Origin of the sequence: Actinoplanes sp. NPDC051346, assembly GCF_040682215.1 — a bacterium.
Lineage (GTDB): Bacteria > Actinomycetota > Actinomycetes > Mycobacteriales > Micromonosporaceae > Actinoplanes.
On record NZ_JBFBAJ010000018.1, the window covers coordinates 1 to 57,671 of the forward strand.

The 57,671-nt window shown below is 71.1% G+C and carries 45 protein-coding genes, 1 rRNA gene and 1 pseudogene; 35 read left to right on the forward strand and 12 right to left on the reverse strand.

Annotation, left to right across the window (positions count from 1 at the left end):
- The first annotated feature begins 115 nt into the window (after nucleotides 1–115).
- Nucleotides 116–232, forward strand: a 5S ribosomal RNA gene (rrf, locus tag AB0M36_RS32730).
- A gap of 263 nt (nucleotides 233–495) precedes the next feature.
- On the opposite strand, the gene AB0M36_RS32735 is transcribed toward rrf, so the two are convergent.
- Entirely contained in the window at nucleotides 496–1,164 is a 669-nt protein-coding gene (locus AB0M36_RS32735; protein ID WP_364165608.1) for a hypothetical protein, read from the reverse strand.
- Between the two features lie 81 nt (nucleotides 1,165–1,245).
- Here AB0M36_RS32735 and AB0M36_RS32740 point away from each other — a divergent pair, with 81 nt between their 5' ends.
- The 3 genes from AB0M36_RS32740 to AB0M36_RS32750 all read left to right on the forward strand — a co-directional run bounded on the left by AB0M36_RS32740 (nucleotide 1,246) and on the right by AB0M36_RS32750 (nucleotide 5,664).
- Nucleotides 1,246–3,885, forward strand: a complete 2,640-nt coding sequence (locus tag AB0M36_RS32740; RefSeq protein ID WP_364165611.1) for a valine--tRNA ligase — start codon at nucleotides 1,246–1,248, stop codon at nucleotides 3,883–3,885.
- A 34-nt stretch (nucleotides 3,886–3,919) separates the two neighbouring features.
- The gene (locus AB0M36_RS32745; protein WP_364165615.1) at nucleotides 3,920–5,245 is read left to right on the forward strand and encodes a folylpolyglutamate synthase/dihydrofolate synthase family protein; all 1,326 of its coding nucleotides are present in this window, start codon (nucleotides 3,920–3,922) and stop codon (nucleotides 5,243–5,245) included.
- A 92-nt stretch (nucleotides 5,246–5,337) separates the two neighbouring features.
- Nucleotides 5,338–5,664, forward strand: coding sequence for a DUF4233 domain-containing protein (locus AB0M36_RS32750; protein ID WP_364165911.1), 327 nt, complete (start codon nucleotides 5,338–5,340; stop codon nucleotides 5,662–5,664).
- 275 nt (nucleotides 5,665–5,939) lie between these two features.
- On the opposite strand, the gene AB0M36_RS32755 is transcribed toward AB0M36_RS32750, so the two are convergent.
- Entirely contained in the window at nucleotides 5,940–6,428 is a 489-nt protein-coding gene (locus AB0M36_RS32755; RefSeq protein WP_364165617.1) for a VOC family protein, read from the reverse strand.
- A 2,065-nt stretch (nucleotides 6,429–8,493) separates the two neighbouring features.
- Between AB0M36_RS32755 and AB0M36_RS32760 the strand changes: the two genes are divergently transcribed.
- Nucleotides 8,494–8,694, forward strand: coding sequence for a hypothetical protein (locus tag AB0M36_RS32760; protein WP_364165620.1), 201 nt, complete (start codon nucleotides 8,494–8,496; stop codon nucleotides 8,692–8,694).
- Between the two features lie 142 nt (nucleotides 8,695–8,836).
- The gene (gene ndk / locus AB0M36_RS32765) at nucleotides 8,837–9,256 is read left to right on the forward strand and encodes a nucleoside-diphosphate kinase (protein ID WP_364165623.1); all 420 of its coding nucleotides are present in this window, start codon (nucleotides 8,837–8,839) and stop codon (nucleotides 9,254–9,256) included.
- A gap of 402 nt (nucleotides 9,257–9,658) precedes the next feature.
- On the opposite strand, the gene AB0M36_RS32770 is transcribed toward ndk, so the two are convergent.
- Nucleotides 9,659–10,675 (reverse strand): helix-turn-helix domain-containing protein, encoded by a 1,017-nt coding sequence (locus tag AB0M36_RS32770; RefSeq protein ID WP_364165626.1) that lies wholly within the window; start codon nucleotides 10,673–10,675, stop codon nucleotides 9,659–9,661.
- 71 nt (nucleotides 10,676–10,746) lie between these two features.
- On the reverse strand, nucleotides 10,747–11,184 hold the full coding sequence (locus AB0M36_RS32775; protein ID WP_364165629.1) for a carboxymuconolactone decarboxylase family protein: 438 nt from the start codon (nucleotides 11,182–11,184) through the stop codon (nucleotides 10,747–10,749).
- A 321-nt stretch (nucleotides 11,185–11,505) separates the two neighbouring features.
- Here AB0M36_RS32775 and ileS point away from each other — a divergent pair, with 321 nt between their 5' ends.
- Both ileS and AB0M36_RS32785 read left to right on the forward strand, forming a co-directional pair.
- On the forward strand, nucleotides 11,506–14,622 hold the full coding sequence (ileS, locus tag AB0M36_RS32780) for an isoleucine--tRNA ligase (protein ID WP_364165631.1): 3,117 nt from the start codon (nucleotides 11,506–11,508) through the stop codon (nucleotides 14,620–14,622).
- 144 nt (nucleotides 14,623–14,766) lie between these two features.
- Nucleotides 14,767–15,441, forward strand: a complete 675-nt coding sequence (locus AB0M36_RS32785) for a lysophospholipid acyltransferase family protein (protein ID WP_364165634.1) — start codon at nucleotides 14,767–14,769, stop codon at nucleotides 15,439–15,441.
- A gap of 11 nt (nucleotides 15,442–15,452) precedes the next feature.
- Here AB0M36_RS32785 and AB0M36_RS32790 read toward each other — a convergent pair whose 3' ends face one another.
- Complete coding sequence (locus tag AB0M36_RS32790) at nucleotides 15,453–15,983, reverse strand: hypothetical protein (protein ID WP_364165637.1); 531 nt, start codon at nucleotides 15,981–15,983, stop codon at nucleotides 15,453–15,455.
- 1,760 nt (nucleotides 15,984–17,743) lie between these two features.
- On the opposite strand from AB0M36_RS32790, the gene AB0M36_RS32795 reads away from it, so the two are divergent.
- The 17 genes from AB0M36_RS32795 to AB0M36_RS32875 all read left to right on the forward strand — a co-directional run bounded on the left by AB0M36_RS32795 (nucleotide 17,744) and on the right by AB0M36_RS32875 (nucleotide 37,919).
- Nucleotides 17,744–18,529: an alpha/beta hydrolase gene (locus AB0M36_RS32795; RefSeq protein ID WP_364165640.1), complete on the forward strand. Its 786-nt coding sequence runs from the start codon at nucleotides 17,744–17,746 to the stop codon at nucleotides 18,527–18,529.
- 5 nt (nucleotides 18,530–18,534) lie between these two features.
- Nucleotides 18,535–21,135, forward strand: coding sequence for a SpoIIE family protein phosphatase (locus tag AB0M36_RS32800; RefSeq protein WP_364165643.1), 2,601 nt, complete (start codon nucleotides 18,535–18,537; stop codon nucleotides 21,133–21,135).
- 82 nt (nucleotides 21,136–21,217) lie between these two features.
- Nucleotides 21,218–21,562, forward strand: a complete 345-nt coding sequence (locus AB0M36_RS32805) for an STAS domain-containing protein (protein ID WP_364165646.1) — start codon at nucleotides 21,218–21,220, stop codon at nucleotides 21,560–21,562.
- A gap of 20 nt (nucleotides 21,563–21,582) precedes the next feature.
- Nucleotides 21,583–23,535 (forward strand): TIGR03960 family B12-binding radical SAM protein, encoded by a 1,953-nt coding sequence (locus AB0M36_RS32810; RefSeq protein ID WP_364165649.1) that lies wholly within the window; start codon nucleotides 21,583–21,585, stop codon nucleotides 23,533–23,535.
- A gap of 51 nt (nucleotides 23,536–23,586) precedes the next feature.
- On the forward strand, nucleotides 23,587–24,321 hold the full coding sequence (locus AB0M36_RS32815) for a TIGR03936 family radical SAM-associated protein (RefSeq protein ID WP_364165914.1): 735 nt from the start codon (nucleotides 23,587–23,589) through the stop codon (nucleotides 24,319–24,321).
- 135 nt (nucleotides 24,322–24,456) lie between these two features.
- Nucleotides 24,457–27,624 carry an Rne/Rng family ribonuclease gene (locus tag AB0M36_RS32820; RefSeq protein ID WP_364165652.1) on the forward strand — a complete coding sequence of 1,056 codons (3,168 nt, stop codon included), beginning with the start codon at nucleotides 24,457–24,459 and terminating at the stop codon, nucleotides 27,622–27,624.
- Nucleotides 27,625–27,741: 117 nt separating this feature from the next.
- Nucleotides 27,742–28,263, forward strand: coding sequence for a hypothetical protein (locus AB0M36_RS32825; RefSeq protein ID WP_364165655.1), 522 nt, complete (start codon nucleotides 27,742–27,744; stop codon nucleotides 28,261–28,263).
- 169 nt (nucleotides 28,264–28,432) lie between these two features.
- On the forward strand, nucleotides 28,433–28,747 hold the full coding sequence (gene rplU / locus AB0M36_RS32830) for a 50S ribosomal protein L21 (RefSeq protein ID WP_364165658.1): 315 nt from the start codon (nucleotides 28,433–28,435) through the stop codon (nucleotides 28,745–28,747).
- Nucleotides 28,748–28,759: 12 nt separating this feature from the next.
- Nucleotides 28,760–29,020 (forward strand): 50S ribosomal protein L27, encoded by a 261-nt coding sequence (rpmA, locus tag AB0M36_RS32835; protein ID WP_364165661.1) that lies wholly within the window; start codon nucleotides 28,760–28,762, stop codon nucleotides 29,018–29,020.
- Between the two features lie 160 nt (nucleotides 29,021–29,180).
- Nucleotides 29,181–30,692, forward strand: a complete 1,512-nt coding sequence (gene obgE / locus AB0M36_RS32840) for a GTPase ObgE (protein WP_364165664.1) — start codon at nucleotides 29,181–29,183, stop codon at nucleotides 30,690–30,692.
- Nucleotides 30,693–30,753: 61 nt separating this feature from the next.
- On the forward strand, nucleotides 30,754–33,273 hold the full coding sequence (gene pepN / locus AB0M36_RS32845; protein ID WP_364165667.1) for an aminopeptidase N: 2,520 nt from the start codon (nucleotides 30,754–30,756) through the stop codon (nucleotides 33,271–33,273).
- Nucleotides 33,274–33,329: 56 nt separating this feature from the next.
- Nucleotides 33,330–34,811, forward strand: a complete 1,482-nt coding sequence (locus AB0M36_RS32850; protein ID WP_364165670.1) for an ATP-binding protein — start codon at nucleotides 33,330–33,332, stop codon at nucleotides 34,809–34,811.
- A gap of 26 nt (nucleotides 34,812–34,837) precedes the next feature.
- Nucleotides 34,838–35,425: a nicotinate-nucleotide adenylyltransferase gene (gene nadD / locus AB0M36_RS32855; RefSeq protein WP_364165672.1), complete on the forward strand. Its 588-nt coding sequence runs from the start codon at nucleotides 34,838–34,840 to the stop codon at nucleotides 35,423–35,425.
- Between the two features lie 86 nt (nucleotides 35,426–35,511).
- Nucleotides 35,512–35,910 (forward strand): ribosome silencing factor, encoded by a 399-nt coding sequence (gene rsfS, locus AB0M36_RS32860; protein ID WP_364165675.1) that lies wholly within the window; start codon nucleotides 35,512–35,514, stop codon nucleotides 35,908–35,910.
- A complete protein-coding gene (locus tag AB0M36_RS32865) occupies nucleotides 35,907–36,545 on the forward strand; it encodes a histidine phosphatase family protein (RefSeq protein WP_364165677.1) in 639 nt (212 codons plus the stop codon). Before rsfS ends, AB0M36_RS32865 begins: the two co-directional genes overlap by 4 nt.
- Nucleotides 36,546–36,602: 57 nt before the next feature.
- On the forward strand, nucleotides 36,603–37,046 hold the full coding sequence (locus AB0M36_RS32870) for a hypothetical protein (protein WP_364165679.1): 444 nt from the start codon (nucleotides 36,603–36,605) through the stop codon (nucleotides 37,044–37,046).
- A 24-nt stretch (nucleotides 37,047–37,070) separates the two neighbouring features.
- Nucleotides 37,071–37,919 carry a DegV family protein gene (locus tag AB0M36_RS32875; RefSeq protein ID WP_364165681.1) on the forward strand — a complete coding sequence of 283 codons (849 nt, stop codon included), beginning with the start codon at nucleotides 37,071–37,073 and terminating at the stop codon, nucleotides 37,917–37,919.
- On the opposite strand, the gene AB0M36_RS32880 is transcribed toward AB0M36_RS32875, so the two are convergent.
- The gene (locus AB0M36_RS32880) at nucleotides 37,916–38,944 is read right to left on the reverse strand and encodes a hypothetical protein (protein WP_364165684.1); all 1,029 of its coding nucleotides are present in this window, start codon (nucleotides 38,942–38,944) and stop codon (nucleotides 37,916–37,918) included. The genes AB0M36_RS32875 and AB0M36_RS32880 overlap by 4 nt on opposite strands.
- A gap of 38 nt (nucleotides 38,945–38,982) precedes the next feature.
- The gene (locus tag AB0M36_RS32885) at nucleotides 38,983–39,765 is read right to left on the reverse strand and encodes a putative protein N(5)-glutamine methyltransferase (protein WP_364165687.1); all 783 of its coding nucleotides are present in this window, start codon (nucleotides 39,763–39,765) and stop codon (nucleotides 38,983–38,985) included.
- Nucleotides 39,766–39,845: 80 nt separating this feature from the next.
- Here AB0M36_RS32885 and AB0M36_RS32890 point away from each other — a divergent pair, with 80 nt between their 5' ends.
- From AB0M36_RS32890 to AB0M36_RS32915, 6 genes are all read left to right on the forward strand, one after another.
- On the forward strand, nucleotides 39,846–40,742 hold the full coding sequence (locus AB0M36_RS32890; RefSeq protein ID WP_364165690.1) for a ComEA family DNA-binding protein: 897 nt from the start codon (nucleotides 39,846–39,848) through the stop codon (nucleotides 40,740–40,742).
- A complete protein-coding gene (locus AB0M36_RS32895; RefSeq protein ID WP_364165693.1) occupies nucleotides 40,739–43,069 on the forward strand; it encodes a ComEC/Rec2 family competence protein in 2,331 nt (776 codons plus the stop codon). The genes AB0M36_RS32890 and AB0M36_RS32895 overlap by 4 nt, the downstream gene beginning before the upstream one ends.
- A gap of 95 nt (nucleotides 43,070–43,164) precedes the next feature.
- Nucleotides 43,165–43,911: an NAD(P)H-binding protein gene (locus AB0M36_RS32900; RefSeq protein WP_364165695.1), complete on the forward strand. Its 747-nt coding sequence runs from the start codon at nucleotides 43,165–43,167 to the stop codon at nucleotides 43,909–43,911.
- An 83-nt stretch (nucleotides 43,912–43,994) separates the two neighbouring features.
- Nucleotides 43,995–44,522 carry a hypothetical protein gene (locus AB0M36_RS32905; protein ID WP_364165698.1) on the forward strand — a complete coding sequence of 176 codons (528 nt, stop codon included), beginning with the start codon at nucleotides 43,995–43,997 and terminating at the stop codon, nucleotides 44,520–44,522.
- A gap of 14 nt (nucleotides 44,523–44,536) precedes the next feature.
- Complete coding sequence (locus AB0M36_RS32910; protein WP_364165701.1) at nucleotides 44,537–44,812, forward strand: hypothetical protein; 276 nt, start codon at nucleotides 44,537–44,539, stop codon at nucleotides 44,810–44,812.
- Nucleotides 44,788–45,744, forward strand: coding sequence for a glycoside hydrolase domain-containing protein (locus AB0M36_RS32915; RefSeq protein ID WP_364165704.1), 957 nt, complete (start codon nucleotides 44,788–44,790; stop codon nucleotides 45,742–45,744). The genes AB0M36_RS32910 and AB0M36_RS32915 overlap by 25 nt, the downstream gene beginning before the upstream one ends.
- A 455-nt stretch (nucleotides 45,745–46,199) precedes the next feature.
- On the opposite strand, the gene AB0M36_RS32920 is transcribed toward AB0M36_RS32915, so the two are convergent.
- From AB0M36_RS32920 to holA, 3 genes and pseudogenes are all read right to left on the reverse strand, one after another.
- Entirely contained in the window at nucleotides 46,200–46,628 is a 429-nt protein-coding gene (locus AB0M36_RS32920) for a GNAT family N-acetyltransferase (RefSeq protein ID WP_364165707.1), read from the reverse strand.
- 1,424 nt (nucleotides 46,629–48,052) lie between these two features.
- Nucleotides 48,053–48,289: pseudogene (locus AB0M36_RS32925) on the reverse strand (hypothetical protein); the annotation flags it as partial.
- Nucleotides 48,286–49,260, reverse strand: a complete 975-nt coding sequence (gene holA / locus AB0M36_RS32930) for a DNA polymerase III subunit delta (RefSeq protein ID WP_364165710.1) — start codon at nucleotides 49,258–49,260, stop codon at nucleotides 48,286–48,288. The gene holA and the pseudogene AB0M36_RS32925, both read right to left, overlap by 4 nt.
- A gap of 445 nt (nucleotides 49,261–49,705) precedes the next feature.
- On the opposite strand from holA, the gene AB0M36_RS32935 reads away from it, so the two are divergent.
- Nucleotides 49,706–50,464, forward strand: a complete 759-nt coding sequence (locus tag AB0M36_RS32935) for a DUF4396 domain-containing protein (RefSeq protein ID WP_364165712.1) — start codon at nucleotides 49,706–49,708, stop codon at nucleotides 50,462–50,464.
- A gap of 981 nt (nucleotides 50,465–51,445) precedes the next feature.
- Here the strand turns inward: AB0M36_RS32935 and rpsT are convergent.
- Both rpsT and AB0M36_RS32945 read right to left on the reverse strand, forming a co-directional pair.
- Complete coding sequence (rpsT, locus tag AB0M36_RS32940; RefSeq protein WP_106129403.1) at nucleotides 51,446–51,712, reverse strand: 30S ribosomal protein S20; 267 nt, start codon at nucleotides 51,710–51,712, stop codon at nucleotides 51,446–51,448.
- 555 nt (nucleotides 51,713–52,267) lie between these two features.
- The gene (locus tag AB0M36_RS32945) at nucleotides 52,268–53,155 is read right to left on the reverse strand and encodes a phosphotransferase (protein ID WP_364165716.1); all 888 of its coding nucleotides are present in this window, start codon (nucleotides 53,153–53,155) and stop codon (nucleotides 52,268–52,270) included.
- 125 nt (nucleotides 53,156–53,280) lie between these two features.
- Here AB0M36_RS32945 and AB0M36_RS32950 point away from each other — a divergent pair, with 125 nt between their 5' ends.
- From AB0M36_RS32950 to lepA, 3 genes are all read left to right on the forward strand, one after another.
- Nucleotides 53,281–53,814, forward strand: a complete 534-nt coding sequence (locus AB0M36_RS32950; RefSeq protein WP_364165719.1) for a DUF4240 domain-containing protein — start codon at nucleotides 53,281–53,283, stop codon at nucleotides 53,812–53,814.
- Nucleotides 53,815–54,046: 232 nt separating this feature from the next.
- Entirely contained in the window at nucleotides 54,047–55,117 is a 1,071-nt protein-coding gene (locus AB0M36_RS32955) for a transcription elongation factor (protein WP_364165722.1), read from the forward strand.
- Between the two features lie 154 nt (nucleotides 55,118–55,271).
- Nucleotides 55,272–57,152 carry a translation elongation factor 4 gene (gene lepA, locus AB0M36_RS32960; RefSeq protein ID WP_364165725.1) on the forward strand — a complete coding sequence of 627 codons (1,881 nt, stop codon included), beginning with the start codon at nucleotides 55,272–55,274 and terminating at the stop codon, nucleotides 57,150–57,152.
- Nucleotides 57,153–57,671 lie beyond the last annotated feature (519 nt).

The window sequence follows — 57,671 nt, forward strand, 5'->3', positions numbered from 1 at the left end:
CGAGGGCTTAACCACACCAAACTTGATACTCAGCGTCCACTGTGTGATTCACAGCAAACAACCACCCATCCCCGGAAACACTCACCGGGGACAGGATGGTGCTGCTGAAAGGTGTTTCGGTGGTCATAGCGGAGGGGAAACGCCCGGTCTCATTCCGAACCCGGAAGCTAAGCCCTCCAGCGCCGATGGTACTGCACTCGGGAGGGTGTGGGAGAGTAGGACGCCGCCGGACTTAACGTGAAGAAACGCCCACCCCGACACACGTGTCGGGGTGGGCGTTTCCGTTATATCCACACCCATGTCATCTGAGGCCGACCCGCCCCCGGGTCGGCCTTTCCTCATTTCCACACCCAAACAGGCGACCGCCCGGGACCATTCGCTTCCCGCGCTATGGGGGTAACCGGGCGAGGTATCACCCTGCTCACCTCCGCCGCGGTCTGAGCACCGGCGGCGGCAGGGCGCGCCCGGACGATGTGTCTCAGGCGGCCGGCGAGGCTAGTGGCGGGTTTGGGCGGCGCCGCGGATATCACGCAGCAGGCCCGCCGCGTCGGTCTCCGTGCGGCCCGGGAACATCGCCAACGCCAAGCTTCCATGGTCCGCCCAGCCGCACACCGGCATGTCCACACCGTCGGACTTCGTGGTGCCGCATTTCATGGTGCCGCCGAGCGGGCCCGCCGACACGTCATGCAGCCCGACGACCGCACCCTGGGCGTCTGAGATCAGCTCGAGGGCGGTGTCGAGATCGTTCTCCGGAGTCCAGAGCAGCGTCGTGCCGCCGAAGAACAGCACGTCCTTACCGCTGCCATCCGAATAGACCGCGCCGATCGCCTTGTCCAGTTCCACATCCGCCGACAGTGCCGTCTGGAGGTACTCGGCCGTCGAGCGGCCGTTCTCGCTGGTGTTCAAAGCGAGGCCATTTACCTGCGGCGGCACCGTGAGGGTCGCGTCCTTCTGATCGGCGATTCGCCAACCGGCGTACCCGATGATTCCCGCACCCAGAAGGCTGACCGCGAGGAGTGAGCGGAGCACGATGGTCTTGGCCCGGCTAGGGGGTGCGTTGTCCTTCGCTTCTTGCTCCGCCGGCTCCGTGAGCGGGAAAGGCTCGGGAGCGATCTCCGCCGGCTCGACCGGGGAGGCAGGCGTATCGCCAGGGCGCTCGGACATCGTGCGAGCCTAACAACAAGTTATCCACAGGCGGGGGCATGCGCCCGCAGCCCACCCCCACGGGCTCCGTAGACTTGTCGCGTGACCGAAGCAACCGACACCCGCACCCCCGACAGCCGGCCCACCGGTGGCCTCTCCGCCCAGTACCAGCCGGGTGAAGTAGAGCAGCGGCGGTACGAGCACTGGGTATCGGCCGGCTACTTCACGGCGGACCCGGCGAGTGACAAGCCACCCTTCTCCATCGTCATCCCTCCGCCGAACGTGACCGGTTCCCTGCACATCGGCCACGCCCTCGACCACACCATTCAGGACACGCTCAGCCGGCTCAAGCGCATGCAGGGCTTCGAGGTGTTGTGGCTGCCCGGCATGGACCACGCCGGCATCGCCACGCAGAACGTGGTCGAGCGGCAGCTCGCCTCGCAGAAGCTGTCCCGCCACGACCTCGGGCGCGAGAAGTTCGTCGAGAGGGTCTGGGAGTGGAAGGCCGAGTCCGGCGGTGCGATCCTCGGACAGATGCGTCGCCTCGGCGACTCCGTCGACTGGAGCCGCGAGCGGTTCACCATGGACGAGGGCCTGTCGCGGGCCGTCCAGACGATCTTCAAGCGACTGTACGACGACGACCTGATCTACCGTGCCAACCGGATCATCAACTGGTGCCCGCGGTGCCTGACCGCGCTCAGTGACATCGAGGTCGAGCACTCCGACGACGACGGCGAGCTGGTTTCGATCCGCTACGGCGACGGCGACAACGCGATCGTGGTCGCCACCACGCGGGCCGAGACGATGCTCGGCGACACGGCGGTGGCCGTGCACCCCGACGACGAGCGCTACAAGCACCTGATCGGCACCGAAGTCGAGCTTCCCCTCACCGGGCGGCGCATTCCGATCGTGGCCGACGAACACGTCGACCCCAGCTTCGGTACGGGTGCTGTCAAGGTGACGCCGGCGCACGACCCGAACGACTTCGAGATCGGCCAGCGGCACGACCTGCCGAGCATCACGATCATGGACGAACGGGCCGTCGTCACCGTACCCGGACCGTTCGAGGGTCTTGATCGTTACGAGGCCCGGCCGGCGATCGTGGCCGCCCTGCGTGAGCAGGGACGGATCGTCGCCGAGAAGCGTCCCTATGTGCATTCCGTGGGTCACTGCTCCCGGTGCAAGACGACCGTCGAGCCGCGGCTGTCGCTGCAGTGGTTCGTCAACACCGGCCCGCTGGCCAAGGCCGCCGGCGACGCGGTGCGCGACGGGCGGGTGACGATCGAGCCCGTCGAGCTCTCCAAGCGCTACTTCGCCTGGGTCGACAACATGCACGACTGGTGCATCTCGCGCCAGCTGTGGTGGGGACACCGCATCCCCGTCTGGTACGGGCCCAACGACGAGGTCGTCTGCGTCGGCCCCGACGAGGAACCGCCCAGCGGTGAGGGCTGGCGCCAGGACGAGGACGTGCTCGACACCTGGTTCTCGTCCGCCCTGTGGCCGTTCTCCACGATGGGTTGGCCCGAGCAGACCGACACCCTGGCGAGGTTCTATCCGACCAGCGTGCTGGTCACCGGCTACGACATCCTCTTCTTCTGGGTCGCCCGGATGATGATGTTCGGTCTGTACGCGATGGATGGCGTGCAGCCCTTCAACGTGGTGAACCTGCACGGCATGGTCCGCGACGGGCACGGCAAGAAGATGTCGAAGTCTTTCGGCAACGTGGTGGACCCGCTGGACTGGATCGACCGTTACGGCGCCGACGCCACCCGGTTCACGCTGGCCCGCGGCGCCAACCCCGGCTCCGACGTGCCGATCAGCGAGGAGTGGTGCCAGGGCTCCCGCAACTTCTGCAACAAGCTGTGGAACGCGACGCGCTTCGCGCTGATGAACGGTGCCACGGTCGAGGGCGACCTGCCCGCGGTGGAGGAGCTGTCCGCCGTCGACAAGTGGATCCTCTCCCGGCTGCAGCACGTCGTCGCCGAGGTCGACGAGCTGTTCGCCACCTATGAGTACGCGAAGGTCTGCGACACCCTCTATCACTTTGCCTGGGACGACGTCTGTGACTGGTACGTCGAGCTCAGCAAGCCCGTCCTCGCCGGCGACGGTGCTGAGGCCGCACGGAGCCGACGGGTGCTCGGGCACGTCCTCGACCAGCTGCTGCGCCTGCTCCACCCGGTCATCCCGTTCGTCACCGAGGAGCTGTGGACGGTGCTGACCGGCGCCGAGACCGTCACGCGGGCCGCGTGGCCGGTGGTCGACCGGGCGCTGATCGACGACGCGGCCGAGGAGGAGCTCACCGCCCTGCAGAAGGTGGTCACCGAGGTGCGGCGATTCCGTTCCGACCAGGGCCTGCGGCCCGGCCAGCGGGTCAGCGCGGCGCTCACCGGGCTCGGCAACGTCGGCATCGACGCCCACGAGCCGCTGATCAGGTCGCTCGCCCGGCTCGACGCCCCCGGCGCCGAGTTCACCGCCACGGCGACCCTGGCGATCACCGGCGGCATCACGGTCGACCTCGACACCCGCGGCACGATCGACGTCGCGGCCGAGCGTGCCCGCCTCGAGAAGGACCGTGCGGCGGCCGAGAAGGAGGCGGCGCAGTGCCGGGCCAAGCTGGGCAACGAGGCGTTCATCGGCAAGGCGCCGGAGCAGGTGGTGGCGAAGATCAAGGATCGGCTCGCCACGGCCGAGGCCGACCTCACCCGGATCGCCGCGGCGCTGACGGCGTTGCCCTCAGCATGAGCGCCCCCTACCTCGGCACGGCCGGAGGCCGGAAATGAGCAGCTACGACGAGGTGGTGGCCGCGCTCGACGGGCGCGGCTTCACCCGCATGCACTTCGACATGCAGAAGATCCGTGACCTCATGGACGTGCTGGGCAGCCCGCAGCGGGCGTACCCGGCGATCCACCTGACCGGCACCAACGGCAAGACGTCGACCGCGCGGATGATCGACAGTCTGCTGCGGGCGCATGGCCTGCACACCGGCCGCTACACCAGCCCGCACCTGGAGACGGTCCGCGAGCGGATCAGCCTCGACGGAGAGCCGGTGTCCGAGGAGCGGCTCGTCGTCACGTACGAGGAGGTCGCACCCCTGGCGGACCTCATCGACAAGCGGGCGCCGGAGCCGCTGACCTACTTCGACATGACCACGGCGATGGCGTTCGCGGCCTTCGCGGACGCGCCCGTGGACATCGCCGTCGTCGAGGTGGGACTGGGCGGCGAGGAGGACGCGACCAACGTCATCGAGGCGGGCGTCTGCGTCATCACCCCGATCGGGCTCGACCACACCGAGTGGCTTGGCGACACGATCGAGGACATCGCCTGGGCGAAGGCCGGCATCATCCACCGCGGCGCCACCGTCATCACCGCGGTGCAGACCGAGGAGGCGCTGCGGCCCCTGCTCGAGCGCTGCGCCGACCTGGGCGCCACACTCGCCCGTGAGGGCAGCGAGTTCGGAGTGGTCCGCCGCGACCAGGCGGTCGGTGGCCAGCTACTCACCCTGCAGGGCCTCGGCGGTGTGTACGACGAGGTGTTCCTGCCGCTCTTCGGCGCTCACCAGGCCCAGAACGCGGCGCTGGCCCTGGCCGCCGTCGAAGCGTTCCTTGGCGCCGGTGCCCACAAGCAGCTCGACCTCGAGCTCGTCCGGGAAGGCTTCGCCAGCGTGGACTCGCCCGGGCGGCTCGAGCGCGTACGCAGCGCGCCCACGATCCTGCTCGACGGCGCCCACAACCCGCACGGCATGACCGCCACCGTCACCGCGTTGGAGGAGGAGTTCGCGTTCCGCCACCTCGTCGTGGTGGTCGCGGTGCTCGGCGACAAGGACGTCTCCGGCCTGATCGACCTCCTTGAGCCGGTCGCGGCCCGCATCGTCGTCACGCAGAACAGTTCGCCCCGATCCATGCCCGTCGCCGAGCTGGCGGAGATCGCGATGAACATCTTCGGCGAGGACCGGGTGACCGTCGCACACACGATGCCTGACGCGATCGAGGAAGCGGTCGTGCTCGCCGAGGAGGACACAAGCGGCGAGCTGAGCGGCGTGGGAGTGCTGATCACGGGCTCCGTCGTGACGGTGGCAGACGCCAGGAAGCTGCTGAAAAAGTGACGACACCCGACCCGGCTCCTCCCGGTCGCTCCCCGGACTCGGAACCGGATTCGGAGCCGGAATCGGCTGCGGCCGGCGGCCGGCGCTCGGGGCTGCGCAATCCCGAGGCCGCCGTCCGGGGCCTCGGCTCCGGAACGCTGGTGTTGGAAGCGATCGTGCTTCTCCTCGCGATCCAGCCGATCCGCATCATGGGCGGCGAGCTGACCGGTTGGGGAATCGGCGCGGTGGTCGGCCTCGCGCTCGCCGCCGTGGCGATCGCCGGAAGCATGCGGCGCTCCTGGGCCTGGCACGCGGGGACGGCCTTGCAGGCGCTGCTGCTGGTTTCCGGGCTGCTGCACTGGTCACTCGCCGCGCTCGGGCTCATCTTCGGGGCCGCCTGGGTATACGCGAGCTACGTTCGCCGCACGATCCTGGGCTGAGCCGGGACCATCAGCTCGCCGCGCCGGGTCCGCGACCCTGCCCGCGCCGGGTCCGGGATGTGCCGCGCCAGGCCTGCGATGCGCCGCGCCAGGCCTGCGATGCGCCGCGCCGGGCCGCGACCCAGCCGCGCCGGGCCTGCGACCCAGCCGCGCCGGGCCCGCGACCCAGCCGCGCCGGGCCCGCGACCCAGCCGCGCCGGGCCCGCGACCCAGCCGCGCCGGGCCTGCGACCCAGCCGCGCCGGGCCCGCGACCCAGCCCGCCGACTGCGGGCCGTCAGCGGATGGCTCTCCATTGGGTTATGGCGATGTTGTGCTCGTCCGGGTCGTGGAAGGATGCCGCCCACAGTTCCAACTTGTCGCCTCGGTTTACCGGGCGTGGGCCGTGGACGAAGGCGACACCCTTGCGCTTCAGTTCCTGGTAGACGGCTTCCACGTCGCCCACCTCGAGGTTGAGGTGGAAGTGGCGGCCCGCGACGGTGGACAGATCGCCTACCGTGCGCAGGACCAGGCGGGTGTCGCCCGACGCCAGTACCGCGTTTCCTCGGCCGGCGTCGATTTCGAAGAAGCCCAGCATCTCCTTGTAGAACTCGATCGAGCGGGCCAGGTTGGTGACCAGCACGGTGATGCCCACGCCGTGGATGGCGCCGGCCGGGCCTGGGCGGGCGCTCGGGTATGCCGTGATCAACTCGTCGGCGCGGTCGTCCGGCTGGAAGCCGTCCTCGAGATCGGACCACGGGCCGCGCCGCTGGCTCTGTTCGGGCACTGCTCGCCTCGGGCCTCGCTGAGGGTCGGTCGCTTCTTGGGATTCCGGCGGGGAAATGGAGTCCTGTGAGCTCTCCTGAGATATTACGCTCTGTGATCGATCTTGGGAGGCGGCACGCTTTGCGCCGTCTTTGGCGGTGACTCTCTGCGAGCTTTCCTGAGGAGTGACGTTGCGTTGAGACGGAGGATTGACGTTCTGTAGGCCAGCCTGAGGGGCGGAAGCGCGTGGAACTTGATCCTGGGAAGCCGGGCGCGGGGCTTGTTGAGGGACCGGTTCGCCTCCCGGGGACGGCGGATGTGCCGGTTCCCCAGCGCTTTCCGTCTCTCTGCCGGGGCGCTCGTGTGGGCGCTGTTCGGGCCGTTGTTCCGGGATCGGCGGGGCGCTCGCGGGTGCCTGTGCGGTCTGGGGATCCTCGGGTGACGTCTCGTCCCTGTTCCGGTTGCGCAAGGCATTGCTGAGTGCCGCCACCCCGGCGGCGACGGCCGCGGCCAATCCCGTGGCTGCCTTCGGGGAAGCGACCGGGTGTTCGCTTGGCGGAGTGGATGACGTTTCCGGGGCTACGGCACTCTCGGACCGGACGTGAGGCCGGGCGGAGAATTCCTCCTTCGAGGAGGAATCTCTGACAGCGCCGGCATACGGGTCCGGGAGAGACGACGAAGCTTGGCCGGGGGGAGCCGCTGAGGGCGGATCAGATGGTGAGGCCTGGCTGGACGGCGCCGGTGAGAGCGGGCCCGAGGGCGAGGCAGGGGTCGACGGCCGCGAGGCGGGGGCTTCTGTCTCGTGGGGAGCGGCCGCGTCTCGGGATTCGGTGGCGCGCTGTTGCCAGGGCGGTGGTTCGAGGTCGCCTAGGAGGTCGTCGTCCGAGGGTTCGGGCTGGCGCGGGGTGCTCATGGGGGAGGGCTCGGCCGGACGCTCGGTGGCAGGCTGGGCCATGATGCCGCTAGCCATCGCCGCGCGGGACTCTGGCCGGTTTTCCGGTGGGGGTTCCGGGTCGCCTTCCAAGGGAAGATCGATGTCCTCGTCGACAGATTCCGCCGAGGGGGTGGTCATCGTGGCCGTGGGAGGAGTCTGCCTGGAGGGTCCGGCATCTGAGGTGGCAGCCGACTCAGGTGTTTCGGCTGGCGGCACGTCGCTGGGGAGGCCTTCGTCGATCGGCGCCGGGGATTGTTGCGCCAGGGATGCCGTGGATTCCTCGGGCGGCGCTGATCGCGGCTTGGGGCGGGGGCGCGGTCGAGAGTCGGCGGGGCGGGTCGGTGCCGTGGGTGGTGATCCAGGCGGTGCCGCAGCGGTCGCCCCGGATAAGGGTGCAGATGACGCGGCGGTGTGTGCCCCCGCGGGCGAGGCCTGGGTTGTTGAGGGCGAGCCCGGGGGTGCAGCGGGAGGTCCTGCCGGCGAGCCCGAAGGTGCGGCAGGTGACACAGGAGGCGCTGCGGGCGAGGTTGGTGATGCTGCCGGCGGGGCGGGGGGTGCTGTGGGCGGCGGGGCTGTTGCCGTTGCCGTGCCCGCTCGGCGGGGGAGGGGCTGGATGTAGTCGCCCTCCACCAGCTGTCCCTCGACGATGGGTCCTCCCGGAGCGTCGTGGACGATCACGCCCGGTGGCGGGGGTGGGGGGAGGTCGTCCGGGTCGCCCGCTCGGGGTGCCGGGGGTGGTGGCGGCGGGGGTTCGTCTGGGCCTCGGCCCCATTGGCGGTCTCGGGCGGCCCACGGCGGGGGTTCCGGTTCTCCGCCCAGCAGGTCGTCGTCCGGCAGGTCTTCCTCGTAAAACGCCGGCGAGGCGGTGGCCGTGGTTGCCTGGTGTGGCTCTGTTTCGTCCCAGTCGATTTTGACGCGGCGCATGTCGTCGACGTCGACGGTGACCGGGAGCATGTCGCCGGGGTGGGGCCATTTGGCCACCGGGACGCGGGGGTCGCGGACCGTCACCTCGGCGGCGGGGAGGCCGGGGGCGATGATCAGGATGAGGATCTCGGCGCGGCCGTAGATGGAGGTGGCGGGGGGTTCCGAGACTGCCTTGACCTGGGCTGTGCCCGAGACCCAGGCGCGGGCGCCGCGGCGGACCACGTTGACCATGCCGATGCCGATCGCGAGTGCCAGCATCGCCACGCCCAGCGCGACGATCGCCCAGCTCGACATGCCGAGACCGAACACCATGACGAAGACGGCGATGGTGCCGACGACCGCGGCCACGAGCTTGCGGGCCGGCGCGATCGGCCGGCCGTTCTGGTTCGCCACTGTGGACCTCCCGGGGACTACCCGTCAGGTTACGTAGCGGCGAGCATCGGTGGAAAGTGCGCTACCGGACGGTTGCTGCTCGCGCCGGACGAGGTACCGATAGGCTGACATCCCGGCATGACAACACCGGCGTGTCGCGTTGCCCGCCGGGGCCGTACCACGACCAGGAGGCCGTTTTCGTGTCCACCAGCCCTGCCGAGCGCACGCTCGTGCTCGTCAAGCCCGATGCGCTGCGGCGCGGCCTGCTCGGGGAGATTCTCGGCCGCTTCGAGCGTAAGGGCCTCGTCGTCGAGGCTCTTGAGCTGCGCACCATGGACGCGGAGCTGGCCGACGCGCACTACGCCGAGCACGTGGACAAGGCGTTCTATCCGCCGCTGAAGGACTTCATGACCGGCGGACCGCTGGTCGCCGCGGTGCTTTCCGGCGACGAGGTGATCTCGGTCGTGCGCACTCTGGTCGGCGCCACCGACGGGCGCAAAGCCGCCGCGGGCACGATCCGTGGCGACCTGTCCCTGTCCAACCGGGAGAACCTCGTGCACGCCTCCGACTCCGCGGACAGCGCGAAGCGCGAGCTCGCGCTCTGGTTCCCGAACCTCTGACGCTTGCGTCACTGAGTCCGACGCGGGCGGATATGCCCTGACGGCTCCGACCGGGCAGCCGGCCATGACCGCGCCCCGCCCGAGTCGACGCGGACCCGGGCGGCGTCCGGCGGCGAGACGATCGCCCCCGTGACGTCGTCCCGCCGCGCGTGCCCCGCGCGGTGCGGCAAAAGCCCCTGGCCGGACCCCGCGTGCGCTCGCGCGGTGCGGCAAAAGCCCTGGCCGGATCTCCCGCCCGCTCGCGCGGTGCGGCAAAGCCCTGGCCGGACCCGCGTGCGCCCGCGTGCTGCGGCCAAAGCCCTGGTCGGACCTCGCGCCCGCCCGCATGCTGCGGGCGAAGGCACTGGCCGGGCCGGCGACGCGGATGCTGTCGCGAGAGGAACCGTAGAGACCGGCGGCGGCCTAGGAAACGGATTCGGAGCCGGCCGAATCGTCGCCCAGCAGGGTGACCAGGGCGGTTCCGGCGGGCGCGAGCGCGTAGAACACCCGCCGGCCGGCCCGGCGACGGTGCGCCACCCCGGCCGCCTGCAGAGCCGCGAGATGCTCGGAGACGGTGCTCGGCGCCAGGCCGAGGATGCGCGCCAGGCCGGTGGTCGTGGTCGGGGTCCGCAGTGCCCGCAGCACGGATGCCCGGCCGCGGCCGACCAGGAGCCCGAGCCGGTCGTCGTCCGAGACCGATGGTTTCACCGAGTCCTCGGCCAGCAGCGCGGCACCTCGGCACTGGTAGTCGACCGATTGCAACTCGGGGTCCGAGCTGGAACAGCCCACATGACCACCCGCGAAGATCACCGGCATGAGGACCAGGCGACGGTCGCGAACCGTCAACGCGTGGTCGAGCGGCTTCGCCAGGGTCAGCATGGGCGGGTTCCAGCTGATCTGGGGGTGCAGCTCGGACAGCAACCCCTCCGGCCCGTTGGTAGCCAGCTCGCGGGCCCGCAGCAGGACCTCCTCGTCGAGGGCGGTGCGCATGGCGGGCCAGTACGGCTCGATCGCGGCCTCCCAGTACGCCGCCAGCCCCTCGGTCAGCCGGCGCAGGGAACCGCGCAGGTCCGTACGGAAGGGAAGAAGGTCTGGTGGGATCGCGCCGTTCGGGAAATCCGCCGCGAACTGGGCCTCCGCGAGTTCATGCGGGGTGTCGCGGACAAGCTCGAGTTGCTCGGTGATGGTCGGTAGCCCGGTGCGCGGAACCGGTAGCAGGAAGTTGGGAATGATCATCGGGGCGTCGAGGAAGAGGCGTAACGGGTCCATGATCGGGTTCGTGGCGAGGATTCGCCGAGCGCGCCCGGCCCAGGCGGTGTACGGCCAGGGCACCGAACTGAACCGCCCCATGAGATGGAGGCTGTACACCGCCTCGGCCAGCGGACTGATGGCGATCCTGGTCCTGGCCACCGTCGCGTCGTCGAGCTCGATGTGGATCATCGTCGAAGCTTAGGCGGGCCGACGGGGCCGACGGTCGGTCGTCGGCCCCGTCACGCCGGTGGGCTCGGGGCTCAGAGCGCCGGCGGCTCGTTGCGCACGGCGATCGAGAGCCGGTTCCACACGTTGATCGTGGCGATGGCCATGAGCACGTTGCCCAGTTCCTCCTCGGTGAACGCCTTGGCGGCCGGCTCCCAGACCTCGTCCGGGACGCCGTCCTCGCCTAGGCGGGTCACCGCGTCGGTCAGTGCCAGCGCCGCCCGCTCGCGGTCGCTGAAGAACGGCGCGTCGTGCCATGCCGCGACGGCGAAGAGGCGGCGGGACGACTCTCCCTGTTCCAGCGCTTCGCGGCTGTGCATGTCGGTGCAGAACGAGCAGCCGTTCACCATCGACGCGCGCAGCTTGATCAGCTCCAGCAGGGTGGGGTCGACGGTCTGCCGGCAGTACTGCTCCATGCCGAGGACCGCGCGGTAGGCGCCCGGGGCGACCTGGTCGATCGTCAAGCGGGACATGGGAACCTCCTGTGAGTTGCGGTGTCACCTTGAGGACGAGACAGCTCCCGTCGTTGTGACAGCGACCCGGAGGAGCGAAGAAAAGCGGATGCGCGCCGGGGTATCGTTGTTCACAAGGCGTCGATCCGGCCATCACCGGGGAGCCTCCGGAAGAACGGACCCGGATGATCCGGGTCTCAGTAGAACCGGGCGGTACCGGCCCGCATCCGCGCCGGCGAACGAGCGGGCGGCCGCATCGCGACCGTCAAGCGAGGTGGTACCGCGGGCTCTGCCGAGCTCGTCCTCGCAGTCCACGTGACCTGCGAGGAAAGCGAACCACCGATGGCGTATCCCCAGCACACCGACGCATCCGGCGTGCCAGCGAGCCCGGACCTGCCCGCGGTCGAGCGGGCCGTGCTCGAGCACTGGGCGGCCGACAAGACCTTCGAGGCCTCCGTCGACCAGCGTCCCGCCGGGCAGGACGGCGGCAACGAGTACGTCTTCTACGACGGCCCGCCGTTCGCCAACGGGCTGCCGCACTACGGGCACCTGTTCACCGGCTATGTCAAGGACGTCGTTCCGCGTTACCAGACGATGCGGGGCAGGCGCGTCGAGCGGCGGTTCGGGTGGGACACCCACGGGCTGCCCGCCGAGGTGGAGGCCGAGAAGCAGCTCGGCATCAGCACCAAGGCGCAGATCCTCGAGCTGGGCGTCGACAAGTTCAACGACGCCTGCCGCACGTCCGTGCTGACGTACACCAAGGATTGGGAGCGGTACGTCACGCGCCAGGCCCGGTGGGTCGACTTCGGCAACGATTACAAGACCCTCGACCCCAGTTACATGGAGTCGGTCATGTGGGCGTTCAAGACCCTGCACGACAAGGGCCTGGTGTACGAGGGCTTCCGGGTGCTCGCGTACTGCTTCCGCTGCGAGACGCCGCTGTCGAACACCGAGACGCGGATGGACGACGTCTACCGGGACCGGACCGACCCGGCGCTGACCGTCACGTTCCGGTTGGAGACCGGCGAGGACATCGCGGTGTGGACCACTACGCCGTGGACGCTGCCGTCGAACCTCGCGCTCGCGGTCGGGCCCGACATCGAGTACGCCGTGCTGGAGAAGGACGGCCACAAGCTCGTCCTGGGCGCCGGACGGGTGGGCGCCTACGCCAAGGAGTTGGACGGGTACGAGCAGGTGGGTACGGTGCGCGGCAGTGAGCTGGCCGGGCGTCGCTACACCCCGATGTTCGACTTCCTGGTGGAGCAGGCCGGGCCGAACGCTTTCCAGGTGCTCGCGGCCGACTACGTCAGCGACGAGGACGGTACGGGCGTCGTGCACCAGGCGCCGGCCTTCGGTGAGGACGACCAGAACGTCTGCAACGCGGCCGGCATCCCGACCGTCGTGACCGTGGACGAGCACACCCGGTTCACCGCGCTGGTCGCGCCGTGGGAGGGCGTGCAGGTCTTCGAGGCGAACAAGCCGATCATCGCCGACCTCAAGGGGCGCGGCCTGGTGCTGCGGCACGAGGGCTACACGCACTCGTACCCGCACTGCTGGCGTTGTGACACCCCGCTGGTCTACAAGGCGGTGTCGTCGTGGTTCGTGGCCGTGACCACATTCCGGGACCGGATGGTCGAGCTCAACCAGGAGATCACCTGGACGCCCGGGCACATCAAGGACGGCTCGTTCGGCAAGTGGCTGGCGAACGCCCGCGACTGGTCGATCTCCCGCAACCGGTTCTGGGGTTCGCCGATCCCGGTGTGGAAGTCCGACGACCCGAACTACCCGCGGGCCGACGTGTACGGCTCGTTCGAGGAGATGGAACGCGACTTCGGGGTGAAGGTCACCGACCTGCACCGTCCGTACGTCGACGAGCTGACCCGGCCGAACCCGGACGACCCGACCGGGAAGTCGACGATGCGCCGGGTGCCGGAGGTGCTCGACTGCTGGTTCGAGTCGGGGTCGATGCCGTTCGCGCAGGTGCACTACCCGTTCGAGAACAAGGAATGGTTCGAGCACCACTACCCGGGCGACTTCATCGTCGAGTACATCGGCCAGACGCGCGGCTGGTTCTACACCATGCACGTGCTGGCCACGGCGCTGTTCGACCGGCCGGCGTTCCGCAACTGCCTCAGCCACGGCATCCTGCTCGGCGAGGACGGGCGCAAGATGTCCAAGAGCCTGCGCAACTACCCGGACGTCTACGGGGTCTTCGACTCCTACGGCTCGGATGCCATGCGGTGGATGCTCATGTCGTCGCCGGTGCTGCGCGGCGGTGACATGCCGGTCACCGAGACCGCGATCCGCGATTCGGTCCGGCAGGTGCTGCTCCCGCTCTGGAACGTCTGGTACTTCTTCAGCCTGTACGCGAACGCGTCGGGTCACACCGCGACCCCGCGGACCGACTCCGAGCATCTGCTCGACCGTTACATCCTGGCGAAGACCAACGAGCTGGTCACCGACGTCCAGGCCCGGATGGACGAGTACGACATCTCGGGTGCCGCCGGCGCGGTGCGGTCATACCTCGACGCGCTCACCAACTGGTACGTGCGCCGCTCCCGTGACCGCTTCTGGGCCGGCGACGCCGACGCGTTCGACACCCTGGCCACCGTGCTCGAGGTGTTGTGCCGGGTCGTCGCGCCGTTGGCCCCGCTGACCAGCGAGGAGATCTGGCGTGGGCTGACCGGTGGCCGCTCGGTGCACCTGACCGACTGGCCCTCGGCGCGGGAGTTCCCCGCCGACCACGAGCTGGTGGCGTCGATGGACGCGATCCGTGACGTGGCGTCGGCGGCGCTGTCGCTGCGCAAGGCCCGCGGGCTGCGGGTGCGCCTGCCGCTGGCCCGGCTCACCGTGGCCACGGGCGACGCCGAGCGGCTGCGGGCGTTCCAGGACCTGCTCGTCGACGAGGTCAACGTGAAGGAGGTCGCGCTCAGCGCCGATCTGGCCGCGTACTGTCGGCAGGTTTTGACCGTGGTCCCGCGGGCCCTCGGACCGCGCCTGGGCAAGCAGGTGCAGCAGGTGATCAAGGCCGTCAAGGCCGGCGACTGGGAGCTGGTCGACGGCGCGCCGGTCGCGGCGGGCGTCACCCTCCAGGACGGCGAGTACGAGCTGAAGCTCGTCGCCGCCGACGTGGAGAATTCCGCGCCGCTGCCCGGGGACCGTGGTGTCGTCATGCTCGACACCGAGGTCACCCCGGAGCTCGCCGCCGAGGGCCTGGCCCGCGACGTGATCCGGGTGGTGCAGCAGGCGCGCCGCGGGGCGGACCTGGACGTCTCGGACCGCATCACGCTCACCGTCGCCGCCGCCGAAGCGGTCGTGGCCGCGGTGGAGGCGCACCGCGACTTCGTCGCCGCCGAAACCCTGGCCACGTCGCTGAGCTTCGGCGGCGTGAGCGAGGGCTTCGCGGGCGAGGTCGGCGACGGCGACACCGTGACGGTCTCGGTGGTCCGCGCCGGCTAGCCGCACCTGACGAGGCTCGGCATTTGCCGTCTTACGCGGTAAATGCCGAGCCCGGTGCCAAGCTCGACGAGAGATTCCCCGGCGGCGTCGGATATCGTCCTACCGCCCCCCACTTCTCTTTTGCATGTCCGCCGGAGGAACACGTTGCCGCTGCTCTACTCGATCGGCAAAATCACAGTCGGCAAGGCGATGATGATCGGCTGGCGACCCCGCGTCGAAGGCCTCGAGAACATCCCCGCCACCGGCGGCGCCATTTTCGCCGGAAACCACCTGTCCGTCGCGGACGAGCTGTTCCTCGGCGCGGTCGTGCCGCGGCACATCGCCTTCTGGGCCAAGGCCGAGTACTTCCGCGGCGGCGGCCTGCGTGGCAACCTCACCAAGCTCGTCATGAACGGCCTCGGCGCGATCCGGGTCGAGCGTGGCGGCGGCCGCGCCGCGCTTACCGCCTTCGACGGCGCCATCCCGGTGCTCAAGGCCGGCGACCTGGTCGCCGTCTATCCCGAGGGCACCCGCTCCCCGGACGGCAAGCTCTACCGAGGGCGTACGGGCGCGGCCCGCCTCGCCGTCGCCGCCGGCGTGCCGATCATCCCGGTCGGCATGGTCGGCACGGAGAAGGTGCAGCCGATCGGGCAGCCGTATCCGAAGTGGGGCCAGGGCAAGGGCGAGGTCACGGTGAAGTTCGGCAAGCCGATCGAAACGGTCGGCCGCGACGACGACCGCACCGCGCTGCGTGCGCTGACCGACGAGGTCATGGCCGAGATCCAGAAGCTGACCGGCCAGGAGTACGTGCCGCGTTACGCCCCGCCGCGCCCCACCTGAGGCGCTTGTTCCTATCCGCGGGTGAGGATGGCGGCGCGCAGCGTGCCGGTGAGTCCGGCGCTCTCCTCGACCGACCGGCGGGTCAGCAGCACGGTGGCCATGCTGCCATGGTCGGCCCAGGCGCAGACGACGACCGTGCCCTGCCGGGTACGGCCGACGCCACACCGCTCGTGCACGCCGGTCTCGCCGAGGTCGAACGCCTGGATGTCCTCGATCTGGTACGCCTCGGTCAGGTGCGCCAGCTCGGCCTCGACATCGCTCTCCGGAGTCAGGCGTAGTCCGGTCGTCCCGAAGAGGGTGACCCGTTTGCCGTTACCGTCGGCGTACACGCCGGCGAAGGCGTCACCGGATGACACCAAGTTGGTGCCACCGGCCTGCTCGGCGAGGCGCTCGGTGGCTTGCCGGCCGGCCGCGTCCTCCCGAAGGTCGAGATCGCCGATGTGCGACGGCAGGACGGCCGACACCGGGTACTGCTGGGCGGCAGGCAGGAGGAAGTAGCCGGGTACGCCACAGCAGCACAGGGCGCTGAGCAGGGCGACCATGAACAGCCGACGTCCCCAGCGGCGCTTGCGGCGAGGCGGGGGCGGTAGCGGTCGCGCGGCGGGCCGACCCCCGGCCCGCGGGGGTTGGCCGGCGGGGCGGGGACCGGCCTGCGGTTGCCGGACAAGCGGTGCCGGTTGTCGCTTTTGTCGTTTCTTGGCCTTCTTGCCTGGCGGGGGTGGCGGTAAGGGGCGGGCCCGGTCGAGATAAGCCTGCGGAAGCGCGGCGGGTGGGGGCAGCGGTGCCGCCCGGTGGGGCGGGACCGGCGCCTGGTGGGGCGGGTGCGGCGCCTGGTGGGGCGGGTGCGGTGCCTGCCGGGGCTGGACTGGCGCGGAGCCGGGTGGGGCTTGGCGGGGCTGGACCGGCGCGGAGCCGGGCGGGGCTTGGTGGGCCTGGACCGGCCCCTGGTGGGGCTGGGATGGCGCCTGCTGGGGCTGGATCGGGGCTTGATTGGTCGACGCCCGCGGGGTCTTGTCGCGGCGCCACAGTCCCCATCGGCGGCGCGGTTCGGCCGGTCCGGCTTCCGCGGCGGCGGGCGTTGGCGCGGGTGGTGACGGGGGCGGCGACGCCGTCGCTCCGGCGGGACGCTCGATCCGGGTCGGAGGCAAGGGTGCGTCCGACCGGGTGTGGGGCGTGGCGTTCCCGGGAGAAGGCGCATCGATGCGGGTGGGGGCGGGCGCGTCCATGCGCGTGGGCGGCAGGGGTGCTTCCACACGGGTCGGTGGAAGCGGCTGATCGACGCCGACGGGTGGCAGAGGCGGGCCCGGGGCGGCGGGTGGGACCGGGCGGTCCACGCGGGTCGGCGGCATGGCCTCCGGGAATGGCTCCAGGAAGTCGATGGGGGTGTCCTGGTCGGCCCACGGGTCGACCGGCGGGCTGGTGGACCAGTCCTCGTCGCCCGCCCAGGGGTCCACGGGTGGCGGGGCGGGCTCGTCGGTCGCCGCCCGGCGGCGTTCCCACCAGGATTTCTTCGGCGTGGGCGGTGGGACGGCCGCCGAACCGCTCCAGCGTTGCGGCACGTGCTCGGTCGCCGGGACCGGCCCGTCATCCACCCGGCCGGCGACTGCGGCGTCGAGAGCGGCATCGGCCGCCGGCGATCCAGCGGCTGACGGCGACGGAGATGACCCAGCAGGCGACGGCGATGGTCCAGCGGGCGACGGCGACGGCGATGGTCCAGCGGGCGACGGGGGCGGCCCAGTGGGCGACGGCGACGGTCCAGCGGGCGCGCCTGCGATGTCGCCGTCCGTGGCCCGGAAGCCGGCGGCGGGTGAGTTGAGGGCCGAGGAGCCGGGGGCCGGGGAGCCGGGGGCCGGGGAGCCGGGGGCCGGAGACCCTGCGGCCGGAGACGCTGCGGCCGGAGACGCTGCGGCCGGAGAGCCTGCGGCCGGAGAGCCGGGGGTCGACGTGCTTGGAGTCGGGGCGCTGGTGGCCGACGTGCTCGGGGTTGGGGCGCCGGGAGCGGAGGCGGTGGGTGGCTCGCTGGCGAGGGGGTCTACCCGGGTCGGGTCGGGGCTGGTGGCGGATTCGCCCGCGGCCGGGTCGACCGGCTGCTGGTCGGTCATCCGTCGCTCTCCTCCCGGACGTCGCTGCCTGAGGCCAGGTTAGAGGCGGTGTGCCACTACGCCCACCCGCGAGATCGGCCTCCGGGCATCCAAATGGAACCGGACGCCCGGCAAGATCTCTGGAAGATGACGGACAGAGGGGGCGATGTGCTAGACGGTCCGGAGTCGTATGGTGACCCGGTGGTGACCCGGATATGAACATGACTCAGAGACATGCGATCCACGACACCGGCCTCCGCGACGGGCAGCCGATGCTGTTCGCACATGGATTCGGCTGCGATCAGAACATGTGGCGGTTCGTCGCCCCCGAGTTCGTCGGGACCCATCGGGTCGTGCTCTTCGACCATGTCGGTGCGGGCCGTTCGGATCTGCGGGCGTACGACGAGCGGCGTTATTCGACGCTGGACGGTTACGCGTCCGATGTTCTCGAGATCGTGCACGACCTGGAACTGCGCGACGTGATCTTCGTCGGGCATTCGGTCAGCGCGATGATCGGGGTGCTCGCCGCGGTGCGGGAGCCGGAGCGGTTCGCCAGGCTGGTGCTCATCGGGCCGTCGCCGCGATACATCGACGATGGCGACTACGTGGGCGGGTTCACCAAGGCCGACATCGAGGCGATGCTGGAGTCCCTGGACAGCAACTATCTCGGCTGGTCGAGCACGATGGCGCCGGTCATCATGGGCAATCCGGACCGGCCGGAGCTCGGGCAGGAGCTCACCAACAGTTTCTGTGCCACCGACCCCGAGATCGCCAGGAAGTTCGCGCGCGTGACGTTCATGTCCGACAACCGTGACGACCTGGCGAAGCTGCGTACCCCGGCATTGATTTTGCAGTGCGCCGACGATGTCATCGCGTCGTCGGTCGTCGGCGATTATGTGCACGAGCGCCTCGCGGGGAGCACACTGGTGGCCATGAACGCGACCGGCCACTGCCCGAATCTGAGCGCGCCCGCCGAGACCGTTGCGGCGATCAAGGCGTACATCTGACGGCGATGACGGAGAGCGGCGGTGGTGGGCCGGACGTGACGCAGGACCTGCGTGTTCCCTGGGACGAGGATCCCGGAGATCTGTACGAGCATGCGCCGTGCGGCTACCTGACCATGTTGCCGGACGGCACGATCGTCAAGGTCAACGAGACGTTTCTCGCCTGGACCGGGTACGAGCGGGTGGCGCTCGTCGGCCGCCGGCGGTTCCGGGATCTGCTCAGTCCCGGCGACAAGATCTACTACGAGACGCACTACGCGCCGCTGTTGAGCATGCAGGACGACGTGCTCGAGATGGCGTTCGATCTCGTGCGCGCCGACGGTCGCCGGTTGCCGATCCTGGTCAATTCGATCCTCGGGCGTGACCCGTCCGGGCGGCCGCGGGTGGTGCGGACCACCGTCTTCAACGCCACCGAGCGGCGCGGTTACGAGAAGGAGCTGCTCGCCGCCCGGCGCCTGGCCGAGGCCTCCGAGCAGCGGGTGGGCGCCCTGCAGCAGGTGGTCGCGGATCTTGCGGCGGCCGCCACAGCCGCCGAGGTCGGCGAGGCGGTGGTGCGCGCGCCCGGCTCCGCCTTCGGTGCCGTGGCCGCCCGGGTGTGGCTGCTCGATCCGGACCGCGAGCGGCTGCTCGCCCTGGCCAGCACCGAGATCGGCACCGGGACCAGCGTCGAGAGCGGCACCGGGACCAGCACCGAGATCGGCACCGGGACCAGCGTCGAGAGCGGCGCCGAGCCCGGCGCCGAGCCCGGCGCCGCGGCCGACGACGACGTGCCGCTCGGCTCGTCGCGTCCGGTCGCCGAGGTCGCCCGCCGTGGCGACCTGCACGTCATCGGGTCGGTGGAGGAGGCCGAGCGGCACTTTCCGGAGTTGGCGGCCCCGATGCGCCGCTCGGGTCACCACACCGTGGTGCTGCTCCCGCTCACCGCGGGCTTCGCCGGCGAGTCCATCGGTGCCGACGTGCTCGGGGTGCTCAGCTTCGCCTTCGCCGAGGAGCGCGAGCTGACAGACAGCGAACTGCGGGTGGTCCGGCTGCTGGGACACCAGGCCGGCCAGGCCCTGGACCGCGCCCGGCTGTACGACGACGCCCGGCGCCGCGAGGAGCGGGCCACCTTCCTCGCCGAGACCACCCGAGCGCTCGACGAGGTGCCCCGGCTCATGCTCCGCGCCCGCCGGCTGATCGACCGGTTGGTGCCCGAGGTCGCCGAGTGGGCCGCCATCCGGCTCCAGGTCGGTCCCGCCGGACTGCAGGCCGAGGAGGGCGGTCCCGCGCCCGACCCGGTAGGACTCGCCCAGCGCGTCGCCCTGGTCGGCACACACGGTAAGGCCGAGTTGACGGGCGGTGGTCCGGACCCGGACTACGCCGTCCTGCCGCTGGCTGCCGGCGGCAAGGTCCTCGGCACGCTGGCCCTGCGGATGGCGCCGGGTCGTCGTACGGCCTCCGCCGACGCCGTATTCCTGAACGACCTGGCCGACCGGGCCGGGCTGGCGCTGGAGAACGCCCGCCTCTACGAGCAGGAGCGGGCCGTCGCCCGCACCTTGCAGCGCAGCCTGCTCGCCAGCGACATGCCCACCGATCCGCGCTTCGCGTTGGAGACGCACTATCAGGCCGCCGCCCATGACGTGGAGGTGGGCGGCGACTGGTTCGACGCGTTACTGATCACCCCGGACAGGCTCGCCGTGGTCGTCGGCGACGTGGTCGGCCGGGGTATCGACGCCGCCACCACCATGGGTCAGCTGCGCAGCGCGATCCGGGCGCTCGCGTCGGCCGAGGCCGGCCCCGCGCGGCTGCTGGAGCGGCTCGACCGCTTCGTCGACCGGGTCGAGTCGGCGCGCATGGCGACCGTCGCGTACGCCGAGATCGACCTGACCACGAGCGAGATGACGTACGCCTGCGCCGGACACCTGCCGCCGCTGCTGGCCGAGCCGGGCGCCGCACCGCGCTATTTGCTCGACGGCCGCTCCGGCGCTCTGGGCACCCGGGCCGGGCGCAGGACCCGCCTGGAGCACCGGCTCCGCCTGGCGGCCGGCAGTCGATTGCTGCTCTACACCGACGGGCTGATCGAGCGTCGCCACCGTCGCATCGACGCCGGCTTCGAGATGCTGGCCCGGGCGTACGCGGGCCGTCGCGACTCCCCGCTGCCGGGCCTGACCGCCGGGCTGGCGGAGCGTCTCGTCGGGCGCGAGCACAGCGACGACGTGTGCCTGCTCTGCCTCGCAATCGGCACCGAGGAACGGCTGGAGCGCGCGATCGGCGCCGACCCGATGCAGATCGCGCTGCTGCGCAAGGACATGCGTGGCTGGCTGGCGTCGCACGATGTCGACGACGAGAGCACCCAGGCGGTGCTGCTGGCCTGCTCGGAGGCGGTCGCCAACGCCATCGAACACGGCTACCGCAACGATCCGTTCGGTGTCGTCGACGTCACGGCCGTGGTCTCGGCGGAGGCGATCGAGGTGAAGGTCACCGATCGCGGCGACTGGCGGGTCGCCGGGGAGGAGGTCATGCGTGGCCGGGGACTGCAGCTCATCCACCAGGTGATGGACGACGTGACCTTCGACCGTACGGATGGCACCACGGTGATGATGCGACGAGCCCGACGGGAAGCGGTATGACCGACTGCACCGAACCGCACCCAGGTCCGCCTGCGACGGCCGTGACGGTGAGGGCCAGGAGGGCATGCCAGGAGGGCACAGCATGACCGACCGGTGGGTGACCTTTTCGAAGCTCGGCGACGCCGAGCTGGTACGGCTCGCCGGCGAGATCGACCTGGCGAACGCTCCGGAGCTCTCTCGCGAGATCATCCAGCACACCGGCCGGGCGGGCGCGGTGCTGATCGATCTCACCGCCGTCTCGTTCCTCGACAGCGCCGGGGTGCGGCTGCTCGACACGCTCGTCGGTGACATGGACCACGCCGGAACGCCGGTCCGGCTCGTGGTGGGTGAGAGTGGGCCGGTCCGGATGACCCTTCAGCTGTGCGCATTCCGGGACGATCTAGTGACCACCGACCTCGACCGGGCCGCGGAGGAATTGCGCGGGTAGTCCGCGTACCCTGGAGACCCATGAGCGTCTCTTCCGTCTTTCCGCAGCTCGAGCAGTTGCTGCCCCGGGTCAGCAAGCCGATCCAGTACGTGGGGGGCGAGCTCGGCGCCGTTGTCAAGGACTGGGACGCCACCACCGTCCGGTGGGCCCTGATGTATCCGGACGCGTACGAGGTGGGGCTGCCCAACCAGGGCGTGCAGATTCTGTACGAGGTGCTCAACGAGCAGCCCGACGTGCTGGCCGAGCGGACGTACGCGGTCTGGCCCGACCTCGAGGCGCTGATGAAGGAAGCCGGCGTCCCGCAGTTCACGGTCGACGCCCACCGTCCGGTCCGCGCGTTCGACGTGCTCGGTTTGTCGTTTGCCACCGAGCTCGGTTACACCAACATGCTCTCGGCGCTCGATCTCGCCGGCATCCCGCTGAACAGCGCCGACCGCGGTGACGACGACCCGATCGTGTTGGCCGGCGGCCACGCCTCCTTCAACCCCGAGCCGATCGCGGACTTCATCGACGCCGCGGTGCTCGGCGACGGCGAGGAGGCGGTCCTCGAGATCACCGGCATCATCCGGGAGTGGAAGGCCGAGGGGTGCCCGGGCGGCCGCGACGAGCTGCTGTTGCGCCTCGCCCGCACCGAGAGCATCTATGTGCCGCGCTTCTACGACGTGGACTACCTCCCGGACGGGCGGATCCAGCGGGTCGTGCCCAACCGCCCCGACGTGCCGTTCCGGGTGGCCAAGCGCACGACGATGGACCTGGACGCCTGGCCGTACCCGAAGAAGCCGCTGGTCCCGCTCGCCGAGACGGTCCATGAGCGCTATGCGGTGGAGATCTTCCGCGGCTGCACCCGCGGCTGCCGGTTCTGCCAGGCGGGCATGATCACCCGGCCGGTCCGCGAGCGGTCGATCACCACGGTGGGCCAGATGGTCAAGGAGGGCCTGGAGTTCTCCGGATTCTCCGAGGTCGGCCTGCTGTCACTCTCCAGCGCCGACCACTCGGAGATCGGTGACATGTGCTCCGGCCTCGCCGAGCAGTATGCCGACACGAACGTCTCCCTGTCGCTGCCGTCGACCCGGGTGGACGCCTTCAACATCGACCTGGCTCAGGAACTGTCGCGCAACGGGCGCCGCACCGGCCTCACGTTCGCGCCGGAGGGTGGTTCCGAGCGGATCCGCAAGGTCATCAACAAGATGGTGACCAAGGAGGATCTGATCCGGACGGTCGTCACCGCGTATTCCAACGGCTGGCGGCAGGTGAAGCTGTACTTCATGTGCGGCCTGCCCACCGAGACCGACGACGACGTGCTCGAGATCGCGCACATGGCGCACGAGGTGATCCGGGCCGGCCGGGCGGCCGCCGGCACCAAGGACATCCGCTGCACGGTGTCGATCGGCGGGTTCGTGCCCAAGCCGCACACCCCGTTCCAGTGGGCGCCGATGGAGCGCCCGGAGGTCATCGACAACCGCCTCAAGCTGCTCAAGCAGGAGATCAACAGCGATCGCTCGCTGGGTCGGGCGATCGGCTACCGCTATCACGACGGCGAGCCGTCGCTGATCGAGGGCCTGCTGTCGCGCGGCGACCGCCGGGTCGGTGCGGTGATCCGGCGCGTGTGGGACAAGGGCGGGCGGTTCGACGGCTGGTCGGAGCACTTCTCGTACAGCCGCTGGGTCGAGGCCTGCGCCGAGGTCCTGCCGGGGTTCGGCGTCGACCTGGACTGGTTCACCACCCGCGAGCGCGAACAGCTCGAGGTGCTGCCCTGGGACCACCTCGACTCCGGGCTGGACAAGGACTGGCTCTGGCAGGACTGGCAGGACTCGATGAGCGAGTACGAGCAGGACGACTGTCGCTGGACGCCGTGCTTCGACTGTGGTGTCTGCCCATCGATGGACACCGAGATCCAGATCGGCCCGACCGGGAAGAAGCTGCTGCCGCTGACCCCGGTCAACGGCCTGCGCACCCCGGCACATACTCACTAAGGGGACAGAGCCATCGCCAAGAATCAACCAGTGGGCGGTCAGGCGCCGGTCGTGCAGCGCATCCGCCTCCGGTATGCCAAGCGGGGGCCGTTGCGTTTCACCTCGCACCGCGACTTCGCGCGAGCCTTCGAGAGGGCGCTGCGGCGTGCGGGCGTACCGATCGCCTTCTCTCAGGGGTTCTCCCCCCACCCCAAGATTTCGTACGCGAGCGCCGCGCCCACCGGGGTCGGCAGCGAAGCGGAGTACCTGGAGATCGGCCTTCAGGCCGAGGCCGACCCGGCGGCCGTGCGAGCGGCTCTCGACGCGGCGTTGTCGCCCGGTTTGGATGTTCTTGACGCGGTCGTGGCGCGCGAGGGCAGCCTCGCCGACCGGATCGACGCCTCTCGGTGGCGCATCGAATTGCCCGAGGTCGAAACGGCGGTTGCGGAGAAGGCTGTCGAAGCCTTCCTCGCGGCGAGCGAGGTGCAGGTCGAGCGCATGACCAAGCAGGGACGCCGCTGTTTCGACGCCCGTCAAGCAGTGACATCCTTCGTGGTGAACGACGAGTCTGACGCACCTTCCGGGGCTGCGGCGGCACCGTGTGCGATAATCGACCTTGTCGTGCGGCAGGTCACTCCCGCCGTTCGGCCCGATGACGTCATGTCCGGCCTGCGCGTGGTGGCCGGTCTGGAGCCGCCGGTGCCCCCACGGGTGACCCGGCTGGCCCAGGGCTCGCTCACCCCGCAGGGGGAGATCGTCGATCCGTTGGACGCGGATCGCGAGGACGCACCCATCGGAGGGCGCTAGCCGGTTCGGCCGGTGCCCGCGTTGGCAGACTTCGCCAAGCCCGTCCGATGAGTGTCGGGTCCGCGAAAAACTTGCGGCGACCCTGCGTGGCAGCGCTTACCCGCGCCCGGGGCCGCCAGAACTGGAGAGCGCCCCATGCTCGATAACGAGCCACAGGGCGGTGAACGGGAAGAGGTGTCCGCACCTCCTGCCGTCGATGCCGCCGAGAGCACCGCACCCGCGCGCCGGACGCGCGCACCGCGCCGCAAGGCCGCCGCAACGGCGGCCGTGCCGGCCGACGCGCCGGGCACCGAGCCCGGTGCGGCCGACGAGGCGGCGAACGCCGTCGACGCGGCCGCCATGGCCGACGCCCCCGCGGCGCCGGTGAAGGCGACCCGCAGCCGGGCCAGGAAGAAGGCCGTCCCGGCGGCCGCCACCCCGGAGCCCGATTCCGAGGCGACGGGGACTCCGGCCGGTGATGCCGAGGCAGAGGCCCCGGCGCCCCCGGTCAAGGCGACCCGCAGCCGGGCCCGGAAGAAGGCTGCCCCGGCAGCCCCGGCCGAGGCCCCGGAGGACACCCCGGTCGTGGAGGCCGAGGTTCCGGCCCCGGTCGCCGAAGTGCCGGCCGACGAGCCGGCCGACGAGCCGGTCGAGGAAGAGGAAGAAGAGGAACAGGCCACGGAGCCGGCCGGCGTGCCGGTCGTCGGCGTGCTGCCCCTGGACGACGACTTCGTCGAGGAGGCGCCCACCCGGCGTCGGGGGCGCAAGGCCGCGCTGCCTCCCGCCGTACTCTTCATGCCGCCGGAACCCGACGCCGAGCCGGCGCCCGCACCCCGGCGCGGTCGGCGTGGCGCGGCCGTGGCCGCCGTCACCGAGCCGATCGCCGAGCCGGAGACGTCCGCCGAGCCGGTGCCGGCAGCGGAGGAGTCCGCCGAGGGCACCCGCAAGACCCGGCGCCGCCGCCGGGGCGCCGCGGCGGAGGCCGACGAGCCCACGACCGCCGAGATCACCGAACAGCCCGCGCTGGAAGAGGCCGACGAGAGCGCCGACGACGTCGAGGAGGGCGCTGAGGACGACCTCGACGACGAGGACGCCAACGCCCGTCGTCGCCGCCGGCGGGGACGCCGCGGCCGCGGCCGCGGCAAGGGCCCGTCCGACGAGGGCGATGAGGGCGACGAGGGCGGCTCCGACGAGGTCGCCGAGACCGAGACCGAGGCCGAGGCCGACGTCGAGGAGGACGCCGAGGACGGCGACGGGGTCACCCGCAGGCGTCGTCGCCGGCGCCGCAAGGGCTCCGGCGACGCCGAGACCGGCGGGGTCGAGGACGGGGTGCACACCGTCGTGCGGGTGCGCGAGCCGCGCCGCAGCGACGAGGTGCAGGGTGTCTCCGGCTCCACCCGGCTGGAGGCGAAGCGGCAGCGTCGGCGCGACGGCCGCGAGCAGCGGCGCACCCGGCCGCCGATCCTGAGCGAGTCGGAGTTCCTGGCCCGCCGCGAGGCGGTCGACCGGGTCATGGTCGTGCGGCAGAAGCCGGACCGCACCCAGATCGCCGTGCTCGAGGACGGCATCCTCGTCGAGCACTACGTGTCGCGTTCCACCTCGGGGACCATGGTCGGCAACGTCTACCTCGGCAAGGTGCAGAACGTGCTGCCGAGCATGGAGGCGGCCTTCGTCGACGTCGGCCGCGGCCGCAACGCCGTCCTGTACGCCGGCGAGGTCAACTGGGACGCCACCGGGCTGGAGGGCCGCGCCCGTTCGATCGAGCAGGCGCTGCGCTCCGGCGACTCGGTGCTGGTGCAGGTCACCAAGGACCCGATCGGGCACAAGGGTGCCCGGCTGAGCAGCCACATCGCGCTCTCCGGCCGGCACCTGGTCTACGTGCCCAACGGCAACGCCTCGGGCATCAGCCGCAAGCTGCCGGACAACGAGCGCAAGCGGCTGCGGGACGTGCTGAAGAAGCTCGTGCCGGACGGCGCCGGCGTCATCGTGCGTACCGCCGCGGAGGGCGCCTCCGAGGAGGAACTGGAGCGCGACGTCACGCGGCTGCAGGCGCAGTGGGAGGACATCCAGGCCAGGGCCGCCGAGGGTGCCGCGCCGCGCCCGCTGTCGGAGGAGCCCGACCTGGTCATCCGCGTGGTCCGGGACCTCTTCAACGAGGACTTCCGCGACCTGATCGTGCAGGGTGACCAGGCGTACCAGGAGATCGAGAACTACCTCGAGTCGGTCTCCCCGGACCTCATGGAGCGGCTGCACCGGCACACCGGCGCGGGCGACGTCTTCGCCGAGAAGCGGGTCGACGAGCAGATCCTCAAGGCCCTCGACCGCAAGGTCTTCCTGCCCTCCGGCGGTCACCTGGTGATCGACCGCACCGAGGCGATGACCGTGGTCGACGTCAACACCGGCAAGTACACCGGTGCGGGCGGCAACCTGGAGGAGACGGTCACCCGCAACAACCTGGAGGCGGCCGAGGAGATCGTGCGGCAGCTGCGCCTGCGCGACCTCGGCGGCATCGTGGTGATCGACTTCATCGACATGGTGCTGGAGAGCAACCGCGACCTGGTGCTGCGGCGGCTCACCGAGTGCCTGGGCCGGGACCGGACGAAGCACCAGGTCACCGAGATCACCTCGCTGGGCCTCGTGCAGATGACCCGCAAGCGCATCGGTGCCGGGCTGCTCGAGGCGTTCAGCGAGAACTGCGAGCACTGCAAGGGCCGCGGTCTGGTCATGCACACCGAGCCGGTGCCGGAGAAGCGGTCGTCGGGCGCGGTCACCCAGGTCAAGGCCGTCGCCGCGGCGGTGCGCACCGAGGCGCCGGCCCAGCCGACCCAGCCGGCTTCATCGTCGCGGTCCCGGCGGCGCCGGGGCGGGGGCGGGGATCAGGCGGCGGTCGAGCCGGCCCAGATCGACGCCGCCCAGATCGACGCCGCCCAGATCGACGCCGAGCCGGTCGCGGTCGAGTCGGCCTCGGCCGAGGTGGCACCCGAGCACCGCACGGAGGATCCCGTGGCGGAGACGGCCGGTCTGCCGCCGACCGAGTCCGGGGTCGCCACCCCGGCGGGATCGGGCGTGATCACGCGGGCGCCGCAGGTCGCGAGCACCGAGGACGAGGACGAGTACGACATCAGCGGCTACGACCTCTCCCGGTACGAGACGAACGGCTCGTACGCGGATGAGCCGCTGCGGCTGACCGGGTCCGACGACCCGGACGCGGCCGACGACGAGGACGTGGACGAGGACGGCGACGACGACGAGCCGGTCGGCGCCGGTGCGGGAGGCCGACGGCGCTCCCGGCGCGGCGGCTCCCGGCGGCGGACCCGCCCGTAACACCCGCGGATCCGGGCGGTTCGGCAGGTTTCGCCTGCTGGGCCGCCCGGGCCGGGCATGCTGATCGATGTCGGCTACCCTCGACCTCCCCGTCCCGTCCCGAGGAGCCAGATCACCATGCGACGCCTGCTGTGCGCGACCGCTCTGAGCGGCGCCCTTCTCGTGCTCGGCGCCTGCACCGCCGACAAGTCGGCCGACTCCACCGCCACCCCAGCGACCGTGGTTTCCGCCACCGCGGAGCCCGGTGGCAGTGGCGCGCCCACGCCGGCCGGTTCCTCCGCCGCGGGCGGCGACGCCGCGCTCAAGGGCAACACCAAGGCGATCTGCGACCAGGCCGCGCGGACCGGCGGGGAGGCCGCCGACAAGTTCGCCCAGGACCTCAAACTGCTGATCGAGGCCGAAACGGCACAGGATCCCGCCGCGGTGACCAAGGCGCGGGCGAAGACCAGCCGGGACGTGGAGAACTACGCGTCCGCCCTCGCCGACATGGCGAAGCTCGCCTCCGAGCCGGAGCTCAAGAAGGCCCTCTCCGCCATGGGTAAGAAGGTCTCGACGCTCAAGGGCGACATCCGCAAGCTCGTCCCGAGCGACTTCGTGGAGCTGCAGGACACGCTGGCCAAGGCCTGTGGCGTCGCCTGAGCGTCTCCCCGGTTTGGGTGGCGCCCCAGGAATGAAGTACGCTATCCGTCGGCGCTTTTTCAAGCGCTGTGCTCCCGTGCGCGAGGCAGTGATCTGCGGCGCCGAGGGCCCGAGTTACATCCGCCAAGCAGCGATTTCCGCTGCGTAAGTCTCAGGGAGTCCGCGTCCGATGTACGCGATCGTCAAGACCGGCGGCAAGCAGTACAAGGTTGCCGAGGGCGACGTGATCGAGGTCGAGAAGCTCGCGGGTGTTCCCGGCGACTCGCTGACACTCGCCGCGATCCTCCTCGTCGACGGTGACAACCTGGTGACCGATGCGGCCAAGCTTGCCAACGTGACGGTGTCCGGCGAGATCGCCGAGCACACCAAGGGTCCGAAGATCCGGATCCACAAGTTCAAGAACAAGACCGGATACCACAAGCGCCAGGGGCACCGTCAGCCGCTGACCCGCGTCAAGGTGACCGGCATCTCCAGCGGGAAGTAGGGGCGAACCGCCATGGCTCACAAAAAGGGTGCTTCCAGCTCGCGGAACGGCCGTGACTCCGCCGCTCAGCGGCTCGGAGTGAAGCGGTTCGGCGGCCAGCTGGTCAACGCCGGCGAGATCATCGTCCGCCAGCGCGGCACGAAGTTCCACCCGGGCGACCTGGTCGGCCGCGGTGGCGACGACACGCTGTTCGCGCTCGCCGCGGGCAACGTGCTCTTCGGTCACAAGCGTGGTCGCAAGACCATCAGCATCGTGCCGGTCGCGGCCGAGTAAGTCCGGTCGCGTCACGCGGGCCGGCCGCGGCGAGACTTCTCGCGGCGGGCCCGACAGCGTTGCAGCGGGCCGTGGACCTTCCGGGGTCCGCGGCCCGCTGTCTTTGTTCCACCGGCTTCCGCACGTCGCGGCCGCCGCTCGCAACAGTGGGAGTACCGAAGTGGCTACGTTCGTCGACCGGGTTGTGCTGCACCTGCAGGCAGGTGACGGTGGTCACGGCTGTGTGTCCGTGAAGCGGGAGAAGTTCAAGCCCCTGGGCGGCCCCGACGGCGGCAACGGCGGACACGGTGGCGGCATCACTCTCGTCGTCGACCCGCAGCAGCACACGCTGCTCGACTTCCACTTCCGTCCGCACGTCAAGGCGCAGAACGGCGTCGGCGGCATGGGCGACAACCGTGACGGCGCCAACGGCGGCGATCTCGTGGTCAAGGTGCCCGACGGCACCGTCGTGCAGACCCCCGACGGCGAGGTCATCGCCGACCTGATCGGTGCGGGCACCACCTTCGAGGTGGCCCGCGGCGGCCGGGGCGGGCGTGGCAACGCGTCGCTGGCCAACACCCGCCGCAAGGTTCCCGGCTTCGCCGAGCTGGGCGAGCCCGGCGACCACCTCGACGTGGTCCTGGAGCTCAAGAGCGTCGCCGACGTCGGCCTTGTGGGCTTCCCCTCGGCGGGTAAGTCGTCGCTCATCTCGGTCATCTCCGCGGCCAAGCCGAAGATCGCCGACTATCCGTTCACCACGCTGGTGCCGAACCTCGGTGTCGTGCAGGCCGGCGACGAGACCTTCACGGTCGCGGACGTGCCGGGCCTCATCCCCGGCGCCGCCACTGGCAAGGGGCTGGGCCTGGAGTTCCTGCGGCACATCGAGCGCACCTCCGTGCTGGTCCACGTGCTCGACGCGGCGGCGCTCGAGATCGAACGCGATCCGATCGCCGACCTGGACGCCATCGAGGCGGAGCTGAGCGCGTACGGCGGGCTGGAGGACCGGCCCCGCATGGTCGTCCTCAACAAGATCGACATCCCGGACGGTCGCGACCTCGCCGAGATGGTGCGGCCCGATCTCGAGGCCCGCGGCCTGCGCGTGTTCGAGGTCAGCGCGATCACCCGCGAAGGGCTCAAGGAGTTCCTGTACGCCCTGGCCGAGGCCGTCGCCGCGCACCGCCTGGCCAAGCCCGCGCCCGAGCCGAGCCGAGCGGTGGTCCGCCCGCGCGCGGTCGACGAGAAGGGCTTCACGATCGAGCAGGACGCCGAGGGCGTCTTCGTGGTGCGCGGCATTCAGGTCGAGCGCTGGATCCGCCAGACGAACTTCGACAACGACGAGGCCATCGGATATCTCGGCGACCGCCTGGAGCGCCTCGGCGTGGAGGCGGCGCTGGCCAAGCAGGGCGCCAAGGCCGGCGACCCGGTCCGCATCGCCGACCGCGAGTTCGACTGGCACCCCAACACCGGCGAATACGTCTCGGGCCCGCGCGGCACCGACGTCCGCCTCGAGGACGACGCGAACCGGGCTACCGCCGCCCAGCGCCTCGCCGCCCGCAAGGCCCGCCGCATCCGCTCCGACGACGAACTCCTGCACATGAACTCCGACGGCCAGGTCTCCACCGTCGCCATGTCCACCAAGCCGGTCCTGGTCAGCGACGACGAGAACGACGACACCGACGACACCGACGCTTAACGCAACCAAAGTCGCACAGCGGCTCCCCAGGGGCGCAGTGCCCGCCGAGCGGAGCGAGGCCATGACAACACCGAGTTTGACGCGCGCTGAGGCTGTTTCGCGGGCTGCCGCGATCACCGTCACCGGATATGACATCGCTCTTAATCTCACCGGTGGCGGTGACACCTTTCATTCCCGGACGGTGATCGCCTTCGATGCGGCGCCGGGCGGCACGTCCTTTGTCGAGTTGGAGCCCGCGGAGTTGGTGTCCGCGACGCTCAACGGTGTGGCGCTGGAGCCGTCCGCTCTGGCGGAGGAGCGGCTGACGCTGACCGGTCTGGCGGCGACCAACGAGCTCGTGGTCGAGGGCGAGATGCGCTACTCGAACACCGGTGAGGGCCTGCACCGTTTCGTCGACCCGGCCGACGGTCGCGTGTATCTCTACGCGCACATGTTCCTCGACGGGGCACGTCGGATCTTCCCCAGTTTCGACCAGCCCGATCTCAAGGCGCCGGTCACCTTGACCGTCACCGCTGAAGAGGGCTGGCTCGTGGCCGCCAACGGCGAGCGGGCGGATGCCGCGCGGGGCGGCACGTGGCGGTTCGCGCCGACGAAACCGCTGTCCACGTATCTGATCTCGCTGATCGCCGGGCCGTACCACGCGCGCACGGACTCCCACGACGGCATTCCGCTCGCGCTCTATTGCCGGCAGGCGCTCGCCGAACACCTCGACGAGCAGGCCGACGAGCTCTTCACGATCACGAAGCAGTGCTTCGACCGGTACCACGAGCTGTTCGACGTCCGGTATCCGTTCGGCCACTACCAGCAGGCGTTCGTGCCGGAGTTCAACTTCGGCGCGATGGAGAACCCGGGCCTGGTGGTCTTCCGGGACGAGTTCGTCTTCCGGTCCGCGGTCACCGACGGCGAGCGGGAGCAGCGCGCCATGGTGATCGCCCACGAGATGGCGCACCAGTGGTTCGGCGACCTGGTCACCATGGCGTGGTGGGACGACCTGTGGCTCAACGAGTCGTTCGCCGAGTATCTGGGCACCCGGATCACCGCCGAGGCGACCCGGTTCACCGAGACCTGGACGACCTTCGCGATGCAGCGCAAGGCCTGGGGGATGCGCGCCGACCAGCGCCCCTCGACCCATCCGGTCGCGCCCAGCGACGTCGACGACACCGCCCTGGCCCTGCTCAACTTCGACGGCATCTCGTACGCGAAGGGCGCCGCGGTGTTGCGCCAGCTCGTCGCGTACGTGGGGGACAAGGCCTTCATGGCCGGGCTGAACGAGCATTTCGCCGCGCACGCGTTCGGCAACGCCACCCTGGCCGATCTGCTCGGTGCCGTCTCCCGGGCGAGTGGGCGCGACCTGAGCGCCTGGGCCGGGGTGTGGCTGCGCCGCGCCCAGGTCAACACCTTGAGGGCCGAGGTGGAGCGCACCGACGACGGCCGCTACGCGCGGGTCACGCTCGTGCAGACGGCTCCGGAGGAATTTCCGACGCTGCGCCCGCACAAGCTCTGTGTGGGCCTCTACGACCACGGCGCCGACGGGGTGGTCACCCGGCGGCGCCTGCTCGAGGTCGAGGTGGATCCGCTCGGTGACGACGGCCGGACGCCGCTGCCCGAGCTGACCGGGGAGCCCGCCGCCGACCTGCTGCTCGTCAACGACGGGGACCTCACGTACGCGAAGGTGCGCCTCGACGAGGCCTCGGCGGACGCCGTGCCGATGTTGTTGCCGCTGTTGGAGAATTCCCTGGCCCGCGCGCTGATCTGGGGCGCGATGCTGGACGCCGTCATCGACGCCGAGCGGCCGGTGGCGGAGCTGGTCACGCTCGTGCTCGCCGCCCTGCCGGTCGAGCGGGAGGTGGTCGTCGTCGAGGACGTGCTGCGGATGACCCGGTCGCTGGTGGATCGCTATCCCACGCCGGAGACCCGGCCGGCCGCCCTGGAGCTGCTCGCCCAGGCCTGCGACCGGCTGGTGGCCGCGGCGGAGCCGGGCAGCTCGCGTCAGCTGGCGGGGGTGCGCGGTCTGATCGGCGCGAGCGTCGACACCGTACGCCTGGACGGCTGGTTGGCCGGTGAGAACGTGCCCGAGGGTGTGGCCGTCGACGCGGACCTGCGCTGGTTGATCCTGTACCGCCTGGTCGTGCTGGGTGCGGCCGGACCCGAGCGGATCGAGGCCGAGCTCGCCGCCGACCGCAGCGCCTTCGGGGAACAGGCGGCGGCCCGGTGCCGCGCCGCAGTGCCCGACGCCGGCGCCAAGGCCCGTGCCTGGGAGCTGATCCTGCGTGATCCGGAGGCGTCCAACCGCATTCTCGAGGCCACGGCGCAGGGCTTCTGGCAGCCGGAGCAGCTCGATCTCGTCACCGACTACGCCGAGCGCTACTTCGCCGAGGTCGCGGGGCTGTTGGAGCGCCGTACCGGCATGAGCGGGGAGCGGGTGGCCGCCGCGGCGTACCCGTCGGTGGTCGTGTCGCCACGCACCAGGCAGCTGGCCGCGGAGCTGTTGGCGGATCCCGGCATCTCGTCGATCGCGCGGCGGGTGGTGACCGACGGCGATGACGACATCCGCCGGGCGCTCCGGGCGCGGGGTGCATGATTTCGCCCCTCGATACCCGTTCGAGCCGATAGCCTCGCAGTTACGGGGGGTGAGCGGTGGAATGGTCCGAAGAGCTGTCCAGCGGCCTGCTGCAGGCCGCCCCGGACGCGATCGTGGTCCTGGACGGGGACCGCGTCGTCCTGGTCAATGACCGGGCCGAGGAGGTCTTCGGGTGGCCGCGCGCCGACCTGCTGGGCCGTGACGCTCAGGTGCTGCTCACCGACGCGGCGTCGTTCACCGGCAAGGCGGGCACGGTCGTCGTGCAGGGCCGTCGCCGCGACGGCGCGGAGTTTCCGGCGGAGGCGTCGCTGGGGGTCGTGGAGGTGCCGCAGGGCCGGCTCACCGTCGCCGTCATCCGGGATGTCACAGGGCGTCACCAGCCCCGCGCCGAGGCCCACAGCCAGCGCACTCAGCGGCTGGAAGCGCTGGGCAAGCTCGCCGGCGGCGTCGCGCACGACTTCAACAACCTGCTCGGTGTGATCGTCAACTACGCGAACTTCGTCGTCGAGGAGACGGAGGCGCCCACCCCGGACGTCACCGCGATCGCGGCCGACGCCCGCCAGGTGATCAAGGCCGGCGAGCGGGGCACCGGGCTGACCCAGCAACTGCTGAAGTTCGCCCGGCGTGAGGTCGTCCGCCCGCAGCTCCTGGACCTCAACGAGGTCATCGCGGCGGCCGAGGGCGCTCTGCGCGGTGCGATCGGCGAGGACGTCCGGCTGATCATCCGGCCGGCCGACGCGCTCCCGCCGGTCACCTGCGACCCCGGGCAGCTCGATCAGCTCCTGGTCAGTCTCGCCACCAACGCCCGCAATGCCATGCCGTCGGGCGGCAACCTCGTGATCGACACCGCCTGTTCCCGCCTGTCGCCGGACGAGCATCCTGAGCTCCCGGCGGGTGACTACGTGCGGTTGCGGGTGTCGGACTCCGGCCGTGGCATGACGCCGGACGTGGTCGAGCGCGCGTTCGAACCCTTCTTCACCACGAAGCCCAACCATGAGGCGACCGGGCTGGGCCTGGCCACCGTGTACGGCATCGTCACGCAGGCCAGCGGCAGCGTGAGCCTGGCCTCGGAGCCGGGCGTGGGCACCACCGTGACCGTGCTGCTGCCGGCGTCGGAGGGCACGAAGCCGGAACCGGAGCCCGAGGCCGATCCGGCGACCACCGCCGGGTGCGGGGAGACGCTGCTGGTGGTCGACGACGAGTCGGCCCTGCGCGACGTCGCGGGACGGATCCTCTCCGGTGCGGGCTACCGGGTGCTCGCGGCCGACGGCGGCGCCCAGGCGCTGGAGCTGGCCCGGCTGCACGACGGCACGATCGACCTGCTGGTCAGCGACGTCGTGATGCCCGGCATGCTCGGCAAGGAGCTGGCCGAGCGGATCACCGACGTGCGCCCGGACACCCGGGTGCTGTACATGTCCGGCTATGCGCAGCCCGTGCTCGCCTCGAAGGGGACGCTCGATCCGGGCGTGGCGCTGCTGGAGAAGCCGTTCACCGCCGCGGACCTGCTGACCGCCGTCCGCAAGCGGCTCGACGGCTGACCGGCCGCCTGATCTAGGATGCGCCGATGCGCGGGCGGCGACGGATCGGAATCATGGGCGGGACCTTCGACCCGATCCACCACGGTCACCTGGTGGCGGCGAGCGAGGTGCAGAGCCGCTTCGAGCTGGACGAGGTCGTCTTCGTGCCCACCGGTCAGCCGTGGCAGAAGGGCCGGGTCAGCGCCGCCGAGGACCGCTATCTGATGACCGTCGTCGCGACGGCCTCCAACCCGCACTTCCACGTCAGCCGGGCGGACATCGACCGCGACGGGCCGACCTACACCGTGGATACGCTGCGGGACCTGAGCGCCGTCTACGGCCCGGACGCCGAGCTCTTCTTCATCACCGGCGCCGACGCGTTGGCGAAGATCCTGTCGTGGAAGGACGCGCTGGAGATGCTCTCGCTGGCGCACTTCGTGGGCGTCACCCGGCCCGGGTTCGAGCTCTCCGACGCGCACCTGCCGGCCGATTCGGTCACCCTGGTCGAGGTGCCGGCCATGGCGATCTCGTCCAGCGACTGCCGGGCGCGGGTCGCCGAGGGGCAGCCGGTCTGGTACCTCGTACCCGATGGTGTGGTGCAGTACATCGCCAAACGACGGCTCTATCGCGAATAACAGACCTTTTCTGGTTGTTTGTCCGACTCGGGTTATCACACCGGTGTGAGACGCTAGTACCTCTGACACCGAACGAGGGGAGACCGGTGCCCGTCACCGAACGCGCCCGCGAGCTCGCGTTGACGGCGGCCCAGGCCGCTGCCGACAAGAAGGCGCAGGACATCGTCGTCATCGACGTCGCTGAGCAGCTCTACATCACCGACGCGTTCGTCATCGCGTCGGCGTCCAACGAGCGGCAGGTGATCGCCATCGTCGACGCCGTCGAGGAAGCTCTGATCAACCTGCCGGAGAAGGCCAAGCCGGTCCGCCGTGAGGGCGAGCGGCAGGGCCGTTGGGTGCTGCTCGACTACATCGACATCGTCGTGCACATCCAGCACACCGAGGAGCGGGAGTTCTACGCCCTCGACAAGCTGTGGAAGGACTGCCCGACGGTTCCGTTCGTCGACCGCGACATGGTCGACGCCGACTCCTCCGGCGCCGCATGACCACCACCCGTCTCGTCGTCTGGCGGCACGGCAACACCGACTGGAACGCGGCGGGCCGCGTCCAGGGCCAGACCGACGTCCCGCTCAACGCCCTGGGCGAGCAGCAGGCCGTCGACGCGGCCGAGCTGCTCGTCCGGCTGCGCCCCGACGCGCTCTTCTCCAGCGACCTGAGCCGGGCCGCGGACACCGCCGCCGCCCTCGCCGCCCTCACCGGCCTGTCCGTCAAGCGCGACGAGCGGCTGCGCGAGCGTCACTTCGGTGCCTGGCAGGGCCTCACCATGGCCGAGGTCATCGAGACCCGCCCCGACGAGCACGCCGCCTGGAAGGCCGGGGCCGACGTGGTGGGCGGCGGCGTCGAGACCCTGGACGATCTCGGCAAGCGGGTCGGCGACGCGCTCCAGGCCGCGGTCGACGCCGTTCCGCCCGGCGGCACCGTCGTGGTGGCCACCCACGGTGGGGCCGCCCGCCAGGGCACCGGCCACCTGCTCGGCTGGCCCCGGGAGCAGCTGCGGACCCTGCGCGCCCTGCAGAACTGCCACTGGACGGAGCTGAGCCACGACGACGTCCGAGGCTGGCAGCTCGCCGCCTACAACGTCGGCCCGTTCTCCGAGCGCCCGGTCCCGTCCGCGCACTGATCATCCGTTCCGCCCGACGGGCGGAACGGATCCGGTCCCGGTAGCGTCCAAGGCATCATGATCATTCAACGTATGACTCTCGTCGCCTCGGCTCTGGTCGCGCTGTCCGTCGCGGGCTGCGCCAACGGCACCGGATCCGAGGCCGGCACAGTTCCGGCCGGCGCTCCCGCCGCGGAGACGCCGTCGTCCGCACCCGTTCCGTCCGCCGTGCCCACCCCCGCCAGCCCCTCCGGCTCCGCCAAGCAGAAGCCGGGCGCCAAGCCGGGTGCGAAGCCGCCGGCCGCGAGCGGCAGCCGGACGATCTCCGGCCGGATCACCGCCGGCGTCGAGCCCAACTGCCTGCTCCTCGGCGACAACCTGCTCGTCATCGACCAGGAATCCCTGCGCGCCAAGGCCAAGGTCGGCGCCGAGGTCACCGTCACGGGCCGTGCCGAGCCCGGCATGATGAGCACCTGTCAGCAGGGCACGCCGTTCATGGTCACCACTATCCGCGCGAACTAGGCGACGATCCGCTACGGTGCCCGCATGCCCGTCGCGGTCGTCACCGACTCCACCGCGTACCTGCCGGCCGAGTTGAGCGGAAGGTATGACCTGACCGTCGTGCCCCTCACCGTCGTGATCAACGGTGACGAGGGGCTCGAGGGGGAGGAGATCTCCCCGGCCCAGGTGGCGCTCGCGCTCGGCGCCCGGCGCTGCGCCGTCAGCACCTCACGGCCCGCCCCGGAGCAGTTCGCCCGCGCGTACCGGAAAGTGCTGGACGACGGCGCCGACAGCATCGTCTCCGTGCACCTGTCCGCGAAGCTTTCCGGAACGTTCGAGGCGGCCACGCTGGCCGCGGCCGCTATCGGGCCGCAGGTCGAGGTCGTGGACAGCCAGACGACCGGAATGGGGCTCGGCTTTGCCGCCCTCGCCGCGGCCGCCGCGGCAGACCTGGGCGACAATCTGGATTCCGTACGGCGGACAGCCGTCGACCACGCCTCCCGGGTCAGCACCCTCTTCTACGTGGACACCCTGGAGTTCCTGCGGCGCGGCGGCCGCATCGGCGCCGCCTCCGCCCTGCTCGGCACCGCCCTGTCGGTGAAGCCCATCCTGCACATGGCCGACGGCGCGATCGTCGTCCGCGACAAGGTCCGCACGGCCGGGCGTGCCCTCGCCCGGCTCGTGGACCTGGCGGTGGAGGCGTCCGGCAGCGGCGAGGCCGACATCGCCGTCCACCACCTGGGAGCGGCCGACCGGGCGGCGGCGCTGGCGGACGCCGTCTCGGACCGACTCGGCGACCGGCTCCGCGACTGCTACATCACCGAGATCGGCGCGGTGGTGGCCGCGCACGTCGGCCCGGGCGTCGCCGCCGTGGTGGTCCACCGCAGGGCTTAACCCTCAGGCCAGGCTTCTCCCCGCCAGCGCTCGGGATTCAGACCCTGGGCGGTCAGGTGGTCGCTGATCTCTTCCCACGGCCGTACGGTCTCGCCGCACTGCACCTCGTCGGCGCACGGCAGCAGTGCGGGCCCGTTCGACGCCCACACCGCACGGGTCCGGCCGTCCGGGGTGATCAGCAGCTCGGCGGCGAGCGGAAGACGCTCGGCCTGACGCGCGTAGCCCCAGGAGGCGATGACGGCCTCGGATCGGCGTACGCAGACCCAGAACGGCGATCCGGGCTCCGCCGTGTAGGGCACTGTGCGGCCGCGCTCGTCCGACACGTACGCCATCGGGGTGATCGCCCGTGGCGAGCGCAGGAAGATCGCCTCGGCCCGGGCGAACAGGTCGGGGAGATGGTCGCTGCCGTCCGCGGTGACCAGCAGCGTGCCGCGCTCGGGCGCGAAAGCGACCGGGACGCCGCCGACCTGCCCGGCCAGGCCGGCGAGCCAGCCGTCGATCAGCAGATGCGAGGTCCAGTACGCGTCGCCGTCGTCGACGAACCGCACGACCACCGGCTCGTCGGCGGCGCCGAGAAGCTTGGCACCCGAGAGATTGGCCCGCGCGGCCGCGAAGACCTCGTCGTCGGTGACACCCCAGCCGTGCGCGGCGTTCACGTACGTCATGGTGTCGGGCTGATCGACCACGACGAACTCGGCCAGGAACGGCAGCGCCGGACGGTGCAGCGGCGTCGTCACCTCGGCGGGCGGGGTCACGCCGCGCAGGACGGGACGCAGCAGGGGGCGTGCCTGCGCCCAGGTGGCCGGCAGGCCCGGCGCCCGCAGCAGCCCGGCGACGAAATCGTCGACGCGCCCGCGGTGGACCTCGTCGAGCCGCAGCACGCTCGGCTCGTCGTCGCCGGGGCGGACGAAGCGCACCGTGAAGGAGGCGGAGTGGTAGCGGGCCTCCCGCACGCCGGCACGGCGCAGCCGCCTGATGACCTGGCCGGCCAGGCGCGCGCGGGCGATCCTCCGCAACAAGCCCACGGCGCTCGTGCCCTTCCGCGTGTCGGTGGGCGCCGACCTTATCCCGTCGCTCTGGTGGCTGTCACGACCGTGGCCTCCAGGTCGTCATCAGTGTGAATTGCGGCGTGCAGGCCGGCCGCCCGTACCGTCGCGGTCGCGGGCTTGATCTGCTCCCCGGTGATCTCCGACAACAGCACGCCGGCGGGGGCCAGCCACCCGGCGGCCTCGGCGACGACGGCGCGGAAGACGTCCAGGCCGTCCTCGCCGCCGTCCAGGGCGGTGTGCGGTTCGTGCAGACGCGCCTCGGCGGGAAGGAAGGGGATGTGCCGGGTGGCGACATAGGGCACGTTGGCGAGCAGAACCCCGATGCGACCCCGCAAGCCGTTCGGCAGGGCGGCGAAGAGATTCCCCTGGTGTACGCCGGTGCCGAGGTTGTCACGGGCGCAGGCGACGGCGACGGGATCGCTGTCCGTGGCGTACAACTCGACACCGGGTTCGCGGTGGCGCACGGCCAGCCCGAGCGCGCCCGAGCCGCAGCAGAGGTCGACGACGACGGTGCCCGGGCCGGCGTGAGTGGCGGCGAGTCTCACCAGCAGCTCGCTGCGGAGCCGGGGGACGAAGACGCCGGGGCCCAGCCGGACCCGCACGCCGCAGAAGTCGGCGTACCCGACGACCTGCTCGAGGGGCTCGCCGGCGGCCCGGCGCCGGACCGACCCGGCCAGGGCGGCGGCGTCCGCGGCGGCCTCGGCGAGCACCGTGGCCTCCTCCTCGGCGAAGACGCAGCCCGCGGCGCGGAGCCGGGTCACAGCCTCGGCCAGGTCCGCCGGTAGCACAGATTTCATCGAACTCCCGGTTGTCCACAATGCGCCGTCGTCCACAAGCGGCGGCGCGGGTCATGATGGCGAAACCCTACGGTCGCGGGGTGCGTGAGGAGAACAACCCCGAGGCTTCGGTACGCGCCAGGCTGATGACAGTGCTGACGGTGCCGGCCGTGTCGTCGGCCGACCCGCGATGGCCCGCTCCGGGCGGGCCCGCGCTGAGCTGGGCGGAGGTCGTGCCCGGATGGCCCGACGACGTGGTCATCACGGCCCCGCCGGTCGCCGAGGCTGACCCGGGGGACGCCACCGGAGAGACGGATCTCGCTTGCCGGCCTCCCTGGAGCGGCGACTCCAGCAGCGCGGAGCCCGCGCTCAGTGGTGCCGGCGCCTTCGGGGGCGGCGCTCCGGGTTCGCGGCTCGGCCTGTTCGATCCCGGGCGGCGTGGCGTCCGGGCCCTCGCGGCCGTCGCGGTCGTCGTCGTGGTGATCGCTGCGGTGCTCGCCTGGCGGGCGCGGCCCCGGATCGAGCCGGCCAGCCCACCGCTCGCCGCCGCCGAGCCCACATCCTCCTCCCCGCCCACCGAGGAGGTGGTGGTGGCGGTCGGCGGCAAGGTGCACAAGCCCGGGTTGGTCCAGCTCGCCCCCGGATCCCGGGTGGCCGACGCGGTGCGGGCCGCCGGCGGTGCCCGGCCCGGCGTCGACGTCGCGCCGCTCAACCTGGCCCGCAAGGTCGTGGACGGCGAGCTCATCATGGTGGGCGTCCCGCAGCCGCCCGGCGCCGCCCCCGCCGGAGGCGGCACGTCCGCCGGCGGTCTCGTCAACCTCAACACCGCCACGATCGCGGACCTCGACACCCTTCCCGGCGTCGGCCCGGTGCTGGCCCAGCGCATCCTCGACGCCCGCGACGCCCAGGGCGGCTTTCGCGCCGTGAGCGACCTCCGCAAGGTCGACGGCATCGGGACGGCACGGTATGAGCAGCTCCAAGACCTGGTGACCGTATGAAGGCGCCGGATCTGCGCCTCGCCGGGTTCGCCGTCGCGCTCTGGCTGGCCGCCCTCGCCGCCCTGCATCTGCCGTTCCGCGCCGGGCTGGGCGTCGCCGCCATCGCGCTTCTGTCCGCCGCCGCGACTGGTCTTCTTCGCGTCCGGCGCCCCGACGGGGCGGGGCGGGCCGCGCGGTTCGTGGTGGCGTCGATGCTGCTCGGAGCCGGGTGCGGAGCCGCCGCCACGTCCGCGCGGGTCGCTGTGCGGGAGGCAGGCCCGCTGGCTGCCCTGATCGCCGCCGGCGCCACCGTACGGGTGGAGCTCACCGTGCGCGACGATCCCCGCCCGATCGACGGCTCGCCGGGCCTGCCACCCACCTACCTGGTCTCGGTGGACCTGACCCGCGTGCACCCCGAGGACGGTCCCTCGATGCGGCTGTCGGCCCGCGCCCTCGTGCTCGGTGCGGACCCCGCCTGGCGTTCCCCGCTGCCCGGGCAGCGGGCGTCGGCCACCGGACGGCTGCTGGCGCCCCGGGGCGGCGACCTGCGGGCCGCCGTGCTGTCCGTCAAGGATCCTCCGCGGTTCATCGGTCGGTCGTCTTCCGCGCAGCGTGCGGCCGGCCATCTGCGGTCCGGGTTGCAGCGTGCGTGCGCGCCCCTGCCGGACGACGTCGGCGGCCTGCTGCCGGGGCTGGTCGTGGGGGACACGAGCCGGATGGACCCCGCCCTCGAAGAGGATTTCCGCGTCACCGGCATGACGCATCTCAATGCTGTCAGCGGCGCCAACGTGGCGATCATCATCGGCGTGGTGCTGTTCCTCGTGCGGTGGGCCCGGGCCGGGCCCGTCGTCACCGCGTTGATCTGCGCCGCCGCCCTGGTGGGCTTCGTCATCCTCGCGCGCCCCTCGCCGAGTGTCGTGCGGGCCGCGGCGATGGGCGCGATCGGGCTGTTCGGCCTCGCGGCGGGACGCCCCCGGGCCGCGGTGCCCGCGCTGGGCGCCGGGATCGCGGTCCTGATCCTGGCCGATCCCGAGCTGGCCGGTGATGTGGGCTTCGCCCTGTCCGTGCTGGCGACGGCCGGATTGCTGCTGATCGCGCCGGTGTGGCGTGACGCGTTGCGGCGGCGGGGATGGCCGGTCGTGGCGGCCGACGCGCTGGCGGTTCCCGCGGCGGCCCAGGTCGCCTGCGGGCCCGTGGTGGCGGCGATCTCCGGCGGTGTCAGCCTGGTCGCCATACCGGCGAACCTGTTGGTCGTGCCGGCCATCGCCCCCGCGACGCTCCTGGGCGTCTCCGCCGCCGTGCTGTCGCCCGTGTGGCCGGCCGGTGCCGAGTTCGCGGCGTGGGTGGGGCAGTGGCCCGCGCGGTGGCTCGTGCTCGTCGCCACGCACGGAGCCCGCGTTCCGGCCGGAACGCTGCCCTGGCCCGGCGGTGTGACCGGCGCCCTCCTGCTCGGCGCCCTCACCGTCACGTTGCTGGTCGCGGCCCGCCGGCCCCTGGTGCGACGGCTGGTCGCCGTGGTCGCGGCCGGGGCGATGCTCGGAGCCCTGCCGGTGCGTCTGCTGGCGTCCGGCTGGCCGCCGCCGCGCTGGATCGTGGTGACGTGCGCGGTCGGGCAGGGCGACGCCGTGGTGCTGCCCGCGGGGAAGGGACGGGCGATCGTCGTCGACGCCGGCCCCGAGCCGACGGCGGTGGACCGCTGCCTGCGACGCCTCGGCGTCCACGAGGTGGCGCTGTTCGTCGTCAGCCACTTCCACGTCGACCACATCGGCGGCATGGCCGGGGTGTTCCGGGGCCGTCGGGTCGGCGCGGTGGTCACCCCCGACTGGCCCGAGCCGCCGGGCGGTCGCGCCGCCGTCGCCGCCCAGTCGGCGGCCGCCCGGGTGCCCGTGGCCGCGGTGCGTCCGGGGTGGACATATGCGACGGAAGGCCTCGCGGTGACCGTGATCGGCCCCATCGAGCCGTTGCGTGGCACCAACTCGGATCCGAACAACAATTCCCTCGTGCTCCGCGCCCGGGTGGGCGGGCGGACGATAGTGCTGCCCGGCGATGCTGAGACCGAGGAACAGCAGGAACTGCTCGGTCACCTCGGGCCTCGAGCGGTGCGGGCCGACGTGCTGAAGGTGGCGCACCACGGGAGTGCGTACCAGTCGGCCGAGTTCGTCGACGCGGTGGATCCGGCGGTCGCACTGGTGTCGGTGGGACGCGACAACGACTACGGGCATCCGAACGCGGCGCTGATGGCGCGCCTCGGCCGGGACGGGGCACGGGTGCTGCGTACGGATGAAGGAGGTGATCTGGCGGTCGTGCTGGCCGGGAACGGCCTCGCGGTCGTCGCGCGCGGCTCCTGAACGGTGATCCCGCTCACCGTGTCGTGCGGGTCGTGTCACCTTCTCGGCGGATGACTCGTCCCTGGTGCGAACACACTGACTTCAGGGAGCAGACGATGAAGGTCGCAGTTGCGGGTGGAACCGGTCTCACCGGCCGGCACGTGGTCGAGACGCTGACCGCCGTCGGTCATGAGCCGGTGGTGCTGGCCCGGGGGCGGGGCGTCGACCTGCTGACCGGCGCCGGGCTCGACTCGGCGCTGGCCGGGGTGGACGCCATCATCGACGTCAGCAATGTGACGACGATGAAGCGGAAGGTGGCCGTCGGCTTCTTCGAGCAGGCGGGACGCAACCTGTTGGCGGCGGCCGCGCGGGCCGGGGTGCGGCACCACGTCGTGCTGTCGATCGTCGGCATCGACCGGGTCGCGAGCGGCTACTACCAGGGCAAGCTGCGCCAGGAGGCGGTCGTGCGCGACCGCGGGGTGCCGTGGAGCGTGCTGCGGGCGACACAGTTCCACGAGTTCGCCGGGCAGTTGCTCGATCGGTTGCCCGGGCCAATCGCGTTCATGCCGCGGCTGACCGTGCAACCGATCGCGGTCCGTGAGGTCGCCGAGGCGCTGGTGGCATTGGCGGCCGACGAGCCGCGGGGAATGGCGGGGGAACTGGCCGGACCGCGGGTGGAGTCGCTGGTCACGATGGCACGGCGGCTCATCGCCGCGGGCGGTGCGCGGCGGCGGCCGGTGCTGCCGCTCTGGGTGCCCGGGCCGATGGGGCACGGCGGCCTGCTGCCGAGCGGGCCGGGAGCCCGCGGGGTGCGGACCTTCGACCAGTGGCTCGCGGAGGGCGGGCCGGGCAGCGGATTCTGACCGTTCACTCACGAGACGCCGCAGCGGCATCGGTAGCCGTCGACGTCGTCCTAGGGTCCGAGCAGACCTCGAAGGGGTGACGAATGTCCTTGCCGCCTCTGCGCACCGTGCTGGCCGGCGCCATGGGAACCGTTCTGATCGTGACGCTGGCGTCCGCCGTCCCCGCCGTCGCCGGGCGCGGATCCGCCACCGTGCCCCTGGTGGAAGACCCGGCCTCCTACGTGGATCCCTTCGTCGGCACCACCCGCGGTGGTAACACCTGGCCCGGCGCCACCCGGCCCTTCGGCATGATCGCGTGGAGCCCGACCAGCACCACCGGCGACCAGACCAGCACCGGTGCCGCCAACGGCTACGAATACAAGGTCACCAAGGTGCGGGGCTTCAGTCTCACCCACGTCAACGGGGCCGGATGCAACCCGGGCGCGGCCGGCGACGTGCCGATCCTGCCGTTCGTGGGCGACGTCGACACCTCGCCGACCGCCGACACCCGGGACGCCCGATACGCGTCGACGTTCTCGCACGCCAACGAGTCGGCGAGCCCGGGGCGCTACACGGTCGCACTCGATTCGGGCGCGCGGGCCATTCGGGCGCGCGGGCCGACCTCGCGGTGAGCACGCGGGCCGCTGTGGGTGACTTCGCGTTCCCCGTGGGGTCGGCCGCCAACCTGCTGTTTCGCGCGTCGAATTCGCTCAACAGCAGCGAGGACGCCGAGATCTCGATCGACGCCTCCACCCGTACGGTGCACGGATCGGTGTTGACCGGGGGCTTCTGCGGCCGACGTGGCAACGGTGGGGGAGCGTCCAACGCCAACCGCCGCTCCTACTACCGGTTGTACTTCAGCGCGGTGTTCGACCGTGACTTCGCCCGGACCGGCACGTGGAAAGACGCGACCATGTCATGACCGGCGACCCGGCCGCACCGACGCTGGCCACCTACTACGCCATGGGTGTGCGCAACTTCGACGTCCGCGGGGCCCTGGATTCGCTGGTCCGACAGGCGACGGTGCAAAATCCGGACGCGCTGTCGGACGCGCGGTGCCCGGGACAATGCGTGGGGCAGCGGCCGACGCTCGACACCTACCTCGCCCTGAGATACGCGGCCAACGACATATGCCACTGCTGGGGCGGTGCCGCCGAGACGCTGGAGAGATCCCTGGCCGACTTCTCGCTGGCGATGTGGGCGCGGCAGGCCGGCCGCGGCGACCTCTCCCGGCGGTTGCGGCCGCGCGGGGACTACTGGAAGAACACCTTCAACCCGGCGGTCGGCTACCAGGCGGCGCGGCGAGCGGACGGCAGCTGGCAGCCCGGCTCCAGCCCGTCGACGGACATCGGATTCGCGCAAGGGACGAGCGCCACCTACACCTGGATGGTTCCGCAGAACGTGTCCGGCCTGGCCACACTCATGGGCGGCAGGGAAGCGGCGGCGACCCGGCTGGACGGACTCTGCCACGACGAGAACGGAAACTGGCCGGTGCTCGGCGGCAACCTGTTGCGCTACGACCCGACGAACGAGCCGGGAATCCACGCACCGTGGCTCTACAACGGCCTCGGCCAACCCTGGAAAACCCAGGAGACGGTACGCCGAATCGTGGACACCGCCTACGGCGTCGGCCCGGGGAGGCCGTTGCGGGCTATTCCGCGCGCTGCCGCTCGCGGACGGCGACGTCGTGGATCTCGCGGTGGCTGTGCAGGCGCCCGGGAACCCGAGGTCGGGAGGTCGGGGGTGACGGCCTGGGAGGCCGTTGCGGCTTATCCCGCGGGCTGTCACTCACGGACGGCGACGTCGTGGATCTCGCGCTGGCCGAGCAGGCGCCCGCAGAACGCCGCCAGGTGACCTGAGTGGCCCGGTTGCTCCGCGAGGAGTTCGACCTGACGATTTCGGAGGCTCTGGGTGTCGCCGCCGAGGCGGAGGGGCCTGGCGACGACGAACAGAGCCGCGCCTACTTACGGCTCGAGGCGCAGCCGCCGTCGCGCGCTCGCCAGGGTTTGAGCTGGGTCCAACTGCGCATGGCGGCCGGCCGCCCTCCGGGCTCCGACCCGCCCGAACTCGGCGGTGCTGGTCACGGCGGTGCTGGTCACGGCGGCGCTGAGCTTAGCGGTGAGCACGCCCGGTGGCCGCCGCAGTGCCGGACCCACGCAAGATTTCCCTCGACGTCGCCGCGCCGGGCCCGGCTCCCAGTCCGTTGCACGCTCGTGTCGGGGGTGGGGTCGGCGGGCCCCGCCCGCTATCTGCCGCTTCCGCTACCGCCGCTCCGTCGTCCGGTGCCCAAATGCGCGGTGCTCAGGCACTCATCGTTTCACCGGCAACCCGAACGCGGCCATGCCCTGATCCTCGTGCGCCACGAAACCCAGCGCCCGGTAGAAGGGGTGAGAGATCTCGGCCTCCGGCGACTCGGCGGCGTCTGTCGACAGAAGGAAGAACCGGCAGTGTTCGTAGCGTCGCTTCAGTTCCTCGACCAGGGCGCGGCCGATGCCACTGCGCTGCGCGTCAGGATGCACCAATAGATCCTGCAGATAACAGACGGTCTCCCCGTCCGAGACCGTCCTGGCGAGCCCCACCAGGCGGCCGTCGGCGTTCCGAACGGTAAGCACCAGATGCGACCCCGCAAGGCTGCGCACGAGTTTGCCGACGTCCTTCGTGTAGCCATACCAACCGACCGCGTCGTAAAGCCCAAAGGCCTCGTCCGGCTCCAGCGTGCGTTCCTCGGCGATCTGCATGCTCGCCAGGCTACGCAGTATCCACCGCTGGATGCCAAGCTCTTCATGGCCACTGCGACCTGGTCCGGCCGGAACCGCCGCCGACTGGTGGAGGAGGATGGTCAGGGTCGCTCCATCGGAGTCGACCAATCGGAGTATCGAAATGGGTGACACAGCGTTGAGCGGTCTTCCAAAGCGTGATGGGCGTTGAGGCTAGCCATCCACAGTTGAGGAAGTCGTCTCGATGAATCCGGACGAGGCCTTGGTCACCCATGCCGGAATTCATAGACCCCGCCTGGAGCTCACCGGGCCACGCTTCGCGCGAGCCAGCCCCGCCCTCCGCGCGAGCCAGCCCCGCCCTCCGCCCGAGCCAGCCCCGCCCTCCGCCCGAGCCAGCCTTACGCTCCGCCCGAGCCAGCCTTACGCTCCACCCGAGTCAGCCTTACGCTGGAACGCACCCACCGCGAACTCCGCTACTCGTAGCGGCGGGCCGCCGACTGTCGTGCGCGTTGCTGCTGGTCGTCTACGTGACTCGCCCACTGCTGAACCGTGCGCGGACCATGAAGCATGCCAGGCTCGCCGCCGTCGGCATCGGGTGCGGACAGCGGCCCGCCCGCCCCACCCCCGGCCTCAGCATCGGCGGCGAAAGCTCCCGCACCGATCGGCGGCCCGGCCGGAAGCCGCTGCTCACCGTCGCGCGCCGTCCACCGGTTCCAGCCCTCGTGCCCGAACCGGTCGTCCCCATCGCGCGCAAACGGTTCCGCATCATCGCGCACCACCGGGCCAGCACTGTCGGGGATGAACGGACCAGCACCATCCGACGCGAACGAACCCGCACTGCCCGACGCGAACGAACCCGCACTGCCCGACGCGAACGAACCCGCACTGCCCGACGAGAACGAACCCCCACCGCCCGACGAGAACGAACCCCCACCGCCCGACGAGAACGAACCCCCACCGCCCGACGTGGACGGACCGGCGCCTTCTGGCGCAAACGGTCCTGAATCCCCGCGCCCGATCCGGTCCCCGCCATCCTGGGTGAACGCGGCCGCCGCCTCGTCAGGGCCGAACGGCGTCGCGCTGTCTGGGAGGAACCGGTCGGTGCCGACGCGGGTGACATGGCTGGCGCTTGCGGGCGCGAAGCGGCCGGGCGTCCCCGGCGTCCACCGCTCTGCGGGGCGCGGCGCCCACGGGCCGTCGACCGGCTCGCGTTCGGGCGGCGCGGCCGTTTCGGGGTGGGGCGACTGCTCGGCCGCCGCCGCCGAGCGCAGTGGCGGCGTACCGTTGACCTTCGCGATGAGGGATTCGGGAAGCCGCACCGTCTCCGCACCGCGAGTATGGGGCTCGAAGTCGGAACCCCGCGATCCGGGCACCCGGGCGCCGAGGTCCGGACCGCTTCGTGAGCCTGCCCCTGCCGGGCGCACCTGCGGCCTTGTCAACGCCCCCGCCACGGCATCGTTGAGTTTGACCATGATCGCGACGGTCACCGGCAGCACGAGCACACCCCACCAGCTGACGAGCTCCGCCAGCGCCAGCAGGATACCGAGCGCGATCGCTCCCTCGAGGAAGACGAAGCAGAGGAACCCGCTGGGCGCCAGATATTGCAGGCCGAGCATCCGGGCATACAGCGGCTGTTGACGAACCTCGTCGCGCGACAGCCCGGCACGGCGGGACCGGGTCATCGGGCACCTCCGGACTGCCGCGCCTGCGCGACCGCGAAAACGGCCTGCTCCAACGCGTACCCCCGGTCCTCGGCACCGCCCTTGACGGCGGCGTTGCAGTCGGCGGCGGCGCGCATCGCGTCGACCAGGCCCTCCGGCGTCCAGCCGCGGCTGCGTTCCTGGGCCTTCTGGATCTTCCACGCGGGCATGCCGAGCGAACTCGCCAGCTGATAGGGATTGCCGCGCCCGGCGGACGCCACCCGCGCGACCGTGCGCACCCCGTCGGCGATCGCATCCGCGATCGGCACGGGATCGACCCCGACGTGCAGGGCCCAGCGCAACGCCTCCAACGCGCCCGGCACGTCGCCGACCATCGCGGCGTCGGCCACGGCGAACCCGCTCACCTCGGCCCGCCCCTTGTAGTAGCGGGCGACCACCCCCGCACTGATCTTGCCGTCGGTGTCGGCGAGCAACTGGGAGCACGCGGCCGCGATCTCCCGCAGGTCGGTGCCGACGGCCTGCAACAGCGCAGCCGCGGCCGTCTCGTCGCACCGCCCGCCGTGGCGCCGGAATTCATCGCGCACGAACGCGACCCGCTCCCGGTCACCCTTCAGCTTCACGGCGGGCACCACGGTCGCCCCCGCGGACTTCAACCCGTCGGCGAACGCCTTGCCCTTGGCCGCGCCGAGGTGGGCAACGACAAGCGTCACCTCGGGGTCGGGACTCTTCGCGTAGGCCAGGAGAGCGGAAACAAGATCCTTACGGGCGTCCTGCCCGCTGCGCACGACGAGCACCCGCCGCCCACCGAACAACGAGGGGCTGAGCATCTCGGCAACCTCGCCGGCGCTGAGCTGACCCGCCTCATACTCCCGGACGTCGGCGCCGGGATCCTGCTCCCGGGCAGCCTCGACCGTCGCGGTGATGGCACGTGCAGCCAGCAACTCCTCGTCACCGAGAACGAGAACGAGGGGGGCGGGAGGTGCGCTGTTCACGTACAGAATCTTTGCATGTTGGTCCGACACTTCCGCGAGGCTCACTCCTGCGCGCAGCCGTCTGATCATCGAACGCGAAACCAGACATATCGGCAATGCGCCATGCTCACCGACTGCGCAACCGCCTCGATCAGGCGGGACAAGGCGGCCGCAAGCTCAACGTGATCCGACGCACATGTCGACCGATAGCCGGGGGTCAAACCAAACACAAGGCTTAATCCGGGCGTGTCGCGCTTTTTCAAGTACGGACACAGCCACGTCCCGTAGCACCCGGCCCAGCACCTGCCGTCCCGACCTGATCACGCCCGCATCCGGGCGGGATCCGCTGGTCAAGCATTGCCGTCTTGCCCCGCATTGACCCTATAGGCGAGAAGTCGATCGGCGCCCTGAGCGGATCGCCATGCATACCCCCTAGGGGTATCCTGGACCCGGAGGAGGCCCCACTATGACGTTCTTGACTTTCCGTGCCGGACACACGCCCGACCCCGCCACCCACCGCGACACCCACCCCGGTCATGCCATCCCCGGATCGCCGAACAGCCGCCCCGCGACGCAGGACACAACGGCGTCGCGGCCAGAAGGACGACACGTCCCCAGCGCTCCCAGCGCTCCCAGCGCTCCCGGCGCTCCCGGCGCTCCCGGGGCTTCTGGTGCTGCCGGGGCTTCTGGTGCTGCCGGGGCTTCTGGTGCTGCCGGGACCCTTGGCGCTCCGGGCGCTCCGGGGACTCGTGGCGCTCCTAATGGTCTTGGCGCACCTAACTCGCGAGCGTCGTGGCGGACAGCCGCGCAGGCGACCCTGCACTGTCTCACCGGCTGCGCCATCGGAGAAGTACTCGGCATGGTCATCGGCACCGCACTGGGCTGGTCCGCCGGCCCGACGGTGCTCCTGGCGGTAGCACTGGCGTTCATCTTCGGGTATGCGTTGACGATGCGTCCCCTGCTCAGGGCGCGTCTCGGCGTACGCGCCGCAGTGAAGGTCGCCCTCGCCGCGGACACGGTGTCGATCGCTGTGATGGAGCTTCTGGACAACACCGTCATGCTGGCCGTGCCCGGCGCGATGGAGGCAGGCTTGGCGGACGGCTTGTTCTGGGTTTCGCTCGGGTCCTCCCTCGCCGTGGCATTCATACTCACGGTGCCGATCAACCGATGGATGATCTCCCGAGGCAGGGGGCACGCGGTGGTCCATCACTACCATCACCACTGACTCAATGCAGCGTCAGTCGCTGGGCCGCGGGCCCGGACGGTCGGCGGGGTGTGACTGATGGCAGCTTGGCCAGGGACCGGCTGCGCTGGGTAAGGGGCTCGCTCGGCCGCAGGTTGGCAGGGCCGTTCGTGCGGCGGCGGGCTGGACCGCGACCCGGCCGTGCGGCGAGCAGGCGGGCAGCGGGTAGCAGTCACGTGGCAGCGGTAGTCACGTGGCAGCGGCAGTCACGTGGCAGCGGCAGTCACGTGGCAGCGGCAGTCACGTGGCAGCGGCAGTCGCGCGGCAGCGGCAGTCGCGCGGTGGGCGGCAGATGTGCGGCCGCGGCAAGCGCGCGGCGGTGGGCGGCAGTCGCGCGGTGGGCGGCAGATGTGCGGCCGCGGCAAGCGCGCGGCGGTGGGGTGGCAGACGTGCGGCGGGCGGCAGGTGGCAGACGCACGACAGGCGCGAGGCCGGCGGGCGAGCAGCCGGCAGAGCGCGACAACTTCCGGCCGGAGCACGGCAGGCGCGGGCGGCGGCAGGTAAGCAGCCGGCAGGGGCGCGACAAGTCCGGCCGCAGCACGGCGCGACAAGCCCGGCCGGAGCACGGCAGGTGCGGGCGGCGGCAGGTGAGCAGCCGGCAGGGGCGCGACAAGTCCGGCCGCAGCACGGCGCGACAAGCCCGGCCGGAGCACGGCAGGTGCGGGCGGCGGCAGGTGAGCAGCCCAAGGCGCGCGTCCGGCGGCTCGCATGCGGCGACCGAGCAGCCGGCGGCTGGGGCGGCGCGCGCAGGCGGGCACGGCCGCGAAAGGCATCCCCGGAGAGGAACAGGGGAGTAGGCGGCCAGGGAGGTGGTGGCCGGAAAGGCGCCCAGAGATCGAAACTGTCCAGGGGCGTGAGTCCGGATACAACTCAGGCACCGCTGAACCCGAAGGTCCGGCGGTGCCCGGAGATGTGATCTATGACCCGATCACGCTTCAAGGCGCGACCGTGGTAGGTCAGTGATCAGGCAGACAGCGAGGCGACCCGCTTGGCGATGGCCGACTTGCGGTTCGCCGCCTGGTTCTTGTGAATGACGCCCTTGCTCACGGCCTTGTCGAGCTGGCGCGAGGCGTCACGCAGCAGCGCGGTAGCCGTCTCGCTGTTGCCGGCCTCGCTCGCCTCGTTCAGCTTGCGAATCACGGTCTTCAGCGACGACTTGACCGACTTGTTGCGCAGCCGGGCCTTCTCGTTCTGCCGGTTGCGCTTGATCTGGGACTTGATGTTCGCCACGCGACAGCCTTGTCCTGACTAGTTCGGATGATGTACTCGGACGGTGGCGACGACGGCAAGCAGCAGCGCATCACCACACGCGACGAACCAATGTATCAGGCCTGATCGGGCCCGCCCAAATCGAGCCGTCCGCCAAGCCGGTCCGCGCAACGAAACGGTAGCTCGTCGCCGAAGCGGGCCGTAGAGCGGTGGTCGCGACCCTGCCCGACATCGCCGATGTGGCCAGGGTCGACACCGCCTCGGCTGGCGGACCCGAGGCGCGGAGCCGGGCCGGATCCGCCCGCGCCTACCTCGGCCACGCGGCACCCGAATTGCTGCCGCCCGTGGTCGTGCCGACAAGGCCCTCTACGGTCGCGCTGAGAAGGCCGTCTGTGGTCGCGCTGCGAAGGCCGTCTGTGGTCGCGCCGAGAAGGCCGTCCGTGGGCGCGCTGAGAACGCCGTCCGTGGGCGCGCTGAGAACGCCACCCGTGGTCGCGCCGAGAAGGGCTGCCCCGCGTCGTCAGCCGGGACGAAGCGATCCGTCCCGCCTCCGCGCGAGACAGTCCCACGCATAGCTCAGCGAGGCTGCCATCCGCGCCGGGCGGCGAGCCACGCCAGCGCCTGTTCCCCGCTGAACCTCTGGTGCTGCCGGCTGTGCGGTGAGGCGGTGCTCGGCCCGCTGGCCGCCCGGGTCAGCCAGTAGCCGCTCATCGCCGCCAGGGTCCCGTCCACGCCCGCCGCCGGCGCCTCCCACGGCGCGAGCAGGCCATCCGCGTCGAGTCCGCTGGCGTACGCCGTGACCAGCAGGCTCACCGTGTCGAACCAGGGGGCGCCCAGGCATGGCCAGGTCCAGTCGCAGAGCCAGGCTTCCCCGTACCCGTCGATCATGACGTTGTCTATCCGCAGGTCGCCGTGGAGCATGCCAGGCCCGGCGACCAGGGCCGGCAGCCCTTGCTCGAGGTGCGCCAGGTCGTCAAGGCGCTCGCGGACCCACGGGGGTGCTGGTGGGAGTGGGGCCCGCCCGCCGGCGATCTCCGACCACCAGGACAATTCGCCGCTCACGATGTCGCTCAGCCTCGGCAGCCCGGGCGTCGTCGGCAGAGACAACGCGGCGGACGCCGTCTGCCAGGCCCGCAACGCTGCCGCGAGGTCGTCCGGTTTCCACGGCAGTTCGGGTACGCGCCCGTCGAGCGCGTCCAAACACAGCACGTAGTGCCCTTCCGTGGCCATCGCCCACCGGAGCCGTGGTGCCCGTACCTGTGGCGGCAGCGCCGATGTGACGACCGCCTCACGGGCGTACGCATCGGCATCGGGTTGAGTCAGCGGAGCCGCCTTGAGGAACGCGCGTTCGCCGGCCGATGTCTCGACAACGGCCGCGAAAGCCCTGGTGAAGCCCCCGCCTGCGGTGGTCGAGGCGGTCACCCGGGCGCCGAGCCGCGCTTCGATCGCATCCCGCAGGGTCAACGGCAAATCCCCCCAATGCGGACGTACGGCCGTAGCACCGTAAGCGACCTCGGGCAGCGATATCGGACGCATGCCCCCATCCTGCCTCCCCGCTTTTGTCGTACCCGGCTGGCAGGCTGTCGCCCATGAGAACGGACGACTTCTGGGCGGTCATCGACCGGGCCACCGCCGACCGGCCGGGTTCGCCCGACGAGGTGGCGAAGCGGGCGGTCGCCGACCTGACCGGGCGCGATCCCGCCGAGATCGTGGCGTGGGGCCGGCACCTCGACAAGGTGATGGCCGCCTCCGGCAAGGAGGATCTGTGGGCTGCGGCCTACCTGATCAACGGCGGCTGCTCGGACGACGGTTTCGACCACTTTCGGGGTTGGCTGATCGCCAACGGCCGGGAGGTCCTGGCCCGAGCCGTCCGCGACCCCGACTCCCTCGCCGACCTACCCGCCGTCCGCGCCGCTGCCTCGACCGGCGCGGTGTTCGAGGCGGAGGAAATCCTGACGATCGCCCAGGTGGCCCACCGCGAGGCGACGGGCGACGAGCTGCCGCCCGGCGAGGCCGCCCCAACCCGCCCTGACGCGTCGATGCTCTGGGATTTCGACGACGAGGAGGAGATGCAGCGTCGCCTGCCACGCTTGTCATCCCTCTTCCTCGAGCCGCCGGAATAGGCACGCGGCCACGGACACGCCCGCCGTCCATGGTGGGCAACGGTGAGGATTCGCATCGAGGACGGATGTGTGAATTGAACAGACCGAAGCCATGAGCGTGCCTCAGCATGACGTCGCACGGTGGCCGCCAGCCGCAGCACGGCACGCTCCGCCGACACGGTCGTCTGCGACCGCGCCGGATCCACGGCCGGCTGCCCGGCCCGCGCCGCCTCCGCGGGGCAGGGTCGTGGCCGTGAGTCGTAACGACGCCTATTCCTTCAGCAAGCCCCAGCACGAGGCGATCGAGCTGGTCGCCGGCCTCGGCGTCCGCGGTGACGTGCACGCCGGCGTCACGGTTCGGCACCGAAGCAGGGTCGCCGCCGATCCGACCCAGCCCAACCTGCGGCAGGTGCACCTGATCCACGCCGAGCTGCACGAACAGGTGCGCGACCTTGGTTACGACGTCCCGCCGGGCGGACTGGGGGAGAACGTAACCACCGCGGGCATCGATCTGCTCGCGCTCCCATGTGGAACGATCCTCCGCTTCGGGCCCCCCGTCCCGGAGTCGCCGTCGGACGCGGCGAATGAAAGCGACGAGACGCCAAACGCGGTGGATCGCGACGTCCCGGCGAGCGACATCGTGGCGGCGAGCGGCGATGCGCCGATGGGTGGTGGCTCGACCGGCGGCGGTGCCCTGGTGGGTGGTGGCTTGGTCGACGGCGGCGGTGCCCCGGTGGGTGGTGGCTCGGCCGACGATGGCGGCGCGCCGGTGAGTGGTGGCTTGGTCGACGGTGGTGGCGCGCCGGTGGGTAGTGGCCTGGTCGGCGAGGGCGGTGCGCCGACGGGTGGTGGGTTGGTCGACGGCGGTAGCGCGACCCACGGTGGTGGCTCGGCGGTCGGTGGTGGCTCGGCGGTCGGTGGTGGCGCGACCCACGGTGGTGGCGTGGCGGTCGGTGGTAGCGCGGCGGTCGGTGGTAGCCCGGCCGACGTTGTTGTTGCCGCTCGGAGGGCGTCGCTCGACGGCTCTGGCGAGGATGTTGTCGCGGTGCTGGCGGCCGTCGTCGCGGCTGAGGAGGCTCGGGGTGGCAGGGGGGATTTGCGGCCCGCTGTTGTGGTGACCGGGCTGCGTAATCCCTGCCAGCAGATCAATCGGTTCCGGAGTGGGCTGCTCAGGCAGGTGCTGGGCAAGGATGCCGAGGGGAATGTCGTGCGCAAGGCCGGCGTGATGGCCGTTGTGCTGCGCGGCGGGACGATTCGGCCCGGTGACGACATTGCCGTCGAGTTGCCGGCGGTGGGGCCGCGTCGGGCGCTGGATCGGGTGTGAGACGGCCGTGGCGGGGTGGGTTTCGGGGTCTTACGAGGCGGGGGAGGATCGGGTCTTGTCCGGGGTGGGTTCGGGACGTGGGACGATAGGAGGGCCGGACCTCGTGCCGGTTGCCAGTCGGCAGATCTGACCTGCGTGAGAAGAACGGACGAACGTGCCTGGACCGCTCGACCCCGGCGTGAACATCATCGGAGCGACCGATCCAGGTCGTATCCGCAACTTCTGCATCATCGCTCACATCGACCACGGCAAGTCGACCTTGGCCGACCGGATGCTGCAGATCACCGGCGTGGTCGACCCGCGGCAGATGCGGGCTCAGTATCTCGACCGCATGGACATCGAGCGTGAGCGTGGCATCACGATCAAGAGCCAGGCCGTGCGCATGCCCTGGGTCGTTCGCGAGGGTGAGCAGACGGGTGAGTCCGCCGTCCTCAACATGATCGACACTCCCGGGCACGTCGACTTCACCTACGAGGTGTCCCGCAGCCTTGCCGCCTGTGAAGGGGCGGTTCTCCTGGTCGACGCCGCGCAGGGGATCGAGGCGCAGACCCTGGCCAACCTGTATCTGGCCATGGAGAACGATCTGCACATCATCCCCGTACTGAACAAGATCGATCTTCCCGCCGCCCAGCCGGAGAAGTATGGCGAGGAGCTCGCCAAGCTCATCGGGTGTGAGCCCAGTGACGTGCTGCGGGTCTCCGGCAAGACGGGCGAGGGGGTCGGGCACCTGCTCGACGAGATCGTCCGGCAGTTCCAGCCGCCGGTCGGTGACGCGGCGGGGCCCGCCCGGGCGATGATCTTCGACTCCGTGTACGACGTGTACCGCGGCGTCGTCACCTATGTGCGGGTCATCGACGGGCGGATCGAGGCTCGCGACCGGATCAAGATGATGTCGACCGGGGCCGTACACGAGCTTCTCGAGATCGGGGTCGTCTCTCCCGAGATGGAGAAGGCCGGCGCGCTCGGGGTCGGCGAGGTCGGCTACCTGATCACCGGTGTGAAGGACGTGCGGCAGTCCCGGGTCGGCGACACCGTCACCGGCAACGCGCGTCCCGCCCAGGAGGCGCTCGGCGGCTACAAGGACCCGCGCCCGATGGTGTACTCAGGGCTGTATCCGATCGACGGCTCCGACTACCCGGCGCTGCGTGACGCGCTCGACAAGCTCAAGCTCAACGACGCCGCGCTCACCTACGAGCCGGAGACGTCCGCGGCGCTCGGCTTCGGGTTCCGGTGCGGCTTCCTTGGCCTGCTGCACCTGGAGATCATCGGTGAGCGGCTGGAGCGGGAGTTCAACCTCGACCTGATCTCCACCGCGCCGAACGTGGTCTATCAGGTGATCACCGAGGACATGCAGGAATTCGTCGTCACCAACCCCAGCGAATTCCCGACCGGCAAGATCGCCGAGATCCACGAGCCGGTGGTCCGGGCGACGGTGCTGGTGCCCAACGAGTACGTGGGCGCGGTCATGGAGCTGTGCCAGAGCCGCCGCGGCAGCCTCCTCGGCATGGAGTACCTCTCCTCCGAGCGGGTCGAACTGCGCTACACCCTGCCGCTCGCGGAGATCATTTTTGACTTCTTCGACCAGCTCAAGAGCAAGACCAAGGGGTACGCGTCACTCGACTACGAACCCTCCGGCGAGCAGGTGGCCGACCTGGTGAAGGTCGACATCCTCCTGCACGGCGAGCCGGTCGACGCGTTCAGCGCGATCGTGCACAAGGACAAGGCCTACAACTACGGCGTCACGATCGCCTCCAAGCTGCAGAAGCTGATCCCGCGCCAGCAGTTCGAGGTGCCGATCCAGGCGGCCATCGGCAGCCGGATCATCGCCCGCGAAACGATCCGCGCCATCCGCAAGGACGTGCTCGCCAAGTGCTACGGCGGTGACATCAGCCGTAAGCGCAAGCTGCTCGAGAAGCAGAAGGAAGGCAAGAAGCGGATGAAGATGGTCGGCCGGGTCGAGGTGCCGCAGGAGGCCTTCATCGCCGCGCTCTCCACCTCAGACGGCCCCGACACCAAGGGCGCCGCCAAGAAGTAGCCCCCGCCCCCAGCGGCGCCCCGCAAAAATGGGGGTGCCGCGTTGAGGCATGCCCCCGACCGGGTGGTGGCGCGGTAGTGGCTGGTGGCGCGGCAGCAGCTTGCGAGCGTCGGCTGAGCCGCGCGGGCCTGTGGTGCGAGCGTCGGCTGAGCCGCGCGGGCCTGTGGTGCGAGCGTCGGCTGAGCCGCGCGGCAAGCAGTGGTTGAGCCCCAGGGCAGGCGGCGGGAGCAGTGGCTGAGCCGCGTGGCTGGTGGTGCGGGCGGTGGCTGAGCCCTGCGGGCTGGTGGGTTGGCAGCGGCAGCAGGTGCGAGGTGGCGTCGCGGGAGGTGGCACTGAGTGGCCGGATGGCCGGATGGGTTCTGGCAGGAAGGCCGGTGCAGTCTCTTCGGGTCCTGTGGACGGTGTTGTCAGTGGGTTGTGTGGGGTTCCCGGGCGATGGAATTACGGCGGGTGGCCAGGAATCGGTAACAGAGCGAATGAAGGGCGCGACCTGCGCCGATGACCTCTTCGGGGGATTGC

Bases quoted from the DNA above. Each gene is read 5' to 3' on its own strand.
- rplU (WP_364165658.1), top strand. From the start codon at position 28,433: ATGTACGCGATCGTCAAGACCGGCGGCAAGCAGTACAAGGTTGCCGAG.
- AB0M36_RS32895 (WP_364165693.1), top strand. From the start codon at position 40,739: ATGAAGGCGCCGGATCTGCGCCTCGCCGGGTTCGCCGTCGCGCTCTGG.
- nadD (WP_364165672.1), top strand. From the start codon at position 34,838: ATGCGCGGGCGGCGACGGATCGGAATCATGGGCGGGACCTTCGACCCG.
- AB0M36_RS32775 (WP_364165629.1), bottom strand. From the start codon at position 11,184: ATGTCCCGCTTGACGATCGACCAGGTCGCCCCGGGCGCCTACCGCGCG.
- AB0M36_RS32805 (WP_364165646.1), top strand. From the start codon at position 21,218: ATGACCGACCGGTGGGTGACCTTTTCGAAGCTCGGCGACGCCGAGCTG.
- AB0M36_RS32870 (WP_364165679.1), top strand. From the start codon at position 36,603: ATGATCATTCAACGTATGACTCTCGTCGCCTCGGCTCTGGTCGCGCTG.
- AB0M36_RS32800 (WP_364165643.1), top strand. From the start codon at position 18,535: ATGACGGAGAGCGGCGGTGGTGGGCCGGACGTGACGCAGGACCTGCGT.
- AB0M36_RS32950 (WP_364165719.1), top strand. From the start codon at position 53,281: ATGAGAACGGACGACTTCTGGGCGGTCATCGACCGGGCCACCGCCGAC.
- AB0M36_RS32900 (WP_364165695.1), top strand. From the start codon at position 43,165: ATGAAGGTCGCAGTTGCGGGTGGAACCGGTCTCACCGGCCGGCACGTG.
- rpmA (WP_364165661.1), top strand. From the start codon at position 28,760: ATGGCTCACAAAAAGGGTGCTTCCAGCTCGCGGAACGGCCGTGACTCC.
- AB0M36_RS32745 (WP_364165615.1), top strand. From the start codon at position 3,920: ATGAGCAGCTACGACGAGGTGGTGGCCGCGCTCGACGGGCGCGGCTTC.
- AB0M36_RS32810 (WP_364165649.1), top strand. From the start codon at position 21,583: ATGAGCGTCTCTTCCGTCTTTCCGCAGCTCGAGCAGTTGCTGCCCCGG.
- AB0M36_RS32865 (WP_364165677.1), top strand. From the start codon at position 35,907: ATGACCACCACCCGTCTCGTCGTCTGGCGGCACGGCAACACCGACTGG.
- AB0M36_RS32770 (WP_364165626.1), bottom strand. From the start codon at position 10,675: ATGATCCACATCGAGCTCGACGACGCGACGGTGGCCAGGACCAGGATC.
- AB0M36_RS32790 (WP_364165637.1), bottom strand. From the start codon at position 15,983: ATGGTCGCCCTGCTCAGCGCCCTGTGCTGCTGTGGCGTACCCGGCTAC.
- AB0M36_RS32905 (WP_364165698.1), top strand. From the start codon at position 43,995: ATGTCCTTGCCGCCTCTGCGCACCGTGCTGGCCGGCGCCATGGGAACC.
- AB0M36_RS32795 (WP_364165640.1), top strand. From the start codon at position 17,744: ATGACTCAGAGACATGCGATCCACGACACCGGCCTCCGCGACGGGCAG.
- ileS (WP_364165631.1), top strand. From the start codon at position 11,506: ATGGCGTATCCCCAGCACACCGACGCATCCGGCGTGCCAGCGAGCCCG.
- AB0M36_RS32885 (WP_364165687.1), bottom strand. From the start codon at position 39,765: ATGAAATCTGTGCTACCGGCGGACCTGGCCGAGGCTGTGACCCGGCTC.
- AB0M36_RS32760 (WP_364165620.1), top strand. From the start codon at position 8,494: ATGCCGATGCCGATCGCGAGTGCCAGCATCGCCACGCCCAGCGCGACG.
- AB0M36_RS32920 (WP_364165707.1), bottom strand. From the start codon at position 46,628: ATGCAGATCGCCGAGGAACGCACGCTGGAGCCGGACGAGGCCTTTGGG.
- AB0M36_RS32935 (WP_364165712.1), top strand. From the start codon at position 49,706: ATGACGTTCTTGACTTTCCGTGCCGGACACACGCCCGACCCCGCCACC.
- AB0M36_RS32735 (WP_364165608.1), bottom strand. From the start codon at position 1,164: ATGTCCGAGCGCCCTGGCGATACGCCTGCCTCCCCGGTCGAGCCGGCG.
- pepN (WP_364165667.1), top strand. From the start codon at position 30,754: ATGACAACACCGAGTTTGACGCGCGCTGAGGCTGTTTCGCGGGCTGCC.
- AB0M36_RS32825 (WP_364165655.1), top strand. From the start codon at position 27,742: ATGCGACGCCTGCTGTGCGCGACCGCTCTGAGCGGCGCCCTTCTCGTG.
- AB0M36_RS32875 (WP_364165681.1), top strand. From the start codon at position 37,071: ATGCCCGTCGCGGTCGTCACCGACTCCACCGCGTACCTGCCGGCCGAG.
- AB0M36_RS32820 (WP_364165652.1), top strand. From the start codon at position 24,457: ATGCTCGATAACGAGCCACAGGGCGGTGAACGGGAAGAGGTGTCCGCA.